The sequence below is a fragment of the Paralcaligenes ureilyticus genome, assembly GCF_004346225.1.
Classification (GTDB): Bacteria; Pseudomonadota; Gammaproteobacteria; order Burkholderiales; family Burkholderiaceae_B; genus Paralcaligenes; species Paralcaligenes ureilyticus.
This window is the reverse complement of the sequence record NZ_SMAJ01000016.1, coordinates 1-57,671: the sequence shown is the minus strand read 5'-3', so window position 1 is coordinate 57,671 and position 57,671 is coordinate 1. Positions and strand designations below refer to the sequence as shown.

49 protein-coding genes and 3 pseudogenes (1 of these 52 running past the window's edge) are annotated in these 57,671 nt (G+C 55.2%); 33 read left to right on the top strand and 19 right to left on the bottom strand.

Annotated features, from left to right (window positions below; translation table 11 throughout):
- The 23 genes from EDC26_RS16535 to EDC26_RS16420 form a co-directional block, all read left to right on the top strand.
- Positions 1-686: the 3' portion of an ABC transporter permease gene (locus EDC26_RS16535; protein WP_132584667.1), read on the top strand. It extends 295 nt beyond the left edge of the window; 686 of the gene's 981 nt are visible here — the last part of the coding sequence; its start codon lies off the left edge, out of view; its stop codon occupies positions 684-686.
- A 17-nt stretch (positions 687-703) separates the two neighbouring features.
- Positions 704-1,864 carry an enolase C-terminal domain-like protein gene (locus tag EDC26_RS16530; RefSeq protein WP_243700954.1) on the top strand — a complete coding sequence of 387 codons (1,161 nt, stop codon included), beginning with the start codon at positions 704-706 and terminating at the stop codon, positions 1,862-1,864.
- Positions 1,861-2,796, top strand: coding sequence for an ABC transporter permease (locus EDC26_RS16525; RefSeq protein WP_132584663.1), 936 nt, complete (start codon positions 1,861-1,863; stop codon positions 2,794-2,796). Before EDC26_RS16530 ends, EDC26_RS16525 begins: the two co-directional genes overlap by 4 nt.
- Before the next feature lies 1 nt (position 2,797).
- A complete protein-coding gene (locus EDC26_RS16520; protein WP_132584661.1) occupies positions 2,798-3,802 on the top strand; it encodes an ABC transporter ATP-binding protein in 1,005 nt (334 codons plus the stop codon).
- Entirely contained in the window at positions 3,790-4,767 is a 978-nt protein-coding gene (locus EDC26_RS16515) for an ABC transporter ATP-binding protein (protein WP_132584659.1), read from the top strand. Before EDC26_RS16520 ends, EDC26_RS16515 begins: the two co-directional genes overlap by 13 nt.
- On the top strand, positions 4,768-5,883 hold the full coding sequence (locus tag EDC26_RS16510) for an NAD(P)/FAD-dependent oxidoreductase (protein ID WP_132584657.1): 1,116 nt from the start codon (positions 4,768-4,770) through the stop codon (positions 5,881-5,883).
- On the top strand, positions 5,876-6,187 hold the full coding sequence (locus EDC26_RS16505; RefSeq protein ID WP_132584655.1) for a (2Fe-2S)-binding protein: 312 nt from the start codon (positions 5,876-5,878) through the stop codon (positions 6,185-6,187). The genes EDC26_RS16510 and EDC26_RS16505 overlap by 8 nt, the downstream gene beginning before the upstream one ends.
- Positions 6,184-7,602 (top strand): NAD(P)/FAD-dependent oxidoreductase, encoded by a 1,419-nt coding sequence (locus EDC26_RS16500; RefSeq protein ID WP_132584653.1) that lies wholly within the window; start codon positions 6,184-6,186, stop codon positions 7,600-7,602. Before EDC26_RS16505 ends, EDC26_RS16500 begins: the two co-directional genes overlap by 4 nt.
- Positions 7,562-7,795, top strand: coding sequence for a Rid family hydrolase (locus EDC26_RS20525; protein WP_132584749.1), 234 nt, complete (start codon positions 7,562-7,564; stop codon positions 7,793-7,795). Before EDC26_RS16500 ends, EDC26_RS20525 begins: the two co-directional genes overlap by 41 nt.
- A 556-nt stretch (positions 7,796-8,351) precedes the next feature.
- Positions 8,352-9,008, top strand: a complete 657-nt coding sequence (locus tag EDC26_RS16485) for a TetR/AcrR family transcriptional regulator (RefSeq protein WP_132584649.1) — start codon at positions 8,352-8,354, stop codon at positions 9,006-9,008.
- Between the two features lie 102 nt (positions 9,009-9,110).
- Positions 9,111-10,244, top strand: coding sequence for an ABC transporter ATP-binding protein (locus EDC26_RS16480; RefSeq protein ID WP_132584647.1), 1,134 nt, complete (start codon positions 9,111-9,113; stop codon positions 10,242-10,244).
- A gap of 2 nt (positions 10,245-10,246) precedes the next feature.
- Positions 10,247-11,188 carry an ABC transporter permease gene (locus tag EDC26_RS16475; protein ID WP_207915180.1) on the top strand — a complete coding sequence of 314 codons (942 nt, stop codon included), beginning with the start codon at positions 10,247-10,249 and terminating at the stop codon, positions 11,186-11,188.
- Positions 11,181-11,999, top strand: a complete 819-nt coding sequence (locus EDC26_RS16470; protein WP_132584645.1) for an ABC transporter permease — start codon at positions 11,181-11,183, stop codon at positions 11,997-11,999. The genes EDC26_RS16475 and EDC26_RS16470 overlap by 8 nt, the downstream gene beginning before the upstream one ends.
- Before the next feature lie 46 nt (positions 12,000-12,045).
- A complete protein-coding gene (locus EDC26_RS16465) occupies positions 12,046-13,068 on the top strand; it encodes an extracellular solute-binding protein (RefSeq protein ID WP_132584643.1) in 1,023 nt (340 codons plus the stop codon).
- A gap of 19 nt (positions 13,069-13,087) precedes the next feature.
- Positions 13,088-15,157: a hydantoinase/oxoprolinase family protein gene (locus tag EDC26_RS16460; protein WP_132584745.1), complete on the top strand. Its 2,070-nt coding sequence runs from the start codon at positions 13,088-13,090 to the stop codon at positions 15,155-15,157.
- Positions 15,158-17,158, top strand: a complete 2,001-nt coding sequence (locus EDC26_RS16455) for a hydantoinase B/oxoprolinase family protein (RefSeq protein ID WP_132584641.1) — start codon at positions 15,158-15,160, stop codon at positions 17,156-17,158.
- A 57-nt stretch (positions 17,159-17,215) separates the two neighbouring features.
- On the top strand, positions 17,216-18,349 hold the full coding sequence (locus EDC26_RS16450; RefSeq protein ID WP_132584743.1) for an alpha-hydroxy acid oxidase: 1,134 nt from the start codon (positions 17,216-17,218) through the stop codon (positions 18,347-18,349).
- 56 nt (positions 18,350-18,405) lie between these two features.
- A complete protein-coding gene (locus tag EDC26_RS16445) occupies positions 18,406-19,836 on the top strand; it encodes an FAD-binding oxidoreductase (protein WP_132584639.1) in 1,431 nt (476 codons plus the stop codon).
- A gap of 20 nt (positions 19,837-19,856) precedes the next feature.
- Positions 19,857-20,756 (top strand): 4-hydroxy-tetrahydrodipicolinate synthase, encoded by a 900-nt coding sequence (dapA, locus tag EDC26_RS16440; RefSeq protein ID WP_165931060.1) that lies wholly within the window; start codon positions 19,857-19,859, stop codon positions 20,754-20,756.
- A 36-nt stretch (positions 20,757-20,792) separates the two neighbouring features.
- Positions 20,793-21,728, top strand: a complete 936-nt coding sequence (locus EDC26_RS16435; RefSeq protein ID WP_165931059.1) for a uroporphyrinogen decarboxylase family protein — start codon at positions 20,793-20,795, stop codon at positions 21,726-21,728.
- Between the two features lie 57 nt (positions 21,729-21,785).
- Positions 21,786-23,099 (top strand): NAD(P)/FAD-dependent oxidoreductase, encoded by a 1,314-nt coding sequence (locus tag EDC26_RS16430; protein ID WP_243700952.1) that lies wholly within the window; start codon positions 21,786-21,788, stop codon positions 23,097-23,099.
- A gap of 621 nt (positions 23,100-23,720) precedes the next feature.
- Positions 23,721-24,170, top strand: a complete 450-nt coding sequence (locus EDC26_RS16425; protein ID WP_132584631.1) for a tripartite tricarboxylate transporter TctB family protein — start codon at positions 23,721-23,723, stop codon at positions 24,168-24,170.
- A 422-nt stretch (positions 24,171-24,592) separates the two neighbouring features.
- Positions 24,593-24,841, top strand: a complete 249-nt coding sequence (locus EDC26_RS16420) for a hypothetical protein (protein WP_132584629.1) — start codon at positions 24,593-24,595, stop codon at positions 24,839-24,841.
- Between the two features lie 196 nt (positions 24,842-25,037).
- Here the strand turns inward: EDC26_RS16420 and EDC26_RS16415 are convergent, their stop codons facing one another.
- The 4 genes from EDC26_RS16415 to EDC26_RS16400 all read right to left on the bottom strand — a co-directional run bounded on the left by EDC26_RS16415 (position 25,038) and on the right by EDC26_RS16400 (position 29,308).
- Positions 25,038-26,438 (bottom strand): FAD-dependent oxidoreductase, encoded by a 1,401-nt coding sequence (locus EDC26_RS16415; protein WP_243700951.1) that lies wholly within the window; start codon positions 26,436-26,438, stop codon positions 25,038-25,040.
- Between the two features lie 11 nt (positions 26,439-26,449).
- Complete coding sequence (locus tag EDC26_RS16410; protein ID WP_165931058.1) at positions 26,450-27,481, bottom strand: Bug family tripartite tricarboxylate transporter substrate binding protein; 1,032 nt, start codon at positions 27,479-27,481, stop codon at positions 26,450-26,452.
- A gap of 77 nt (positions 27,482-27,558) precedes the next feature.
- Positions 27,559-28,464: an isocitrate lyase/PEP mutase family protein gene (locus EDC26_RS16405; protein WP_132584625.1), complete on the bottom strand. Its 906-nt coding sequence runs from the start codon at positions 28,462-28,464 to the stop codon at positions 27,559-27,561.
- 139 nt (positions 28,465-28,603) lie between these two features.
- On the bottom strand, positions 28,604-29,308 hold the full coding sequence (locus EDC26_RS16400) for a GntR family transcriptional regulator (RefSeq protein WP_132584623.1): 705 nt from the start codon (positions 29,306-29,308) through the stop codon (positions 28,604-28,606).
- A gap of 323 nt (positions 29,309-29,631) precedes the next feature.
- On the opposite strand from EDC26_RS16400, the gene acnA reads away from it, so the two are divergent.
- Genes acnA through EDC26_RS16380 form a run of 4 tightly spaced genes read left to right on the top strand, consistent with a single transcriptional unit; the run spans position 29,632 to position 35,536 of the window.
- Complete coding sequence (gene acnA / locus EDC26_RS16395; RefSeq protein ID WP_132584621.1) at positions 29,632-32,349, top strand: aconitate hydratase AcnA; 2,718 nt, start codon at positions 29,632-29,634, stop codon at positions 32,347-32,349.
- Positions 32,350-32,352: 3 nt separating this feature from the next.
- Entirely contained in the window at positions 32,353-33,723 is a 1,371-nt protein-coding gene (locus tag EDC26_RS16390) for an amidohydrolase family protein (protein WP_132584618.1), read from the top strand.
- A 31-nt stretch (positions 33,724-33,754) separates the two neighbouring features.
- On the top strand, positions 33,755-34,474 hold the full coding sequence (locus EDC26_RS16385; protein WP_132584616.1) for an isochorismatase family protein: 720 nt from the start codon (positions 33,755-33,757) through the stop codon (positions 34,472-34,474).
- A 33-nt stretch (positions 34,475-34,507) separates the two neighbouring features.
- Positions 34,508-35,536, top strand: a complete 1,029-nt coding sequence (locus tag EDC26_RS16380; RefSeq protein WP_132584614.1) for a CobW family GTP-binding protein — start codon at positions 34,508-34,510, stop codon at positions 35,534-35,536.
- A gap of 63 nt (positions 35,537-35,599) precedes the next feature.
- Here EDC26_RS16380 and EDC26_RS16375 read toward each other — a convergent pair whose 3' ends face one another.
- The 6 genes from EDC26_RS16375 to EDC26_RS16350 all read right to left on the bottom strand — a co-directional run bounded on the left by EDC26_RS16375 (position 35,600) and on the right by EDC26_RS16350 (position 42,995).
- A complete protein-coding gene (locus EDC26_RS16375) occupies positions 35,600-37,093 on the bottom strand; it encodes a sensor domain-containing diguanylate cyclase (RefSeq protein WP_165931056.1) in 1,494 nt (497 codons plus the stop codon).
- 227 nt (positions 37,094-37,320) lie between these two features.
- Complete coding sequence (locus EDC26_RS16370; RefSeq protein WP_132584610.1) at positions 37,321-38,529, bottom strand: MFS transporter; 1,209 nt, start codon at positions 38,527-38,529, stop codon at positions 37,321-37,323.
- Positions 38,530-38,655: 126 nt separating this feature from the next.
- Entirely contained in the window at positions 38,656-38,970 is a 315-nt protein-coding gene (locus tag EDC26_RS16365) for a hypothetical protein (protein ID WP_132584608.1), read from the bottom strand.
- Positions 38,971-39,223: 253 nt separating this feature from the next.
- A complete protein-coding gene (locus tag EDC26_RS16360) occupies positions 39,224-40,195 on the bottom strand; it encodes a Bug family tripartite tricarboxylate transporter substrate binding protein (RefSeq protein ID WP_165931055.1) in 972 nt (323 codons plus the stop codon).
- Positions 40,196-40,253: 58 nt separating this feature from the next.
- Positions 40,254-41,471 (bottom strand): amidohydrolase family protein, encoded by a 1,218-nt coding sequence (locus EDC26_RS16355; protein WP_132584604.1) that lies wholly within the window; start codon positions 41,469-41,471, stop codon positions 40,254-40,256.
- Between the two features lie 123 nt (positions 41,472-41,594).
- Positions 41,595-42,995 carry an NAD(P)/FAD-dependent oxidoreductase gene (locus EDC26_RS16350; RefSeq protein ID WP_132584602.1) on the bottom strand — a complete coding sequence of 467 codons (1,401 nt, stop codon included), beginning with the start codon at positions 42,993-42,995 and terminating at the stop codon, positions 41,595-41,597.
- Positions 42,996-43,175: 180 nt separating this feature from the next.
- On the opposite strand from EDC26_RS16350, the gene EDC26_RS16345 reads away from it, so the two are divergent.
- A complete protein-coding gene (locus EDC26_RS16345) occupies positions 43,176-44,063 on the top strand; it encodes a LysR family transcriptional regulator (RefSeq protein ID WP_132584600.1) in 888 nt (295 codons plus the stop codon).
- A gap of 82 nt (positions 44,064-44,145) precedes the next feature.
- Positions 44,146-45,078, top strand: coding sequence for a DMT family transporter (locus EDC26_RS16340; protein WP_243700950.1), 933 nt, complete (start codon positions 44,146-44,148; stop codon positions 45,076-45,078).
- 128 nt (positions 45,079-45,206) lie between these two features.
- Here the strand turns inward: EDC26_RS16340 and EDC26_RS20605 are convergent.
- From EDC26_RS20605 to EDC26_RS16325, 4 genes and pseudogenes are all read right to left on the bottom strand, one after another.
- Positions 45,207-45,344, bottom strand: a pseudogene (locus EDC26_RS20605) (IS630 family transposase); the annotation flags it as partial.
- Position 45,345: 1 nt separating this feature from the next.
- Positions 45,346-45,477 (bottom strand): annotated as a pseudogene (locus EDC26_RS20600) (IS630 family transposase); the annotation flags it as partial.
- Positions 45,478-45,663: 186 nt separating this feature from the next.
- Positions 45,664-46,605 (bottom strand): annotated as a pseudogene (locus EDC26_RS16330) (pyridoxamine 5'-phosphate oxidase family protein); the annotation flags it as partial.
- Between the two features lie 3 nt (positions 46,606-46,608).
- Positions 46,609-47,250 carry a glutathione S-transferase family protein gene (locus EDC26_RS16325; protein WP_132584596.1) on the bottom strand — a complete coding sequence of 214 codons (642 nt, stop codon included), beginning with the start codon at positions 47,248-47,250 and terminating at the stop codon, positions 46,609-46,611.
- Positions 47,251-47,386: 136 nt separating this feature from the next.
- Here EDC26_RS16325 and EDC26_RS16320 point away from each other — a divergent pair, with 136 nt between their 5' ends.
- Positions 47,387-48,286 (top strand): LysR family transcriptional regulator, encoded by a 900-nt coding sequence (locus EDC26_RS16320; RefSeq protein ID WP_132584594.1) that lies wholly within the window; start codon positions 47,387-47,389, stop codon positions 48,284-48,286.
- Between the two features lie 40 nt (positions 48,287-48,326).
- Here the strand turns inward: EDC26_RS16320 and trhA are convergent, their stop codons facing one another.
- From trhA to fabA, 3 genes are all read right to left on the bottom strand, one after another.
- The gene (gene trhA / locus EDC26_RS16315; protein WP_132584592.1) at positions 48,327-48,944 is read right to left on the bottom strand and encodes a PAQR family membrane homeostasis protein TrhA; all 618 of its coding nucleotides are present in this window, start codon (positions 48,942-48,944) and stop codon (positions 48,327-48,329) included.
- 139 nt (positions 48,945-49,083) lie between these two features.
- Positions 49,084-50,301: a beta-ketoacyl-ACP synthase I gene (gene fabB, locus EDC26_RS16310; protein WP_132584590.1), complete on the bottom strand. Its 1,218-nt coding sequence runs from the start codon at positions 50,299-50,301 to the stop codon at positions 49,084-49,086.
- Between the two features lie 9 nt (positions 50,302-50,310).
- Complete coding sequence (gene fabA / locus EDC26_RS16305) at positions 50,311-50,826, bottom strand: 3-hydroxyacyl-[acyl-carrier-protein] dehydratase FabA (RefSeq protein WP_132584588.1); 516 nt, start codon at positions 50,824-50,826, stop codon at positions 50,311-50,313.
- A gap of 67 nt (positions 50,827-50,893) precedes the next feature.
- Between fabA and EDC26_RS16300 the strand changes: the two genes are divergently transcribed.
- Positions 50,894-51,211: a hypothetical protein gene (locus tag EDC26_RS16300; RefSeq protein WP_132584586.1), complete on the top strand. Its 318-nt coding sequence runs from the start codon at positions 50,894-50,896 to the stop codon at positions 51,209-51,211.
- Positions 51,212-51,256: 45 nt separating this feature from the next.
- Here the strand turns inward: EDC26_RS16300 and EDC26_RS16295 are convergent, their stop codons facing one another.
- Positions 51,257-51,571, bottom strand: a complete 315-nt coding sequence (locus EDC26_RS16295) for a c-type cytochrome (protein ID WP_132584584.1) — start codon at positions 51,569-51,571, stop codon at positions 51,257-51,259.
- A 327-nt stretch (positions 51,572-51,898) separates the two neighbouring features.
- Between EDC26_RS16295 and hemN the strand changes: the two genes are divergently transcribed.
- Together hemN and EDC26_RS16285 are read left to right on the top strand one after the other, a co-directional pair.
- Positions 51,899-53,290: an oxygen-independent coproporphyrinogen III oxidase gene (gene hemN / locus EDC26_RS16290; RefSeq protein ID WP_132584582.1), complete on the top strand. Its 1,392-nt coding sequence runs from the start codon at positions 51,899-51,901 to the stop codon at positions 53,288-53,290.
- Between the two features lie 70 nt (positions 53,291-53,360).
- Complete coding sequence (locus EDC26_RS16285; RefSeq protein ID WP_132584580.1) at positions 53,361-56,210, top strand: adenosylcobalamin-dependent ribonucleoside-diphosphate reductase; 2,850 nt, start codon at positions 53,361-53,363, stop codon at positions 56,208-56,210.
- A 39-nt stretch (positions 56,211-56,249) separates the two neighbouring features.
- Here the strand turns inward: EDC26_RS16285 and EDC26_RS16280 are convergent, their stop codons facing one another.
- A complete protein-coding gene (locus tag EDC26_RS16280; RefSeq protein ID WP_132584578.1) occupies positions 56,250-57,461 on the bottom strand; it encodes a cytochrome P450 in 1,212 nt (403 codons plus the stop codon).
- Between the last annotated feature and the right edge of the window lie 210 nt (positions 57,462-57,671).

Genomic DNA, 57,671 nt, shown 5'->3' with positions numbered 1-57,671 from the left:
TGCTGCTGATGAGCACCGGACTTATCCTGGCGATTGCGTTTGGCGTTGTGCTCGGCGTTCTGATGGCGGCACGCCGCGGCGGCATACTGGATAACGGCGCGACTGTCGTGGGGCTCGTGTGCCAGGCTGCACCACCGTTTGTGATCGGAATCCTGCTGCTCATGGGGCTGAGTTATCAGTTGGATATGTTTCCGACGGGCGGTATGTTTACGCCCGGCACGGATCCCGGCGGCAGCACCTGGGCGCTCGTTACCTCAGCGGATTTCCTAGAACACCTGTTCTTGCCGACGCTCACGATCACCGCACTTTATATGACCACGCCGATGCTGGTGATGCGCGATTCGATGCTCGAGGTGCTGGGCTCGGATTTCGTCGAATTCGCCCGTGCAAAGGGACTGAGTCCGAACCGTGTGCTGTTCCGGCATGCGGCGCGCAACGCACTGCTGGCGGTAGTTACGGTTTCTTCGCTGATCTTGGGCTTTGCGATCGGCGGACAGATCGTGATCGAGACCGTATTTTCGTGGCCGGGATTAGGCAAGGCCATGGTCGACGCTGCCTTGCAGCATGATTACCCTGTCGCGCAGGCGGCCTTCTTCGTGATGGCAGCAGTCGTGATCGGGTTGAACTTCATCACCGATCTCTCCTACAGTCTTCTTGACCCACGCATCCGGATTGGAACTACATGACTACCGAAAGAACCAGAATGGCAGAAAATATCAGTACTATGACGATGGCACCGGTGATCGCGGCAGAGGTGTTCGAAATTGAAGTTGCGTTCGTCACGCCGTACAAGCTGTCCACCGGCACGTTGACTGCAACACGCGCGGTGTTGCTCAAACTGACTGACGCCGATGGCGTTGAGGCTTGGGGAGAGGCCAATCCCAATGAGGCCTTTACCGGAGAATCGTCCGGCGACGCCGCGAGGGCCCTTAAGGAAGCGCTATTGCCGGCGGTGCTTGCTTCTGCTTCTCCCGAGCCGGGGCGCATTGATGCAGTGCTGGACGCACTGCTGCCCAAGCACCTTTGTGCCAAAGGTGCGGTGAGCATGGCGCTGCTCGATCTTCTCGGCAAGCGGCTGCGTGTTCCGGTTGCAACGCTGCTGGGTGGAACGCTCCGCAATTCGCTTCCAGTGCTGTGGCCGCTCAACAATGGTACCGCCGAGGATGATATTCGCGTGATCGACGAGCGGGCTGCTCAGGGCTTCTCGAGCTTCATGCTAAAGATGGGCGCATCACCGGTGCGTGATGAGGTGCGGCGGGTGGCTACGCTTGAGGCACGCTATGGGAAGCGTGTCGCGCTGATCGCCGACGCCAACCAGGGCTGGAGCCGCGACGAAGCGCGGGAGTTCCTGGACGGGGTTAGTGGCTCTCAACTTGCGTTCGTCGAACAGCCCGTAGTAAAGGACGACCTCGAGGGCATGGCGCTGCTGGCTAGCGGCAGAACGTTGCCGATATCGGCGGATGAGTCGGTGGTCGGACTCGCGCACGCCGCTCAGATCGCTGCTCACAGGGCTGCTAGTGTTTTCAGTATCAAGAGCAGCAAAAATGGCGGACCCTTGCGTGCCCAACGCATCGCCGCAGTGGCAGAGGCCTTCGGGATTCGTTGCTATATGAATTCGATGCTGGAGTTCGGTATTACGCAGGCAGCTTCGTTGCAGCACGCCGTGACTATTAGAAACCTTGTCGACTTTGGGCACGCCTATATGTCGACCTTGCGCCTTGCAGAGGATCCCACCGATTTCTCTTCGTTCGTGCGCGATGGGGTGGTGCACCTGCCCAGCACTGCTGGCCTGGGTATCCAGGTCGACGAGTCCCACGTTCGTCGCCTAGCAGTGGACAGCTTCATTCTTGGGGCACAACGGTGATCCTCAAACCCCTCGAAACCCCTGCTGTGCCTCCTGCAGGAGGCCGGGCGCTGCGCTGGGTTGCCGTGCTGCGCCGCGAGTTGGCCAACAACTTGCGGATTATTCGAGCCGACCGACTGGGTAGTTTCGGCGCTGTGGTGATCGTTGTCGCAGCGCTCGTGGCAGTGTTCGGCCCGTGGCTGATGCCGCACGACCCCTACGAGTCGCTACGGATGGTGGACGGACGCATGGCGGTGCTACATCCTCCCAGTTTTGAGTTTCCGCTTGGCACGACCAATCTGGCACGTGACCTGCTCTCGCAGATGATCGTGGCCACACGCACGACAATGATCATCGGCCTCTTCAGCGGGCTGATTTCTATTGTCATCGGCGCCAATATCGGATTGTTTGCCGGCTACTACGGCGGCCGTGTCGACAACGTCCTGATGCGCCTAACAGACATCGTTTACGGCATGCCGTTCCTTCCTTTCATCATCGTACTGATCTCTCTGTTCGGGCGCTCCATCGGCTTCGTGATGTTGGCGATCGTAGTAATTGTTTGGCGCACATCCGCCCGCGTAGTGCGCGCCCAGACGATGGCGATCAAACAGCGCCAATATGTAGCCTTCGCAAAGGCGCGAGGCGCGAGTGATATGCGCATCATCTACCGGCACATTGTCCCTAACATCCTGCCGCTGCTGCTGCTTTACACCTCGTTCAACATCGCCTGGGCAATCGTGACCGAAGCCTCTGCCAGCTTCCTGGGTTTCGGTGACCCCAACGCGATTACGTGGGGCAGCATCCTGCAAGATTTATGGGCATCGGGCTACACACGCAGCGCCTGGTGGTGGTTCATCGCGCCATCGGCGGCGATCGTTTTGCTCGTCAGCGCCTTCGTGTTCGTTAGCCGCGCTTACGAAGTTGTCGCCAACCCGCGATTGGGGGACCGCTAGCATGTTACTCGAGGCTCGCAATCTGCGGGTGACTTATCGGAGCGTCCACGGGGATGTGCGCGCCGTCGACGGACTCGATCTGGCAATCAGCGAATCTGAAGTCTTTGGCCTGGTCGGTGAGTCCGGTTGTGGCAAATCGACGGTCGTCAAAGCTTTGCTGCGGCTGCTGCCGCCAACCGCCCGGATCGATGCGGATGTGCTGCGTTTCCGGGAACACGACTTACTCACCATGGTGCCGGCGCGCTTTCGGCGCGAGATCCTGATGCGCGAGATCGCGTTGGTGCCACAGAGTGCCCAGAATTCGCTCAACCCGGCGCAGCGCGTGGGGGCTCAGATTGTTGAGGCAATCCGCGCCCACTCGAAAGTTTCCACGGCCAAGGCCCGCGGACGCGTAGCCGAACTCTTCGATATCGTCGGCTTGCAGTCGGAGCTGATGAACCGGTTTCCACATCAGTTTTCGGGTGGCATGCGCCAACGCGCGATGATCGCCATGGCTTTAGCCTTCGAGCCCGCGCTGCTGGTGATGGACGAGCCAACCACTGGTTTGGATGTGCTGGTGCAGGAAAGGCTTCTGGGCCGTATCCGGGAAATCCGCCAACGGATTAAGTCGTCGATTCTGCTCATCACGCACGACATCGGAGTGATTGCTGAGACGACAGATCGGGTTGGTGTAATGTATTCCGGGCGGATGGTTGAAAGTGCACCGACTACGGCGCTGTTCGCTGCTTCTCAGCACCCATACACCCTTGGCCTCAAGAATGCGTTTCCCAGCATTCTTGAACTGGGGCGCGAACTAATTTCCATACCTGGGTCGCCACCAGACTTGTCGGACCCTCCCAAAGGATGCGGCTTTGGCGAGCGGTGTCCGTTCGCGATCGAGACCTGTCACGCGCGGCGGCCAGCTACCATCGAAGTCGAACCCGATCATATGTCAGCCTGCATACGTACTGCTGATATCGAGTATATGCGCGCTGCCGCAGCGAAGAAGGTGACATGGCAATCCTGAGCGTAGAGCACCTAACAAAGCACTTCAGCCTCGGACGCAGTCTCGGCGCCGTGCTGCGCCGGCAACCGCCTAGCTGGATCAAGCCGCTCGAGGACATGAGCTTTTCCATTGACGAGGGCGAGATACTTGGCATCGTTGGCGAATCCGGCTGTGGCAAGTCCACCGCTTGCAATCTGATCGCAAAACTTGACGATCCAACGAGTGGGAATATCGTGTTTGACGGTGAGAACGTCACACATTTGAGCAAGACAGCGCTTGCACGTTATCGCGCGCAAGTCCAGTTGATCTTTCAGGATCCATTCGACTCGCTCAACCCGCGACTCAAGGTCTTCGATATCGTGGCCGAGGCGCCGCGGGCACTCAAGCTGTGGGACGAGGCCGAAATTGCGCGTCGCGTTCCTGAAATGCTGGCATTGGTGGGGCTTCGCCCGGAGCGATACGCGCAGCGCTACCCTCACCAGTTGAGCGGTGGAGAGCGCCAGCGTGTTGGCATTGCGTCCGCGCTGATTCCGGAGCCGAGGTTGGTGATTGCCGATGAGCCGGTTTCCATGCTGGACGTATCGATTCGCGCAGATGTCATGGATCTGCTGCGCGACCTCTCGGCCAGGCTCAAATTCTCGTGCCTCTACGTGTCACATGACCTTTCAATTCTCACTCATCTTTGCGACCGGGTGATGGTGATGTATCTCGGACAGCTCGTGGAAGTAGCCAGCGCGCACGATCTCGTCAATTCGCCACGGCATCCTTATACGCGTGCTTTGGTGGCGGCAGTTCCGGTGCCAGATCCTACCTATAGGCGACAGCCGGTTGAGATCATGGGCGAACTTGCCAAGCCGATCAATCCACCCTCAGGGTGCCGCTTTGCCCCGCGCTGCCATCTTGCCATGGCGCAGTGCTCAGAGACGCCAGAGATGACCTGGGTTGCCGAAAGACACACCGTGGCCTGTCATGCAGTGGTGGCGTAAATGACATTGAAGACAGTTCGCGACATCGATACGTTGGTAGTGGGTGGCGGCGTCGTCGGTATGGCTATCGCGTACGGCCTGGTCACATCCGGCGAACGGGTGCGCCTGCTAGATGAAGGCGATGACGCATTTCGCGCCGCACGTGGCAATTTTGGTCTTGTCTGGGCGTCAGGGAAGGGATTAGGCAACATTGACTATGCACGCTGGAGCAGAGCCGCGGCGCAGTGTTGGCCTGTCTTCGCGCAGGAGCTGGCGGCATTGACCGGGATTGACCTCCAACTCTCGCAGATCGGCGGTTTGACGATGTGTCTGGATGAGCAAGATCTAGCCCGTCGCGTGTCCGATCATGAGCTGCTACGAGACGCTATCGGCGGACACTACCCGTATGAAGTACTTGATTCCCGCACGCTGCGCGAGATGGAGCCGTTTGTCGGATCCGAAGTAATCGGCGCAATTTTTACTCCTTTGGACGGCCATGTCAGTCCTTTGCGACTCTTGCTCTCTCTGGTACAAGGCTTCAAGTTGCGTGGCGGGGAAATGACGGCCGGCGTTCACTGTGAGCGCATCGAGCACCGGCGCGGTGCATTCCACGTTTGGGCTGGAGGCACCGAGCATGTCGCAGGCCGTGTGGTGCTGGCCGCCGGCCTGGGCAATCGCGGCCTGGCGCCAATGGTCGGCCTGCGGGCACCGGTCATGCCCAATCGAGGGCAGATCGTGGTTACCGAGCGGGTGCAATCGTTCCTGCGTCATCCGTCGCTTATCGTGCGTCAGACCGCCGACGGTGTAGTGCAAATCGGCGACTCGCACGAGGACGTGGGTTTGAACGACGGTACGACGGTAAAGCAGGTCGCGCACATCGCGCGTCAGGCGATCCGTCACTTTCCGATTCTGGCTAATGTGAATGCGGTCCGCGCCTGGGGCGCGCTGCGTGTCATGACGCCGGACGGGTTCCCGATCTACCAGGCATCCAGCGATTGCCCAGGGGCGTTTCTCGTCACATGCCACAGTGGAATTACACTCGCGTCTATGCACGCGGGTTCGCTCGTGAACTGGATGCGCAGTGGCGTTGAGCCTTCCGACATCAAGACATTCAAATCGGAGCGCTTCGATGTTTAAGACGATGCCGCTCCCCGCGAATGAGCTACGGCCCATGGTCGACATATATGTCGAAGGGCGACGTATATCGGCCCGTGAGGGCGAGACGATTGCCACCGCACTGCTTAGCGCTGGCGTAGTACCGTTCCGGCATACACCTATCTCAGGTCAGCCGCGCGCGCCGCTGTGCCTTATGGGTGTGTGCTTCGAGTGTCTAGTCGAAGTCGACGGTGCGCAGAATGTTCAATCGTGCATGGTCCGGGTGAATGCCGGCATGCAGGTACGTCTGCCCACCGGAGCGCGCCACGTGGGAGATGGTAAATGAACGCATCGACGCATGACCTCGTGATCATCGGCGCCGGCCCAGCTGGCATGTCGGCCGCGCTAATGGCAGCTTCGCTCGGGATGAAGACACTGTTGCTCGACGAGCAGTCGCGTCCGGGCGGCCAGATCTATCGCAACATCACCGCAGTACCTCCATCAGTAGCCGCCTTGCTCGGGCCCGACTACCGGCACGGGGAGGAGCTAACGGATCGGCTCGGCCGCTCGGGTGTTGAACTGCGCTTTGGTGCGATGGTGTGGGACGTTGCGCGAGACCTCACCGTAACCGCTCAGCAGAATGGCCAATCATTTCAGGTCCGTGCGCGCCAGTTGATCGCCGCTACCGGAGCTATGGAGCGTGCCTCGCCGATCCCCGGCTGGACGCTTCCCGGTGTACTGAACGCCGGAGCTGCTCAGATCGCGTTGAAGAGCGCCAGCGCCGTTCCTTCCGGCCGCGTCGTGCTCGCGGGGGCGGGACCGTTGTTGTTCCTTGTCGCTTGCCAATTGCTGGACGCGGGCGTTTCGCTGGCTGGCATCGTCGAAACTTCGCCGTCAACCAATCGCTGGCGCGCGCTGCGACACCTGCCGGCTGCGCTGGGAGCACATGCCTACTTGGTAAAAGGTCTGCGCATGTTGGCGCGTCTTCGCCGAGCAAGTGTCCCGATGTTCGCTGCGGCGACGTCCTTGCGCGTCGAGGGCAGCGAGAGAGTTCAAGCGCTGACGTTCAAGGTCGATTGCACTGAACATCGTTTGCACGCCGATGTCGTGCTACTGCATCACGGGGTGGTGCCCAACACCCAACTCAGCCGCCTTCTGAGGGTTGACCATTATTGGGACTCTGTTCAATTGGCCTGGTGCCCACGGGTCGACGTTTGGGGTGAAACTTCGCTCGCGGGTTTTCGTATTGCTGGTGACGGTGCGGCGATCGCCGGCGCGCTCGCAGCAGAACCTAATGGCGCGCTCGCGGCTCTGGGTGCCGGGCAGGCCTTGGGTCGGTTAAGCGCGACGGAGTGTGAACACCGCGCCACCTCCTTACGCGGCGTGGTGGCGCAGCAGCTACGAATCCGGCCTTTCCTGGACGCACTGTATCGGCCACCCGAGTGGATTTCCAATCCTGCGGATGAGACCGTGGTTTGTCGCTGTGAGGAAGTTACGGCCGCCCGCGTTCGAGAGATGGCTCGCCTCGGCTGCCTTGGCCCAAATCAGACCAAATTCTTCAGCCGTTGTGGTATGGGGCCGTGCCAAGGTCGTATGTGTGGTCTGACGGTCGCCCAAATTCTTTCAACGGAGTTGGGAAAGTCGCCAAGCGAGGTCGGTGCGTATCACATTCGGTCACCCCTAAAGCCGGTGCCCTTGGCATCTATCGCGGCACTGACCGATACGGCAACCATCGAAAATTCCGAACGCGCCGTTAACTGAGGCAGGCAGTGACCGAAAACAGATCCTTTCAGCCACCATTTATCTGAAGGACATAGATGACTTCGCCGCGATGAATGCGGTGTGGGAGTCACGGATTGTCTCCGGCGCTGCGCCAGCGAGAACAACGATAGAGGCGCGACTCGCAGCGGCAAGCCTCTTGGTTGAGGTGGCCGTTGTTGCTTCATTGAGTTGAGGTGGATTACTTCTATTTTTTTAGATCGCTATAGGGTCCACCGATACTCACCACTGCAGACTTCTACGCGTCACTTCGGAAGGAGCTTGAGCAGATTGAGGCCGCCGGTCTCCTCAAATGTCCCAAGGTTTGAGCGTCGGTGACTTATAGGTTAATGATTTATTTGTAGAATTCTGTGCTTTGGCCTAGTCTCGATTTGAGCTGTGAGCGGGCGCAGATTTTGGGTTTTTGTGCCTGTGTGCAAGGAGCCACTATGTATCAAGGCCATCTCGTAGTTTCCTAAATCATGGCGCGTATGCTCTTGAGCATGTTCCTTCTGCCGTTGCGTGGCGACTTACCGAGGCAATTACAAAGTTAAGAACTTCTCGTGCTTGGATCAGTTCCTGACCATTCGACAGACTTTATTCATTGTTTTCATTACTGTGAAACCGATAATCAGGTCGACCGGACGAATCTAGGGTTATTGCTAGGTGTAATCATTGCTTTGTGCGACTAATATAAACATACTGACTAGTTAGTATGTAAATTGATTACAGCACCACTCGGACGTAAATGTATGGAACCAAGAGAGAAGCGGCGCACCCAGGCAGATCGCACCAATGCGGCGCAGGCCATTCTTATTGAGGCGGCCATCGCAGAATTGAGCATGCGGGGCTATGCCAAAGTGACGACGGCGTCAATAGCGAGTCGGGCTCGTGTGACCACCGGATCGCTGCACTATCACTTTGGCAATAAAGACGGGTTGCTTATGGCAGTGTTGGACCAATTGACCAAGGACGCCTTGGCTATGTTCCAGAAGCTGGATGATCGAACGAAAGATGGGATCTCCGTAGGAGACGCATTGGTCGGAACGCTGTGGTCGTTATATGGTAGTTACCGATATTGGGCGGTCTGGGAAATTAATATGGGTTTTCGCTCGCAGCCTGAAAAACACAAGGCGCTGGTAGAGCATCGTCTTGCAACCCATAAAAGAATGCTTAATGAGGTCATTACCAACCCTCATATAAGCGAATCCACCCGGGTTACGTTGATTGAGCTATTGCCATTTATTTTGTCCAGCATGCGCGGAATATTCCTCGATACTTACTATATGGACAGGGATAGCACGCACTTGTCTGAGCAGTTATCTGCTTTGGCATCTCTGCTGAATGAAAGGTTGCAGGGAAGTGCAGCGGACACCCAAAAGTTGACTAACCGTGAATATCGTAAGTGACATTTCATTCATACAGAATGCATTAGGAATTTTCGTTGATTAATTGTCTGTCTAAATATCTCATGCATTGCCATTTACGTAATCGCGACCAAAGATAGAGCTATGCCAAACTTTCCTTCTCCCGTATCCGGTTCGGTAGCAAAGAGTCTTTCTCTACGTGGCGTGACGAAAACGTACGGAGACGCGATCGCTGTGCACTCCTTGAGCCTGGATGTTCTCCCAGGCGAGTTGGTGTCGCTACTTGGCCCATCTGGTTGTGGAAAAACTACGACCCTGCGGATGATTGCCGGGTTCGAGTACCCCGATCAGGGTGACATTTTGATCGATGGTAAAGAAATTTCCTATCTGCCGCCGAATAAGCGTGGCCTTGGCATGGTATTTCAAAACTATAGTCTCTTTCCACATATGACTATCAGTGAAAATATCGCCTTTGGCCTATCGATGGCAGGCGTCAAAAAGCCTCGGATCCAGGCCGAGGTTACCCGTATGCTGGATTTAATAAAATTGCCGGAGCATGCACAAAAGAAGGCATCACAACTCTCTGGCGGCCAGCAGCAACGCGTTGCATTGGCTCGCGCGATTGTAACGAATCCGTCGGTGCTGCTCTTGGATGAGCCGTTGGGAGCGTTGGACAAAAATTTACGGGAAAGCATGCAAATCGAAATCCGTAAATTACAGAAGGAGCTCGGAATCACCAGCGTTATGGTCACTCATGACCAGGAAGAGGCCTTAGTCATGAGTGACCGGATAGCGGTCATGAATCAAGGGGCTATTCTCCAGGTGGGCATTGCCAGGGATGTGTACGAGCGGCCTCGAACCCGATTCGTTGCCGATTTTTTAGGCACCGCCAACATTATTCCAGCGAGAGTAGAAGGAATATACGCTGATCGTTGGGGGGTGGCATTAAAGACGCTTGAACCCCGTCATTTTGACATTCCAAGAATAGATAACAGATCTATAACGGGAGATATAGAACTCGCGGTTCGCCCGGAGAAGATAGCCATAAACAGCGGTTTGCACGAGAAGCAGGCCGCTTTCAACGGCGTTGTCTGCAACCACACATTCAGGGGCGCACATCAATGGTATGAGGTCTTGGTGCCGGAGCTTAACCAAACTATTCTCGTTTCGCACCAGCCCGGCGGTGTGCACAATGTTCCGTCTCCTGTACTACATGAAAGTGTCGTGCTGTCGTTCGATGGGCGTGATCTCGTTGCGTTGGAACCCGACGAGGCTTAAGTATGAAACGTCCACTCATGCCACTGAGTAGTCAGACTGCGTCAAACCTGGTCGACACATGTGTCGCAGCAGGAAACAATGGCTCAGCTAGGCTTCAACGACGACCAACCCACTATCGATGGGTTCTCATTGTGCCTGCGGTGGGCTATCTGCTGCTGTTTTTTGTAGCTCCATTGGTAAAAAATTTCTTTGACAGCATCTCTGTGGCCGGGATGACCTCTACCGGGAGTTGGAGCCAATATTATTCGAAGCTATTCACTGAAACTTACTATAGAAATGTTGTATTAGAAACCATTAGGCTTAGTTTCTTTACCACCATAATCTGCCTAATCATAGGCTATCCAATTGCCTACTTCATGGTGAGAAAGGCAGGCCAATGGACAATCTTCTTCCTGTTCCTGTTGGTCGCTCCATTACTTACGTCAATAATTATGCGAACCTTCGGGTGGCAAATATTATTTGCTCGACACGGCATCTTCAACGATACGCTAATGGGTCTCGGAATAATACAGAAGCCGCTACATATACTAAACAGCCCTCTTGCTGTGTATATCGGAATGGTTCATGTGCTAGTTCCTTTTATGGTTTTGTCGATCATACCTGTCCTTCGAAGCGTTGATCTGCACCTGGAAGAGTCAGCCAGGGTCTTGGGTGCTGGTGCGATGACCACCCTGCTTAAAGTCACGTTGCCGTTGTCAAAAGATGGCATCGTCACGGGTGCGGTTCTGGTTTTCATGTTGACAAGTGGAAGCTTCATTACTCAACTGCTGCTAGGAGGCGGAAGTGTCGTGACTCTGCCTCTTCTTATATTCCAACAGTTTGCTTTAACTCAGAACATGAGCTTTGCCGCGGCAATGGGCAATGTCTTGCTGGTGATTGTGCTTTGTTGCCTATTCGTTCAGCTTCGATTAACCGATGTCACTAAGGGATATCGATATGAATGAAGCTAAATTCAGGAGATGGATTGAAAGGGCGAAGTGGGTACCTCTGTATGTATTCACTGCATTGTTTTTTGTCTACTTGCTTGCGCCGATAGTCATCGTAGTTGCGGTTTCCTTTACCCCGGATAATGGGATGGAATTTCCGTTTAGTGGGTTTTCCCTTCGCTGGTACCACCAGGCTTGGGAATATAAACCCTTTGTTGACTCCCTGATAATCAGCTTGGAGCTGGCGTTGGTTTCGGGCCTGGCAGCCGCATTCGTTGCCGTCCCATCCGCATTGTTTTTGGGGCGCGGCACGTCACGCATGTCTGTGATGCTGGCAACCTTTTTGCTGTCTCCCATCGCGATACCGGCATTGGTTATTGGGTTGGCATTGTTGTATTTCCTGGCGAAGATCGGCATTGGAGTTTCCTTTCTTGCGTTATTCATTGCGCACACAGTGGTCTCGATTCCCTATGTAATGCGTACGACGTTGGCCGTGTACCGGAATCTCTCGCCTCAATTTGCTGAGGCAGCATCTGTGCTGGGCGCATCATCTTGGCAAAAATTTCGCTATGTGACGCTGCCACTCATTGCACCAGGAATATTTGCAGGGTGCCTCTTTGCAATACTCATATCTTTGGATAATTTGGCGCTATCTTATTTTTTTGGGACGGCTAACGTTACGACGTTACCAGTGGTCATGCTGTCTTATCTTCAATATTCGTTCGATCCGGCGATTGCTGCAATATGTACTGTGGAAATGGCAATCTCTATTGTGTTACTGGTTGTGGTGGAAAAGGTGTATGGCTTGAGGGCATTGATTTCCTCTTAATGAAAAGGGGTGCTTCATTGACTTATTTACTAAACAGGGAGTAGACATGAGCATAACAAGATATATTTTAGTGTCGGCGATGTGTGTTGGGTGTTCAGCTACGGCTGTAGCTGCCGATCTCACCGTTACCGCTTTTGGTGGTAGTTGGGAGCGCGCTTACAAGGAGTGCTTCGTAAAACCGTTCGAACAGCGAACAGGTAAAACGGTTGACGTCATTCTAGGTAGCCCGATGCAGTGGATCAATCAGATTGCGGCTGACCCGAAACATCCTCCAATCGATGTGATGATTGGCTTGGTAGACAGTGGGCTTATTGCACAAAAACGAGGCCTTGTCGAACCTATTAATGCGAAGAACGTTCCTAATATAGCCAAATTGAAACCTTATATGGTGGCTTATGGGAAAGGCTATGGGTTCCCTATTGCTTATGGCGATTTTGGAATCATGTACAGTAAAAGTCGGGTCAAAAATCCTCCAAAAACCTGGAAAGACTTCGTAAACCGTACTGTCGCTGGTGATTGGCAGGCCGCGCTTCCCGGTATTAATTACGTAGCTACGATTCAAGGCTTTATTGGTCTGTTTGCGAAGGTATATGGCGGGAAACTCACTGATGTCCAGCCAGGGCTCGACCAAATAAAGCGCATGCGTGACAGCGGCAATGCTGTGTTTTATAACGAACCCAATGCACCGCTCGTTGCCATGAAGTCCGGAAATATTGATATTGCGATGTATTTTGATGGACGTGCCTATGCGGCACATGATTCCAGTAACCCCGATATTGGTTATTTGAATCCGGCTCCCGGCGCAGTTGCATTTCCAACAATGGTTCAGAAGGTCAAGAACGGTTCCCCTCTCGGTTTTGATTTCATTAACGAGATTGCCTCTACACCAGGACAGACATGCTTTGCCAACAAGATGCTGTATTCCGCAGCTAATAAAGACGTGAAATACGATAAGGATGTTGCACCTAGAGTGGCCAAAGATGACGAATCGCTTTGGCTGCCCTTCGATGTCATAGCGGAGGAAACGCCAAAGTGGGTTGAGATGTGGAATAAGCAGATTGGTCGATAACGAACTGAAAGGATTAGCTATGTGTATTAGAGTTGGTGTCGACATCGGTGGTTCTTATACTGACTTTGCGGTTTTGGACGAGAGAGATGGCAAACTCACCAGCCTTAAGGTGTTCTCTCGTCCAGACGCCCCCGGGCAGGAAGTTGTCGACGGATTACGTAAGCTATCAAGCCAATACGCCATTGATTTGAGCCGGATCGGTTTTCTTACTCATGGGACGACTGTTGGCGTCAATACTGTGGTGCAACGCGTCGGCGCTCGCCTCGCGCTAATCACGACAAAAGGCTTTGAGGATGTGTTGGAGATAGCACGGCTTAAAACCCCCAACATGTACCATTTGTTGTCTAAGCGGCCTGTGCCTTTGATTTCAAGGAAATATGTATTTGGGATCAAAGAGCGCACGTCGTCGAACGGTGAAGTAACTCTGGACGTTGAGAAAAGCGACGTCCTGGACGTTATCAAATCAATTAGAGAGGCTGACTGTGACGGTGTAGTAGTTGCACTGATGCATTCGTATCGCAACCCAACTAATGAGCACAAGATCAGGGACATAATTAGTGCTGTTGCCCCCGATCTTGGTGTGTCGTGCTCATTTGATACCTGGCCCATCATTAGGGAGTACGAGCGTACGCAAACGGCGGCTGTGGGCGCCTATGCGCAACCCAAAGTAGGAGCGTATCTGACGAGACTGGACGCTGCTTTGGTCGATATGGGTATATCGACCAACTTGAAAGTGACAAAATCGAATGGTGGCGTGATGAGTGCCGCCAAGGGCAAGGAAAGCTGCATACAAATGATATTGTCCGGCACCGCATCGGGTGTGATAGGTGCAGCCTACACGGCAAAGCAGTGTGGCATCAGGAACTGCATTAGTCTCGATATAGGCGGAACGACGGCGGACGCCGCGCTAATTATTGATGGCCAGGCGCAATACGCGGCAGGTGAATATATTGGTGACTATCAAATATATATACCTTCTGTTTCGGTGACATCTATTGGAGATGGAGGCGGCACGGTTGCGTGGGTAGATAATCATGGGGTTCTTAAGGTAGGTCCGGAAAGCGCAGGGTCAACCCCGGGGCCGGCGTGTTTTGGACGCGGCGGGAATGCCCCGACCATTACCGATGCATTTGTGGTTTTAGGAATACTGGGGCATTCAGAACTGGGGTATAGCACCATTACGGTCGATGCACAGAGGGCTCGTAACGTTATTGGACAGCTTGGTGAAAAGTTAAACCTGTCGCCCGAGGCGACGTCTGAAATGATCGTCAACGTTGCCGTGTCAGGGATGTACGCGGGAGTCAGCCGACTGATGTCAAAGTTTGGTGTCGATCCGCGCACATTCACACTCCTGCCGTTTGGCGGTGCCGGCCCGATGTTGTCTTGCTATTTGGCGCGCGCTCTTAATATGGGCCAGATCATGGTGCCGCTCAGCCCAGGAGTGTTGAGCGCATTGGGTGGGCTTATTGCCGACACAAAAAACGATTTCGTCAAAACCACATACTACGATTTCGATTCCGGCGACAACGTGGCCCAGTTGTTGACCCAAGATCTTGCTGATCTCGAAAACGAAGCTCGTATGTGGATGATGGAACAAGCAGGCACTCTTGAGGGGTCGGCCATCGAGGTGTCGGCAGACATGCGTTATCGCGGTCAGTCGTTTGAACTTGAAACGCCGTTGAACAAGCAAGACATCGTTGACATGAATATCACCTCCGTTCGCGAGGCTTTCAATTCAGAACATCTACGTCACTACGGCTATGAGGATCGTCAGGCGTCCGTGCAATTGATTGCGCTTAGGCTGGTCATAAGGCTCCCCACTTCGAAGCCGACCTTGAAGACTCTGGCAGCGGGGACGGGGTCGCCTGAGCCGCTGAAAAAAACAAGTGTGTGGATTAATGGCGACTGGCATGACGTTCCAGTTTATCGGCGTGGCGATCTGTTGGCAGATCAGCGATTCGACGGCCCGGCGATTGTGTTCCAAGAGGATTGCACCACATGGGTCTTGCCGGAGCTTTCCTGCCACATTGATAATCTTGGCAATATGTTCCTAAGTGATCGAGTTGAGACAGGATCAGAGGTGATTTAAATGAAATTTAGCAAGGCGGAATTACAGATTTTTGCGGACTACTGCACCGCTATTGCGGAGAGCATGGCCTTCACTCTTATTCGTACGGCTCACTCTACGTTCATAAAGGAGACCGAGGACTTTTCTTGTGCCCTGGTGACTTTGGATGGACTAACGTTTGCGTCACCGAAGACCTTGGGGGCAACGTGGTATACGGGGCTCGATTATGGGCCGTTGGTGCGAAGTATTAAAAACTATGAGCCGGGAGATATCTACATGTCTAACGACCCATATAGTGGTTACGTTGCAACGCACACTCCTGATGTGGTGATGTGGAAGCCTGTTTTTTTCGAAAACCGCATTGTTTGTTTTGTAGCCGGACATATTCATAATACGGACATGGGGGGGGCTGTGCCTGCATCCCTTTCGCGCAGCCTTATTGAAATTCACCAAGAAGGCATACGCTTTCCTCCAAGCCGCATTGTCAAGGCCGGAGAGGTCAATCAAGAATTATTATCCTGGATGTTGCTGAACGTGCGTGCGCCCGACCAAAATCGTGGCGATCTGTTGGCGCAAGTTGCCAGTTTGGGTACGGGTGAAAAGCGCATCCTCGAAATTATCGAGAAGTTCGGTTGTGAAGCGTTTTCGACGGGGATGCAACAATTACTGGACTACGCGGAATCACAGGCGCGATCGGTAGTGCAGGCTATACCGGATGGTGAGTACTTCTTCTCTGAGTATGCCGACGAGGATTCTGTCGATGGTGAGCCACTACGCATTGCGTTGCGGTTGGTGGTGCGGAACGATAGCTTGGTCTTCGATTTCTCAGAAAGTGACCCGCAACTTGCCTCATCCTTAAATGTTCCTACCGGCGGTCACCCGAGGCATGCGTTGCTTCTCATTGGACTGAGTTATGTTCTTTATTGCCTGGACAGCAACGTTTTACTCAATTCTGGCACCCTGCGTGTTGCCTCTTGCATCGCGCCGGAGGGATCTGTACTTAATCCCGTGCAACCCGCCGCAGTGGGTATGAGGAGCCTTACATGTGTGATTGTACAAGCCGCTGTTTTTGGTGCTTTCAGCCGGGCGATCCCAGAGAAAATGCCTGCTTGCCCGGCGTCCAGCATACCGTTGCTGAATGTCAAGACAACTGATCGACTCGGTCATCCGGTTATGGCATCGATTGGGCCGGTTGGAGGTGGGGCCGGAGGCTCGAGTTCCGGTGATGGGTCAGATGCATCGGGTGCCAACCTGGCCTTCTTGCGCAATACGCCCGTCGAGGTCAATGAGTCGGAGGTACCCATTCTGATTACGGAATACCACTTGGTGCCGGATAGCGGAGGGCCAGGCGAGTTTCGCGGAGGCCTGGGGTTGATGATGGAGTTTCAGGTGTTTGCGCCTGGCACCTTGGTTACGGCACGGAACCGAGACCGGACACGTTTTGGGTCATGGGGCATTAAGGGTGGTGAAGCGGGACGTACCTCTTCTTTCGTTCGAAATCCAGGCTCTTCGAATATGGAGGATCTTGGAAATACCGACTTGGTGAATTGTGAGCCGGGTGACGTTATCAGATTAGAGGGTAACGGTGGAGGAGGATACGGTTCTCCGTTGTTGAGACCTGTAGCAGACGTGTTGGATGACGTGCAGAAAGGTTATGTTTCACTGGAGTGTGCGCGGACTGCATATGGGGTGGTTATTGAAGCGAATGCCGTGAATGATACGGCAACGTCCAATTTAAGAAAATCGCTTACCCCGTCGCATTCGGACCGTAATTTCTACGGCTATTGCAAGAACCGTCTAAGCCATGAAAGCGTGTGGACGCAGCCTTGCTACGCCAAGTTGATGGATTGCCTGGCGTCAGTGCCTGTTAATTGGCGGTTTTTCCTGAAGCATTTGATGTTTGCAGAGATGCGTAAACAGGTGCTGGACGATGGGGCAAGTCCCACCCCGGAGCTCGTAAAAACCATATATGGTGAATTGTGCAGTCAATATCCGTCGGTGGCGGTATCGGCTTCGGCGTGATCGTCTGGCGCATAGCGCAATAACCATGGATTGCTGAGTGTAGATGAGGTATTCGCAGTGCAGTGTGCCAGTGTGTCAGATTATCGAGAGTGGGCGCGGTGGCGCCTGCCAAAGTTGGCTTTTGATTATTTGGACAAAGGAGCGGGGGATGGCGATTCGCTAGAAAACAACGTGCATGCGTTTCGGCGATTGCAGCTAAGGCCCCGAGTTTTGGTGGACGTGACAAAAGTAGTCACCGACATTGACTTATTCGGCCATCGATATTCTGCACCGCTGATCGTTGGACCTACAGGGCTAAATGGGCTTTATTGGCCGGATGCGGATAGTATTTTGGCGAAAGAGTGTGCAATGCAAGGGTTGCCTTTCGTATTATCTACCGCTGCAACTGATTTGTTGGAGGATGTTCGAAAATCAGTGTCGGATCACCCGCTTTGGTTCCAGCTTTACGTGCACGAGAACCGAGAGCTTACGCTTAGCCTCATTGCTCGGGCAAAGAATGCTGGTTACTCAGTACTGGTATTGACGGTGGACGTGCCAGTTCACGGTAAGCGTGACCATGATATCCATAATGAGTTTCGACTCCCTCTTCGCCCAAGCTGGCGTCTATTTGATGACATATTGAGGCATCCCCGCTGGGCTATCCAAATGTTGACGCATGGCACGCCACAGTTGGTCAATATCGCACGTAGCCTCGGCCAACAGCCTAACCTTCTGGCCCATGCAGGTGTCCTTAGCAGAGCCATGGATAAAAGCCTTACTTGGAATAGCCTGGATTGGCTGCGCGATGCGTGGACGGGTCCTATTGTTTTAAAAGGCATTCAGTCGGAAGACGACGCACGTCGCGCTCAACAGTGTGGTTTTGACGGAATTGTCTTGTCCAATCATGGCGGGAGGCAGTTATCTGGAGTGTCACCCCCGATTGATGGGCTGGAGGCGGTTGCGGCACAGATCGGAGACAGTATGAAAGTCTTTGTCGATGGTGGTGTCAGGCGCGGGGAAGACATTGTAAAAGCACGGGCTCTTGGTGCCAGTGCCGTATTAACTGGTCGGGCGCCGTTATACGGGCTGGCAGCAAATGGTAAGGAAGGGGCGCGGGATGTATTGAAATTGTTCTTGGACGAATTGCATATTGCGTTACAGCTTGTTGGTTGCCCAAGTATGAATATGTTGGGCCGCGAGTATTTGCGCTAGGCGCTGGGGGCTGCATGTGTCGGTCTGAGTGTGGGTTGCTATCTAACTGAGGGGTCATGAATCATTTTTTGAATGCGTTAAAGGGTTTGGTTAATCCTTCACACTGTCTGATCGAGGAGGGGGAAAAGGCCCCTTACTTGATGGATTGGTGGGGAAACCGGAGCGCCAATGTCCTTGCCGTCGTTTTTCCTGCTTCCACTGCCGAGGTGGCTGCGGTAGTTCGGTTATGCCATCAGAGCGAAGTTGCCATTGTCCCGCAAGGTGGGCATACGGGGCTTAGCGGCGGGGCGTTGGCGATTGGCTCTGGTCGCTCGATCATACTGAATTTTTCACGGATGAATGCCATTCGTGAGCTGGATCTGTTGGGCCAGACTATGACCTTGGAAGCGGGATGCACGTTGATTGAGGCTCAGCAGGCTGCAAGTGAGGCGGGAAGGCTTTTCCCCCTTAGCCTTGGTAGTGAAGGCTCATGCCAGATAGGAGGAAATATTTCCACAAATGCGGGTGGCGTTGCTGTTTTGCGCTACGGAATGATGCGGGATCTCGTGTTGGGGTTGGAGATTGTGCTTGCCGATGGCTCTGTCTTGAATGGCTTACGCAAATTGAGAAAGGACAATACAGGTTGCGACTTGAAGCAGCTGTTTATAGGCACTGAAGGAACACTTGGTATTGTTACGGCAGCGGTCGTAAAGCTTTTTGCGAAACCTGACGCAGTATCGACGGCGTGGGTGGGGATCGATAGCGTGGAACACGCCATATTGCTTCATGCCGCGATGCGGGAGAAGTGTGGTGATCGAATTAGTAGTTTTGAATTGATATCACGCACGCAGCTTGACTTGGTTCATCGCCACCAGCCGCAAATAAACCCGCCACTGAACAGCCCACACGACTGGGTTATTTTGGTAGAGCTGAGCGACACCGGATCGCAGGCGATGCTTAACGCCCTGCTCGAGAGTGCGCTAGAAGATGCATTCGACAAAGCTCTTATTGCTGACGCCGCCGTGGCGGCCAACGGCGCTCAAGCAAAAACGTTTTGGCGACTGCGCCATAGCGTGTCCGACGTGAATGTGAAGGAAGGCAAGAGCATATCTCATGACATCTCGGTGCCTATTTCACGCATTCCCGAGTTTTGTAAAGCGGTGCGTCATGATTTGGAAGGGCTGATGGCTGCGGGTATTGAACTGATTGTTGGCCACGTTGGCGATGGAAACCTGCACTATATCGTCTTGTATTCCCACGATGTGTGGAACGGTTTCGATTCGGGTGAGCAAGCGAGCAAGGTAGTTGAAGTTAACAACATAGTGTATGACCGCGCACTAAGTATGGGGGGGAGTATCAGCGCCGAGCACGGCATTGGCTTGCTCCATGTCGAGAAATTGGAGGCGGCTCGAACTGATAGCGAGGTTCGGTTGATGCGTTGTTTGAAGAATGCACTGGATCCTTCCAATGTGCTGAACCCCGGAAAAATTCTAAAGACCTTGAACTGAAAGCCTAAGGACATATGTTTATGAAGAACCAACTCTGTGTCACTGACCTGCATGGGATTTACGCGGCAATAACGACGCCTTTTAAGATGAGAAAGGTTGTCGACTATGAGGCATTAGATGCGTTGGTTAATCGTTTGATTGCCAGCGATGTTAGCGGCATAGTCCCGGTCGGCGGGACGGGTGAATATACAGCGCTGTCGCCAGACGAGCGGTACAGGGTTGTCGAAGCTGTTGTGCGATCAACTGCCGGTCGTGTTCCTGTCGTGGCAGGGATATTGTCACCGGGTTATGCCGAGGCGCTTGATCATGGTAAGCGATTTTTACAGGCAGGCGCCAACGCGTTGCTGCTTGTTGCGCCGTTTTACGTCCTCCCGTCTCAGGAGGGGATATTTGATTACTTTTCAAACTACGCGGCGGATACACACGGCGCCACTTTACTGCTATACGACATACCTGGCAGGACGGGCGTTCATACGTCGCCTGAAACAGTTGGGCGGTTGGCAAATGCGGGCCTGATCAAGGGTATGAAAGCCTGCGACACCGATGTGGCCCATTTTCAAAAGGTAATAGAAAGCGCAGGTAATGCCATTAGCGTTCTGTCCGGTGATGATTTTCTTTATCCGATACATGTCGCGTTGGGGGCGCGTGGCGGGATTCTGGCATCGCCCACTCTGATACCTCATGCATGGTGCAGGCTGCATCAAAATCTACAGGAAAATAATTTTCAAAAAGCCTTGGATATTCATCGTGGCCTTAAGCCGCTGCTAGACGTTTTGTTCGAGGAAACGAACCCGGGGCCGCTAAAAGCCGCCTTGCAACTTACAGGCCATTCTGATGGTTCAGTGCGCTTGCCGTTGATTTCGCCGGGGATTGATTTACGAAAGAGAATTAAAGCGGCCCTATCAGAGATGAGTGCCTGATCATCGACAATGAGGAAGTATTCTGGAGCTATGTTTATGAATAAGAAACAGCGTTTTATGGCGGTTGCTCATGGCACCGAAATTGATCGGCCCCCAGTAACGGCTTGGGTTCATTTCCAGTCCGATCATTTAAGCCCGGAGCAAGTAGCCAATTTACATTATGAATTTTTCCGCGCTTACGATTGGGACATTCTCAAAGTCATGAACGATTATCGCTATCCAGTCCCGGAAGGCGTCGTATCGTTGACTAATCCTGAAGCGTTTTCGTCTTATTCGCGACTGAGTATGGATACGCCATGCTTTGCCAAGCAGCTTGATTGCCTGGAGCGGTTGCGTGCGTTGGTAGGCGACGACGTGCCTATCCTGGAAACGGTATTTGAGCCCTATCAGCAAATTTTGCGAAATATCGGGTATGAGCAAAGTGCGAATTTCTTTTCTAATGAAAAACTTGCATTGAGCGCGATTGAGGCGGTTACCGAAACCATGTGTGACTATGTCCGATGCGTGAAACGCTTGGGGATAGATGGTATTTACCTATCGATTAATGGAGCCATTCCTTTTGGCCAATCGAGGGGTGTTACGGATGAACTGCATGAGACGTTTCAAAAGCCGTTTGCATCCAGGGTACTGGACGCGGCAGAAGGTATGGTGCGTGTTCTACATGCACATGGTCACCATTTGCAGGTGAGTCGAGCTTTTGATTATCCCCACGAAATCTTGAGCGTATCGACGTGCTACTCCTCTAACCCTTCATTGAAGGAGCTTTGCCGGTTAACCGATAAGCCTTTAATGGGAGGGGTGGATGAGACAACGATACAGGAGATGACACTGCCGCAAATTGAAGCAGAGGTCTGTGATGCGAAACAGCAGATGGGGGACAGGCGGTGGGTACTTGCACCGGGTTGTACCATGCCTTCTTTTACTCCCGTCCGGAATCTTAAGCATTTGCGAGCTTTTAGCAAGACGTTGTAGTGGCTAATTCTTGTACCGACCGAATGGAGGTTAATTGTGCATAGCCGGGTGGATTGCTTGTCGGTTGACAGCAATGGTAGCTTGCCGAAAAAAGTGGATGTTACCGTTGTGGGGGCGGGCATTATCGGCGTCGCGACAGCGTACGAGCTGGTGCGTAAAGGCCTCTCAGTGTTGCTGGTGGAAAAAGGCTATGTGGCTGGTGAGCAGTCCAGTAGAAACTGGGGATGGTGTCGCAAGCAAAATCGGGACGAACGAGAGATTCCACTGATTAAATTTAGCATGGAGCGCTGGGCTGCATTGACGGACGAGCTGGGTGAAGACAGTAGCTTTCGTCCAACAGGAATTACCTACCTATCGGACAAACCTTCCGATATCACGGTTTGGTCCGATTGGGTGTCGAGGGCCCGATCCTTCGGCGTCGACAGCAGGATGTTAAGTGCGCAAGAGGCTAGGGCAGCCTCCTGCGGGGCTGCCGGAATCTGGCTTGGAGGTGTGATTAGCCCTACAGACGGAAGAGCAGAGCCCAGTATCGCAGTCCCTCTTCTGGCCAAGGCGGCCTGCAAACTTGGTGTTGAACTGGTTCAGGGATGTGCGGTTCGAGGTTTTGAGCTGGCGGCCGGCCGCGTGCATGCCGTCGTGACTGAGCGAGGGGTTGTAAAGACGCAAACTGTAGTCTGTGCGGCGGGTGCATGGTCGTCTATGTTCTGTAGACGCCATCATATTGCGCTTCCGCAGGCGGTCGTCTACGGAACTGCTCTGTGCACAGGGCCCGCCCCAGAGATCGTTAACGGCGCCTTGTCATTGCCGGGTGTGGCCATACGGCGTAGGTTGGATGGTGGATACACATTAGGTTTGGGGGGACGGGGCACGGTAAGAATCAGTCCACAGGGTTTACGATACGGCTTTAATTTCTTACCTACCTTAAGGGAGCGTCGTGCCGGGTTGAAGTTTCGGATCGACCGGTCTTTTTTGAAGGGGCCCGAGGCTTTTAGGCGATGGAACTTCGATGAGCGGTCGCCGTTCGAGGAGATTCGAACTCTTCACCCAGACCCTGATCCAAGACTGGTTTCAGAAGCTATGGCTGCGTTTGTAAGGGCTTTCCCGGCATTAAAAGGTATTGGTGTCGCGCGCTCCTGGGGCGGTTGTATAGATAGCACCCCAGATACCGTGCCGGTCATTTCTTACGTAGAAGAGGTTCCTGGATTATTTATCTCTACGGGTTATAGTGGCCATGGTTTTGGAATCGGTCTGGGTGCCGGCCGCCTTGCCGCAGATCTGATCAACAACGACCACCCCGTAGTCGACCCAAGCCCGTTTCGCTATGGACGCTTGGTCGATGGCACTAAGCCAGCGCCGTCTAAGCTTTTTTAGTCAAGAGGCTAGCCGATGGATTCGTGCATGAGCAAAGACTTGATTTTGCAGGCCTTACGCGCCGAACGGAATCGACGATGAACAAACGTCCGCTGGGCCGTAGCTGTTAGCGCCGATGTAATACTGACCCACTGTGAGTCAGTTTTAAACTGGCGTTGACAATCAACCACCTGTAACACCACAGGTGCTGAAGCAAAGTATCGCCAAAAACCTCTTCGGTCCGTAAGGGTCCGGTAAACCTTGCAATCACCCACAATTCTTGGCCATCTGTGCGCTGAGCAGGAGGTCGCCAAGCCGACGCATTCCCCGCCCTATCACCAGATTGCCCGGAGGAGGATCGTGAGCCCGCACCAGATAGCCGCCAAGCTTGGCCAGGCAATAAGGTAGTCTACCAGACGGGACTGGTGCGATAATGGCGTGCGCCGCTGTCGGGATAGCTCGCTCAGGACGAGTCTCTTGCTTGTGGTAAATGCCACCTCGGGCGGCGCTCTCGGCGCAGAGCGATGAGCCATAGTGAGCCAGAAGATGCGCCCACTGACGAAACAGCATAGGGCGATGAGATGGTAGTCCCCCCATTTTTAACGTTCGCGGCAGTGGAATTGGTTAGGGAGCGATGAGTTCATCGAGCGACCGAATGGTGGGTCCCCGATCCTGATAATACTATTTGGGCTTGTTTCAGCAATCGATGGATCAACTTATGGCATCGGTACGTTGGGGAGTACCGGAGCGGGGTTTTATCCACTTATTATTGGTGTGCTGATGACGGTAACGGGTGCCGTAATTGTGGTGCGCGGGCTTGGCCACCATAATATGGCCAGTGATGAGGAGCTGCGGCCCGAGTGGCGCGGTTGGCTTTGCATTGCAGGCAGTATCCTGGCTTTCATCTTTCTGGTTATGTACACCGGCTTATTGCCAGCCACCTTTGCTGTTGTATTTATTTCTGAGTTGGGAGACAAGACCATGACCGTCAAGGCGGCGGCCGTTGTTGCGCTTATTATGTGCGTGGTGGCGGTGGTGGTTTTCTGGTGGCTCCTCAATGTGCAAATTCCTATTCTGGGTGGAGGGGGGTAGCCATGGAGCTTGCTCTGCATAATCTGCTGTTTGGCTTTAGCATCGCGTTGCAGCCCGAGCATCAGTGCCGTGTTTCTTGGAATATCGCTGTTGCTGGTGGTGGGTCAACTGACGATGTATATGGTTAGGCGGTGGCGTACGAGGGTGGGTGTGCAGCAGCTACAAATAGGAAAATGAAGTAATACTCGGATGTTTTTCTATTTGCGCCAGATATACAACCGTAGCCGCCGCCCAGTCATCTGGGCGGCGTCAATCGGTGCATACATACACAGGGCGGCCCTCCACGGCCTTATGTGGTTGATTTAAAACATCATAAATCCGCTTTTAAATAAATCATTCAACGTAATTAGGCGGCCCTGAATAATCCTCCAAGCTAGTGCTCAGGCGGGTTTCATGGTTCTTGGTGTCAAGGCAAAGTAGAAATGTCCGCAGCTCCTTCCCACAAGCTGATGTTGGCACTATGCTCGCCCTTCATGGTTGCGGTTGCATGGTATGGCGTAGCGCATGTCGTGGATCAACCTGAGTTGGTGCCAGATCCGTATGCGGTGTTGAAGAAGTTCATTGAGCTGGCCAGAGCCGGCGTCATCGCGAGCGCCATCGGGCGTAGCCTGTCGCGCGTCGCTATCGGCTTTGCCTTTGTTGCGCTGGTTTCGGCCGAGCTGGCTTCCTAACCCGTCGGCGGATACTCGTGTAGCGAAAGAAGGCGCCAAGAACACACCGTGTACGGGCGGTTCCGAGTATCTTCCCCTCTCATTTCGGACAGACTTTATTTCTGGTCCTTGGTGCCGCAATGCTCAAGCAGACCTCAGTTCGCCAAAAGGCGCGCCAAAGGCTCGGTACAGCGGCGCCGCCGCACCTGCCATTTCTTCAGCGGATATCCTGAATCGCCGCGCGGCCTGCCAGGTAGCCCAGCCCCAGCGCCGCCAGCAAACCGTTGCCGGACATATATCCAGCGCCTCCACGCACGCCGCTGATGCCGCAGGCGGCGCCACCTCCCGCGTACAAACCCGGAATGGGACGTCCGTCGGAGCGCAGAACGCGGGCATCGTCGTCCACGCGCAGACCTCCCTGCGTATGAAATAGCGCAGGCCCGATGCGTGTGGCCGTGTAAGGCGCATGCAGCGGGCCCAAACCCCAGTCGAGACGGCCATGCGGGTCGGCCATCCGGCCTTGCGCTGCGCCAGCCGCTGCGTCCAGTGTGCGAGCGAAAACTTGTTCGTCCATGCCCAGGCGTCGGGCAAGGGCCGCGGCGCTATCGGATACCAGCACCCCGTTACTACCGACCAGTCCGGCATACTCGCTTTGCCCCGCAGCCGTAGCGTCCCGTACTCGCGTATCGGCAATGACGTAGAAAGATCCATCGCGCCTCAATTCCAGCGCGGCGAAAGCCGAATAACCCATGCTCTCATCGCCGAACCGGCGGCCATCGCTATCGACGACAACTCCGCCTTTTTCAATCACGGTCCAGGTTACCAGCGACCCGTGCGGATCGGCCAGGCTTGCATGGGCTTGGTACGCGGCCATATTGACCAGGTCCGCTCCGAGTTCTTCGCCCCAGCGTATGGCTTCCCCTTCGCTGCCCATGGAGCCGCCGTAGGGTGCCTGCGCAAGTTCCGGGCAATAACGTGCCAGCAGTGTCCGGTTGTTGCCGAAGCCATTGGTCGCGAGTATTACGGCGCGAGCACCCACAGTGGTGCCGCTACCGTCCTTGCTTCGGGTTATTGCACCGCACACCGCTCCTTGGTTCGATACGACAAGATCGACGACACGATTGCCCATGGCCACGGGGATCTGGCGCGCTTCTACGGTGCGTGCCAGATCGTTGAGCAGATCTTCTCCGCGACGCGATGGCGGCGAGTGCAAGCGGTGCCGGCGGTGGCCGATGTGCTTGTACGTTTCCACCAGCGTCAGACTGACGCCGGCGTCATCGACCAGCCATTCCACCAGTTCGGCGGAAACCTCGGCAAGCCGACGAGCCAGAGGTTGCGCCTGGTGGGGGCCAGCCACCCGCGCCAGATCGTCCAGGAAATCCTGTGCGGTGTCGTGGATGCCGGCCAGGACCTGGAACCGTGTGCCCGCGGCGGGAATCGAGCCGCTGGAGAGCAGCGTGTTTCCCTGTAGGCGATCGGCCTTCTCCAGTACCGCGATGGAGGCATTCGGATCGGCGGCGCTTGCTGCAAGCGCCGCGGTCAAACCACAACCGCCCGCCCCAATGACCAGCACATCCACCTCGGCGCCGAATTCGACTTCAGTCGTGCGCGCGAACACGGACTGCTTCCTTAATCGATCGATATGCCGGAAATTTTGACGGCTTTCTCCCATTGCTCGATCTGCTTGGCCTGGAAATCCGCAGTTTGCTTGGGCGTTGTCGGCATTGGCTTGAGGCCCAGCTTGGCCATTTTGTCTTTCATATCGGCCTGGTTCAAGACATCGGCCATGTCGGCGGAGATCTTTGCAACGATGGCGGGAGGCGTGTTTTTGGGAGCAAAGATAGCCGAGAAGGGGGCGATGTCGTATCCCGGAAACCCTTGGCTGGCAATAGTAGGGTAGTGATTACCGCTATAGTCCTGAGCCGTGGTGAGGCCGATGACTTTGAGTCGCCCCGCCTTGATCATGGGTTGGGCCGCAGGCAGTCCGGTAATACCCAGCGGGACTGTGCCGCCCATCACGTCATTGAGCATAGGTGAACTGCCCTTGTAGGGTACATGAACGAGTTTGAATTTACCCTGTTCCTTCAGCAGTTCCATGGACAAATTGCTGGCCGTGCCGTTACCGTCCGATCCATAGCTGTACTTGTTGGGGTCTTTCTTCGCCAAGGCAATCAGCTCTTGCAGATTGTTGGCGGGAAAATTGGGGTTGGCGACAATGACGTTGGAATAGATTACCGCCAGGCTGACCGGTTCGAAATCTTTCTGGGGGTCATAGGGGAGCGACTTGTAGAGCCATTTGTTGATCGCGTGCGAGCCCGTTACGCCCAGGATTAGCGTGTAACCGTCAGGCTTCGCGCGAGCAACCATGGCCGAACCGATATCGCCGCCCGCACCGGGTCGGTTCTCGATGATCACGGATTGCCCCCATTTCTTGGATAGCGCCGCGCCTAGCGACCGACCCACGATATCGGTCGGGCCTCCCGGTGTAAAGGGCACCACAATAGTGACCGGCCGCGAGGGGAAGCTGGCTGCGGACTCCGCCGAAGCCTGCGCCGTCATGCCAAGCCCCAGCAGCGTCGCCGACAACCAACATGCCTTGATAAATCCCCGGCGCATCCGGGAACCCATTGTCGAATCATCTTGCCTGGTAGAACATTTCATCTTTTTGTCTCCGATTTATGAAAAATAAAAAATGGAACACCGATTCATATCGGTTTATGGCCTAGAAAGCCGCGACCTCAAAAGGGTTCAGGATCCAGGGTAGTAAGGCGCTTCTCAAGCTCGCGCATTTCCTCGTAGCCCATAAGCTTCATGATGTCTTCGATTCCCACCAGCAAATCGGGGCGGTCGATCGGCTGTCCGGTTGTGATCACTTCCTGCATAAGCTTCAGCGCCTGGGTCATGGCATGGATCGCGGCGGCCGGCAACATGCGAGGCAAGCTGATGCGCTTGACTCCAATGGCTTTCAGCCGTGGAATAGGAATGATCGGCGTCGTGGGACGGGAGCGGATGCCGAACCCCATGTTGACACTAAGGGGAATCCCCGCCGCATCGACCAGGCGCTTGATATCGTCTTCGGTGCGTACCGCATCGGGGAACAGCATATCGGCACCTGCGGCGGCATAGGCTTTGGCACGCTTGACGGCCCCGTCAATGCCCTCGACCGCAATAGCGTCTGTGCGGGCGATAATGACAAAGTCATCGTCGCGCCTGGCCAGACAGGCAGCCTCTATTTTCTTGACCATTTCAGCCAGGCTGACGACATCTTTGCCGGGCATGTGGCCGCAACGCTTGGGGCTGACCTGGTCTTCCAGATTGATACCCGCGACGCCCGCCTCTTCGAATTGCCGCACAGTATGGAATACGTTCACCGGATTGCCATAGCCCGTGTCGGCATCGGCAGTCAGTGGAATGGATACCGAGCGGGCAAGGTTGCGGCAGTGATTCACGTTTTCAGCCAGGCCCATGACACCGATATCGGCCACGCCCAACAGGGAATTGGATAAGGCCGCTCCACTGGTGGCCGCGGTTTTAAAGCCGGCGGCCTCGACCAGGCGAATGCTGTAGCCGTCATAGACGCCCGGCGAAACAATAAACGCCTCGTTCTTTAGAAGCTCTCGGAATTTGCGGGGGTTACTGGTCATGAACTGGTTCCTGAAATGTAGCTGGGGCTCATTCTGATATGAGAAAAAATAGGAAGTCTGCTGAAAACGCCATGCTGTCAGCAAGACGCCGGGGCTCGGCCTATTCGGCGCTTGCGCCGCATACCCCGTCGCCGGGGACTCAGGCTCTTCGACCCGAAGAGAAATCCGACTCGACCAGATGCTCCGACAGATGCTGCGCCGCCCGCCCGATATGCGAGCGCATCAGGGATTCAGCCAGATCGGCATCGCGCGCCTTGATAGCCCTGAGAATCTGCCAATGCTCTGCGTACGCATCGTGCTTGCGCTCGAGCACGGTACCCGAATGCCGTCGATAGATGCGCAATAAATGGTACAAATCACCGCACAGGGCATTGATAATCCGTTGGTTGCCGCTCGCATGAACAATGCGCTCATGGAAATCGAACACGCGCGGCATATCGGTCCGGTTACCGTCCAGTTGAAGCTGCCGGTCCCGTTCAAGCTCCGACGACAACGCTGCGATTTCAGCATCGCTCATGCGTCGGGTCGCAAGATTGCAGGCAACCCCTTCAAGTGCCATGCGCATCTGGAAGAGCTCGAGTGCCGATTGCCCCGACAAAGAAACCACTCGCGCTTTGACATAAGGCTCGCGCGTTACCAGTTGAATGCCTTGCAGCCGGCGAACCGCTTCTCGCACCGGTCCGCGGCTGACACCGAACTCCTGCGCCAGCGTTACTTCATTGATGATGCTGCCCGGCGGCAGCCGGCCCTGATATATGGCGTCCAGCATTTGCCCGAACACCCGCTCGGAAAGCGGTTCCTGGGAATCGCCACTGCGCACCAGAGTAGTTTGAGATTGAGTCATAGTGTTAACAGATTATCAGCCACCTATGAATTGTGTCAACTTTTTAGGCAAGACAGCGGCGAAATAAAAAATGGGTATCCTATAAGGCCGCGCTCCAGATTAAGGGAAAATACCTATATTTTATATAGTTATTGAGGGGTTTCTATAACATATACTCGTATCTATGCCGTAAAGACAGAGCCAATAGGCTTGCTGAGATTGCCCTAGTATTTTAAACAGTTCTATAAAAGTGTCGACATTTTAATCGTGCGTAGTCAATAATGAAATTCAGGTATCCCATAAAGACCGAGTCTTCACTGTTTCCTGTCATCGAGTAGCCCGCCATGATTGCCACGCTTTCCATCCGCGATCGCACTCTGCGCTATGCCGGCATTGCCTCCGAGGCAGAGGCGGCAGGCCAGGACATCGCCGCCTTTCCTTATGTGATTCGAATATTGCTGGAAAATCTGTGCAGGCACCGTGCGTGGGGCGACCCTGTCGCCATCGGCGAAATCCAGGCCTTGCTGAATTGGCGCGACAACACCGGTGTGGACCTGCCTTTGTATGTCACCCGCGTGATTCTGCCCGACTCCAGCGGCCTGCCTGTCCTGCAAGACCTTGCGGCGTTGCGCGATGCGGTCGCGGGCCACCATGGCGATGTAAAGGCCGTCGATACCCGCATCCCCGTGGATCTGATCGTCGATCACTCTTTGCAAGTCGACAATTGGGCGGGTCCCGACGCCGTGGCGCGCAACCTGCATCGTGAATTTGAACGCAATGAAGAACGCTACCGTTTCCTGAAATGGGCGCAGCAGGCTTTCAACGGAGTGCGCGTATTTCCCCCCGGCACCGGCATCATCCACCAAGTCAATCTCGAGCACATCGCTCCGGTAATCTCATGCACGGACCGTGCCGACGGCACATGGGCCTATCCCGATTTCGTCATCGGCGGCGACTCCCACACCCCCATGATCAACGCCCTGGGCGTATTGGGCTGGGGTGTCGGCGGCATTGACGCCGAGGCGGCGGTGCTGGGCCATGCTTACACCTTTCCCATTCCGGAGGTGATAGGCGTCAGGCTCACGGGAGTGGTACGCGCCCCCGCCCTGACCACCGATGCCGCCTTGCTGGTTACACAAATGCTGCGCAAAGCCGGCGTCGCCGGCAACATGGTGGAATTCTTCGGTCCGGCCGTAGCCGATCTCAGTGTGCCGGAACGTGCCACGATCGCCAATATGGCGCCCGAGTACGGCGCCACTTGCGGCTTTTTCCCCGTCGACGGTCAAACCATCGATTATCTGCGTACAACCGGTCGTACAGCCGAACACATCGAGTCGGTCGAGGCTTATTGCCGCGCCAATCATCTGTTTCGCCTCCCCGGTTCGGAACAACCCCATTACTCGCGCCTGATAGAGATCGATCTCGGCCTGGCCGTGCCCAGCCTGGCGGGTCCGAGCAGGCCCCAGGATCGTCTTGCCGTCGGCGACATACCGGCCGATTTCCGCTCCAGGCTGCATACCCCGCAGGGCCAGGGCGGCTTCGCCGCCGAAGCGGCAGCCCCCGGCTCGACATTGCCGGAACCCTCCTTGCGTCATGGCTCTGTCGTGCTGGCCGCCATCACATCGTGCACGAACACCTCCAATCCTTCCGTCATGCTGGCCGCCGGGCTGCTCGCGCAAAAAGCCGTTGCGCGTGGGCTGAAAGCGGCACCATGGGTCAAGACCTCGCTGGCACCCGGTTCGCGCGCCGTCACCCGTTATCTGGATCAGGCGGGATTGACACCGGCGCTCGAAGCCCTGGGCTTTCATACCATTGGTTATGGCTGTACGACTTGCGGCGGGAAATCCGGGCCTCTCGACCCGGATGTCGTCCAGGAAATCGAAGCGCAAAAGCTGGTGGTCGCTGCTGTCTTGTCGGGCAACCGCAATTTCGAAGGTCGTATCCATAAGATGATCCGTGCCAATTACATCGGCTCGCCGCCACTGGTGGTCGCCTATGCCTTGGCGGGACGGATCGATATCGACTACGAAAACGAAGCCCTCGCGTGCGACGCCAATGGCAATCCGGTCTATCTGCGCGACTTGTGGCCATCACCGACCGAAATTGCCGCACTGCTGCCCGTCGCCCGGCAGCAGCAATTGTTCGCCGCCACTTACGATCCCGCCAATTTCGACGCCACGATGTGGCATGAGCTGCAGGCGCCGACCGGCCAACGCTTCCCATGGGATCCGTCCTCCCACTACTTGGTGGAGCCGCCGTTCTTTGAAGGCACGCCCGACGACAATGCGCTCGAACGGCTTGCCGACGATCTGCGTGAAGCCCGCGTGCTGGCCGCGTTCGGCGATTCGCTCACCACCGATCATATTTCACCGGGTGGAGAAATCCCCAGTGAAACGCCGGCCGGTCAATACCTGCTGGCTGTCGGCATTCAGCCGCGCGACTTCAACAGCTATGTGGGGCGGCGCTGCAATTTCGAAGTCATGGCTCGCGCCACGTTCGCCAATATCCGTATCAAGAATGCCTTGATGCCCGAGACCGAAGGCGGCCTGACGCGCCATTTTCCCGACGACGTGGAAATGACCATATTCGACGCGGCCCAGGCCTATCGCCGCGAGGGGCGCGGCGTCATTGTGCTGGCCGGTAAAGAATATGGCACGGGCAGCAGCCGCGATTGGGCCGCAAAAGGGTCGGCACTGCTGGGCGTGCGGGCAGTCATCGCAGAATCGTTTGAACGGATCCACAGGGCGAATCTGGTCGGCATGGGTGTCCTGCCGCTGGCCTTTCTTCCAGGCCAGGGATGGCGCCAATTGGGGCTGACAGGAACTGAACGGTTCAGCTTCGAACAGGTGGCGGAGGCTGTAAAAACCGGCAGGCCCGTAGATGTGGCCGCACACCGCGAATCGGGCGATGTGATCCGCTTCCAGGCCATGGCCCAAGTCCTGACGGCCGCCGAACGCGGCTTGATGGCGGCCGGCGGCATACCTAAAAGCGTTCTTCGTTCCTTCATTCCCGCCGAAACTTCCCGGCCCGGCATTTCCGCCGCCTCCACACTATCCCATTGAGATATCGGCATGACTCTAGACACTCTCATCACCAACGCCCGGCTGCTGCTCCCTCATAAAGGATTGACCGACGGTGTGCTTGGCATCAAGGACGGTCGCATCGCCGTCATCGCCGAACATAAGGCCGACCTGGCCGCGCGCGAGGTCATCGATTGCCAGGGCTTGTGGCTGCTGCCCGGCATCATCGATCCCCATGTGCATTTTGGATTCGGCTCGCCCGAAACCGATTTTGAAACCGAATCGCGCAACGCGGCACTGGGCGGCACGACATCGGCCCTGTCGTTTCACCGCTCCAAAGACATACGCGATTCTTTCGAGTCGGCGCGAAACTTGGCCGAACGGCAAAGCTGCATCGACATCGGCTTTCATTTCGGTATCACCAGCCATCTGCATGTCCAAACCCTGGAAGAAATATCGACTCGCTTCGGCGTATCGTCGTACAAGCTCTACATGATGTACAAGGGCGCGGCAGGATTGGCGCAAGGCTTCACCGATATCGACGACGGCCTGCTCTATTCCGCATTGCGCGAAACAGCCCGGATTCCCGGGGCGGTGCTGGGCGTGCATTGCGAAAACGTGGAAGTCATCCCGGTGCTGCGAGACCCATTGCGCGCCGCCGGAAGGGACGACCTGAGGGCCTGGAACGAACAGAGTCCGGATTTCCTCGAGGCCGAGAACGTTCACAGGGTTTGCTACTTTGCCTCCAAGACCCATACACCGGTCAATATCGTGCACCTGAGCAGCCGCGAAGCGCTTGACGAGGTGCGCCGCCACCGCCAGCGCCGCAACGGTCCCCCCATCTATGTCGAAAGCTGCCCGCATTATCTGTTCCTGAATGACGAATCACCCGCCGGCCCTTATGCGAAGGTCAATCCTCCCATACGCGGCCAGGGCGATGTCGAGGCCATGTGGGAGGGAGTCCTGGATGGATCGATCACGACGATCGGGTCGGATCACGTCCCGCGCAAACGCGCCACGAAAGACAAGAATATCTGGGCGGCGAGCAATGGCTTCCCCGGCACCGGCATGATCCTGCCCATTATGCTGCACGAAGGGTACCACCGCCGCCATATTCCTCTTTCCAGAATCATCGAGCTCTGCTCGGCCAACTCGGCGCATATCTACAACATGCCAAACAAAGGCAGCATCGAGATCGGCAAAGACGCCGATCTGCTGGTGGTAGACCCCGACCTGGAGAAAGTGGTCGATCCCGCAACGCTGGAATCCCACGCCGATTATTCGCCCTACGAGGGCATGGCGATCAAGGGATGGCCTGTGCGCACGCTGGTGCGCGGGCGCACCATCATGCAAGACGGGCGCATTACAGATGAAGCGCGAGCCCACCCCGGCGGTCATTTCCTGCGCCGCCTCTGAACAGATATTTATTCATTCGAACGGAAAAATTATGAGCGATACAAAACGAATCTGGGACGACTTCCTTACCGAGCGTGACCAGGAAGTGCTGAAAGTGGCGGGCTACGGAAAACGCGGCGGCTTTGGCAGGCGCCCGGCGTTGTTCATCATCGATGTCCAATACAATTTTTGCGGCGATACCCCGCAGGAAATTCTCGACGGCCTCAAGCAATACCGCACGCATTGCGGCAAAGAAGCCTGGGATGCCGTCGCGCACATGGTGCCGCTTTTGAAGCTGGCGCGCGACAAAAATATTCCCGTGTTCTACACGGAAAGCGGCCGGCGCCCCGACCTGATGGACAGCGGCGTGCAGGTGGGCAAGAATCATCGCGGCGGCGAAAAAACGGTCATCGCGCACACCCATGCTACCGAGACGGTGGAACCCTTGGCGCCGCGGCCGCAGGACATTCGCATCAGCAAACAGAAACCTTCGTGCTTCTTCGGCACGATTTTCATGAGCCACCTGAATTTCCTTGACGTGGATACCCTGATCCTGGTGGGCTGCACTTCGTCTGGATGCCTGCGCGCAACGGCTGTCGACGCCTACTCCTACAACTTCAAGGTCATCATCCCCGAAGAAGCCGCCTTCGACCGCTTCCAGGCCAGCCATGCCATCAATCTGTTCGACCTGAACTGCAAATACGCCGACGTTATTCCCTCGCGCGAGGTGGCAGAATATCTTGAAAATCTGCCTGTGCGGGAAGCCAGCTGACCCTTGGGTGTGTTGACCCTAAAAGAGCCAGCCATGTCGACGAACGATTCGGCTGCAAAGCTGCCCGTCTATCTACTGACGGGATTTCTCGGCAGCGGCAAGACCACGCTTCTTGCGCGGCTGATACATCAGCCCGGGTTCGCCGATACCGCCGTCATCGTCAATGAATTCGGCGCGGTCGGGCTGGATCATGTACTGATCGAGAAATCCGACGACAGCGACATCATGCTGCTCGATTCAGGCTGCCTTTGCTGCGCGACGAACAGCCCGTTGCAGGACTGTCTGGAAGACCTCTACTACCGACGCCTGCGACGCGAAATCCCCTCTTTCGGGCGTGTCGTGGTCGAAACCTCGGGCCTGGCCGACCCGGGCCCGCTCGTCAATGCACTGATGGCCGATCCCTCGGTGGCCGCCCATTATCGATTCGCCGGTGTGGTCACTACCCTGGATGCCGTCCATGGCCGAGACGCGCTGGCATCCTTTCGCGAAGCAGCCACTCAGCTTGCCCTGGCCGACCGCATCGTGATCACCAAGGCCGACCTGGCGTCGCCATCCGATCTGGCGGCCATCGGAGCGGCGGCCACCCAAGGCAACCCCTACGCCAGCCTTTTACAATCTCCGCTGCCGGATGCCTGTGCCCCGCACGACATTCTGGCGGGCCTTCAGACACATGACATCCGGCTGCAGCCGGCGCAGGGCCATGACGAGTCTACCCAGCCGCCAGGGCGGTTCGCCCATCTGTTCCGATACGGTATTTCAAGCCATGTGCTGCGCGTCGAACAAGCCGTGGGCTGGCCGCAGTATGCAGCCTGGGTGGATGCCATGCAGCGAGAGCTGGGTGAGCATCTGTTGCGGGTGAAAGGTATCCTGCCGTTCGACGACGGCCATGTCTATGCCATCCATGGCGTACATCATCTTTTCAGCCCGCCGCAAATGCTGGGTGGGACGATTCCACGCCCCGCATTGGGAACCGTAGTGGTGATCGCGCAAGATATCTCGGCAAGCGAGCTTGGGCGCATTTTTCCTTTGCTAAAAGGAGAAATGCGCCAGGAGGATGGATAAATTCCTGCTGCGCAATCTGCTTTTTGCTAGCGAGCAGGCGACTGTCACTACCGTCAATCCTCCCTAGGCCACGATCCGGTTTCGCCCAAGCCTCTTGGCTTCGTAAAGCATTTTATCGGCTCTGGTAAATAAGGCATCAAGCGACTCGCCAACTATGTGATAGGCAACGCCGCCGCTTAGAGTCACGGACAGGCCGGCATTGTCGCCACGGAATTTGAATTGTTCTACGCTGCGGCGGATACGCTCAGCCATATCTACCGCCGCAGGCAAGCCCGAGCAGCGCATGAACACCGCCAGTTCTTCTCCGCCATAGCGCACCGCCAAGTCCTCCTTTCTGGTGACGCTGCGGATATTTTCGCCTACGCGTTTAAGAACATCATCTCCAACCAAGTGCCCATATTCATCGTTCACCTTCTTGAATAAATCAAGATCAAACACCACCAACCCAAATCCGGCCCCGGAATCATGGTTATGCGCGCTGATCGCGGCTTCGCACCACTCGTTCATGTACAAACGGGTGTTCAGGCCGGTAAGGTGATCGTGATTAGCCTTTTTTACAAGCTCGACCCCGTATCTCCATCGTTGGAAGACAACTACGCCAATCAACAATGCAAGAAAAGCAAACAACGAAAATATTGCGGTGAGTTCAACCACAATTGACCAGTACATCGAAGCCGGCAGATGCAGATACAGCCGTAGTCCGAGATCGGGGAAATGAAAAGATTTTTGCAAAAACGAACGGCCCGGAATACCGCCAAATTCGACAAAGCGAAGCTTGTCTGCAAGCACATTTCCCAAAATCGAAGAAATCTCAGGGACGTTGTCGCCATACCCGCGGTGCGCGATAATCGCTTTACGTGTTTCGGCGGGAATGGGTCGAATCGCCTTGAATACAAAGAAGCTCAACGGAGATATGACCACCACCCCGTTATCGTCCGTAACAAGGTCAAGCTCATTATCTTTGTGCCAGAATTCTTCCAGCCGGGCTTGCAACGCGTCGAAAGACATCTTTGCTACAACAACGCCGCGAATCTCGCCGTCGACCGTTACTGGACGAGCAAGGTAGTAGCCCGCTTTCTTGCTGGTGATGCCTTTGGCGATATAGCGGCCGGTCTGACCGGCCAACGCTTCCTCAAAGTATGGCCGGAACGCGTAATTATGGCCGACGAATGAATCGTGCGCGCGCCAATTGCTTGCCGCCAGGCAGTTGCCGTTAATGTCCATAACATAAATCACGTCTAGTTGAACATTTCGAGCCGTTTCTTCGAGTACCTTGTTTTCTTCTTCCACCGCGGCCGGGCTTGGCGCAGCCAGCAAATCTCGAACCGATCGCGTCGCTGCCAAAACCTGCGGCACCGACAAAGTTTTTTGTGTTTCAAGTCGAAAAAGATTTTTGCGGCCAGCGCCGCTCTGATTGAAGATAACGTTCAGGCGTTCCAGGGCAAGGCGCTTGCTCTCTAGAAATCCGGTCGCCACGCATGCTGCCAGAACCAAGGTGATTAGCGATACCCAACGCCAATCTCTTTTCATTTTCGAAAAGAGGTTCAATTGGCCCATGAGAAGCATCTCCGTTACGTTCGGCGGGAGTTTCCGGAACCGCCTTTCCCTAGGTGAACATTCAATCTCGAGTAATAATAGACCAATTCGTGATTCGGGGGTGCCCAGAAAAATTAAAGCAGGAACGCTGCAACAAGAATATTCATAAGGGTTTCGAAGGGCCTATGAGTGTCCACGATTCGAATTTCTGGCTCAGTGCTTGCGTGAATACTCACCGGAGCACTGAATCAACGCATAGCCCCTGCGGCCCCCAGCCTGGGTATGAGGCGCCAGGCAATGATCCAGCCCACGGCTTGTGTGGTGACCAACACAGCAACCGTTGCCGGCCAGGCACCCGAAGAGTATGCGATGGCGCAGACCCAGGCGCCGGTGAAGCCGCCGCAATAATAGGCGGTGTAATACAGGCCACTGGCCAGCGAGCGCCCACTGGTGATGCGGTACGCAATGAAGCTCATTGTGGCGGACTGCGTGATGAACGTTCCGCAGGCTGCAATGGCCAGCGCGGCCACAATGCCCCAGGCCGGATGTACAAGGGTAAGCAAAACGCCCAGCGCCGAAGTGGCCACCGATAGCAGGATAGTGTGCCGGACGCCGATTCGTGGAATCACACCGCCGGTCAGTGGCGTGACGACCATGCCCAGCAAGTACACAGCAAAGATATTGGCCAGGTCGCCGGAGCTGAAGTAATAGGGTGCCTGCGCCAGGTGCAGGTTTACGAATGTGAATAGCCCAACCTGTGCGAACAACACCGTGAACCCTAGTGCGCACGCGGTCTGTAGTGACGGATTGCGTACCAGTTTAGCCAACGCTGCCATGCTGGTGGCAAAGCGGCTATTGGCTACGAAATGGCGCGAAGCGGGAAGGCCGCGCCATACTACGGCGGTGCCGGCCAGGTTAAGCGCGGCCATGACTTCAAATGATGTTCGCCATGACATGACTTCAGCCAAGTGGCCCAGCAGGAAGCGGCCGCTAAAGCCGCCCAGCACGCAGCCAGTGACATAAATGGTTATGATCCGCACCATGGTGGTTCCGCGAAACTCTTCGCCCACATAGGCCATAAGAACCACCGATACGCCCGGCACGGTCAGGCCTTGCAGAAAGCGCAACAGCAGCAGGCCATGCACTGTTTGCACTTGGGACATCAGCGCAGTGGGCACGGCCAGTAGAAACACTGACGCCACGATTAGCCATTTTCGCCCCAAGGCATCCGAGAGCATGCCGACAAAGGGTGAAATCAGTGCTACAGCCAGGACCGTTATGCCCACGGCATTGCCGATTTCAACCACGGTTGCGCTCAGGTCGTTTTGCAACTGCGGCAAAATAGACTGTACCGAATACACCTGAATAAAGGCGAACAGGCCGATCAGTGCCACAGTCAGGATGAGCAGTGGGCCTGGGTGGTCGTTGTAGTCAGTCGAAGAAATGGAAGCAGGCATTATGATGGGCGGGTCGACGCACGGCAGCCAGGCTGGATCCGACTGTGTGGCGGAAAACCTGTTGGAATACTTGGCCAATGGCCTTGCATAGCCAAGAGGTTAACAGGGAATGAAGGCGGATTCCTGTCAGGCCTGGAAGCGCCTCTCCCATTCCTCGACCTCGGCCAGGCCCAGGTATGTGTTGTACTCGGCCGCGCTGAGCATGCGGCTGCGCATCGCGCCGGTATGACCGTCCTCGCGCAGGTGCCCCAGCGCCTCGCGCATGGCAAAGCCCAGGGCGTTGCGGATGAGGGACGGGTAAATGGCCAAGGCGATGCCCAGCTTGTGCAACTGATCCGAGTGCAGCCCGGCCAGCGGGCCACCCGTATCCAGGTTGAACATGCATGGCGCTTCGACCTTTTCCGTAACGTCGCGGATTTCATGAGCGCGCCGACAGTGCATCCTATCGCAACAAAAACGGAAACCGTCTCGTCTCGATCTGGACCGTTTGCCGTCGAAATTCATTCAGCATGGAGTTACAGCGAATGAGCGTTTTGCGGCAACCATCGAGGACATATTGTCGGGCGAGACGGACTCTGTTTGTGCGGCACCGGCGATCAGTTCTTTACGCATCTGAGCCTCCTTGCCGGATAAGAATCATCAACATCCCGGCCTGTCTCGCCTCAAGCTGCTTGCCGTCCGATTAGGAAATCAATTATTGGCCTCCCTTCGGTTCTTTTGGCAGATTCTTCCATTTTGATATTTCAGACCGAATAAATGTTTTGAACTCATCTGGAGTCGTAGCCGCTGGTGTAATCCCTCGGTCCGCAAACTGCTTCGATAATGAAGGATCGTTCAACACTTCAGCTATGGTTTTGGACAGCTTCCCGGTAATCTCATCTGGAGTTCCAGACGGTGCCAACAGCCCGAACCACGTCCCGGCGATAAATCCTTTAATACCGCTCTCATCAAGGGTCGGTACATTGGGAGCCATGGCGGAGCGCTCCGCCGTCGTCACGGCAAGCGCCTTCAATTTGCCGCCTTGAACTAAAGGAAGTACAGCGGTTACCGTGTCGAAGCTGACTTGCACTTGGCCACCCACCAGATCCGTAATAGACGGGCCGCTCCCTTTGTATGGTATGTGCGTCATCTTGACCCCGGCCAGACTATTGAACAGTTCACCAGTTAAATGGTTGGACGTATTGTTGCCAAAGGAAGAAAAGTTAACCTCATGGGGATGTTCCTTTGCATACTTGATCAATTCCGATACGTTGTTCGGCGGAAAACCTGGGTTGGCTACCAACAAGAAAGGGACTTTGCCAACAAGCGATATCGGTTTAAAGTCTGTTTCTATGTTGAATGGGATGTTTTCCATTGTCGCTGGTGCGATCGAGGTTTCAGCGGAAGCGCCGAACAACAAGGTATATCCGTTGGGATTGGATCGAGCAACCAGCGAGGCGCCGATCGTCCCGCCTGCACCGGGGCGGTTTTCAACTACAAAGGTTTGGCCGAGTTTTTTACTCATATTCTCAGCGACTAATCGAGCTGCTGTGTCGGTGCTTCCTCCAGGTGGATAGGCCACGATCATTGTTACTGAGTGGGAGGGGTAGTCGGTGGCAGCCAGCGCTGGGGAAACCACCGCACACGCAGCCGAGATAGCTGCGCATAATGCAATTGACTTAATCATACCGTTCACTCCTTTTTTCATTGTCGAAAATATAGAACATCATCAGCGCGAGACAACTTCAGATAGCTTGCCGCTTTCGTTTGTCGGAAACGACCACGCCGTCTTTTATGACCAAGTGCAGTTGTCGAAGATGGTCGATGTTGTCCAAGGGGTTTGCCCCGACCACGATGAGGTCGGCCACTTTGCCGACCTCTACGGTGCCAAGATCATTTTCTGCACCGCAAATAGCGGCGCCATGTTTTGTTGCTGCGATCAGCGTCTGCCAGGGCGTTGCCCCACATCGGGTCCATAAGCCCATCTCAAGGAGCGCGGCATCTTTTAGTGGCCTGATATCCGAGCCCAGAGCCATCTTTACCCCGGCTTTGACTGCTTTGGCGAACCACTCGGTATGATCCTCGGCGGCTGCCTCTGCGCGACAGCAGAGCGCATGTGATAAGCCTCGTTGTTTGGTCCATAGGCTTTCCCATTTGTTGGATGCTTGCTTTGGAGTTAAATGGCTAATGGCTAAAGTCGGGACGAGCCATGTGTCGTATTCGAGAAGCAGTTCAATGCATTCATCATCCATGATGTAGCCATGTTCGATACTATGGGCCCCCATCGTAATGGCAGCTTTCACCGCATTGGGATGGGTAGCGTGCGCCATAATCTTGAACCCGCGCAAGCGGCAAATATCGAAAGCGGCTTTTAATTCCTCATCGAGAAGGAAGGACTGTGTATGCAGATCCCAAGCTGGACCCATAATGCCGCCGGAAAGATTCAGCTTGATATGGTCGACGCCGTTCTTGATTTCTTCACGGATCGCTTTCACGAACCCGTAGGGTCCGTCACATTCGAGCGCGTGCCCGGAATGAAGGAAATGCCCTCCCGTAGTTGTGAGGAAGTGACCGCTTGCAAACACTCGGGGGCCCACGTATTGATCGGCCTCGAAGGCGCGTCGCCACGCGACATCCATGTAGTGATGAGAACCCGCGCACCGGAAACCGACCATGCCAGAGTCTTTGAGAGCACTGCGCAGGCGATGCCCGAAAAGCGCAACCTGCTCGGGCAGTGGCATTTCCGAAAGCGAATGGTAGTCAGGATGAACGTGTACGTCCCACAAACCCGGAAGCAAGTACGCTCCATTCGCATCGACGACAGAGTCTTCGGCGCCTGCTGGCTCATCGCCGCCATGCCTTATCTTTTTTATGCGCTTGTCCTCGATAACTATGCTGGTGTTAGGTATTGGCGCAGGATTCACACAATCGATCAGTGTGGCGTTTTTGATAATAGTTCGCATAAGAGCCTAAAAACAAAATGAGGTTGATGGTGTGGACGACATCATTGCATTTACTTAACAGGCGCAAACGGTCGCTTGCATAAAGGTATACCGAGAAACCGGTTAGTTTAGATATTGCTCATATCAGAAGCGGTCAATTCGAAATGGAAAAAGGTCTATGGATGGCTTTTCACCGGACAACAGCTCGGCGATTACGCTACCGGTCATTGGGGCTGCCGTTAACCCTACATGTTGATGCCCGAACGCATAAAACACTGAAGCATGTCTGGATGATCGTCCAATTACCGGCAGGCTGTCGGGAAGCGAGGGGCGGTGGCCCATCCACCGCATGGCGTTGCCACCTTGAATGCCTGGAAACAAACCGGCCAGATGGCTTCTCAGGATTGTGCTGCGTCGGTGGTCAGGAGGCAGAAAGCCGCCAAACTCGACCATTCCTGCGACTCTCAGCCCCATTTCCATTGGGGTTGCAATAACTTTTTGCGAAGGCGAAATAATGGGGTACCGAGGACCCTGCCCTTTAAAGTCGCACAGGGTGACATGATAGCCACGCTCTTGCTGCAAGGGCACAGGCTCTTGGAGGCGAAGAGCAAGCTGCCCCGACCACGCGCCACAAGCAATGACAACCTTTTGGATTGAATGCTGACCGGCCGATGTTTGCAGATGAGCCGGCTTGCCGTTTTCCATGGCAATATCCTGTACATCCGCACGCAAGAATTGGCCGCCGTCGCGTATGAATTCTTTGAAGAGAAGCTGGGTCAAGCGTTGAGGGTTCAGCGTAAATCCGCAATTCTCCAGTGCGACGGCAAATCGATACCGTTCGGCAAGCGAAGGTTCCATGTCGCGAAGCTCACTGTTGTTAAGCAAACTCCACCGTACGCCATGTCGCTCACGCACGCCCCATACCAGCCGGTCCTTCTCATAAGCGTACTGATCTTCGTAAACGCATAGTACTGGCGAGACTTTGATCAGCGACTCTGCGGCGGTGTCACGCGTTAAGGCTTTATAGCCTGACACTGTGCTCCCTAATAACGCCTCCAAGGCAGCCGCTATCCGTTCAACTGCTCCAGGTTCGCTTGCGCGCCAAAAGCGCCATAGCCATGGGACCATATTGAAAAGATGCTGCCGTCGTATCGACAGTGGACCCGTTGGATCAAACAGCATGCCCGGCACTTTTTTCAATATTCCCGGCAAGGATAGGGGCGCTACACCGTATGCGGCGAGTATGCCGGCATTGCCACGCGAGCAGCCTTCAGCGGGCTCATCTCTGTCTACAAGGGTGACGCGATAGCCTCTATTCTGTAACTGCCGTGCAATGACAACGCCTATTATGCCGGCGCCGATGATCGTTGTTTTGGAACCCGGCGATACGGTAACGGCATTCATGCCCAGCGACCCGCTTGAAAGGGCAAGTCCCATGACGGCGGCACCCGAAATAGTCCTGCTGAATAAAAGCGGCTGATCGTCAAATTCTTCTTTCGTAAAGCCATTATTGGCTCTCCCCTGAGAGGCTTTTAAGCACATCATCACGTCTGAACCGCAGTATGCGGTTGGTGTGGGTAAAAAACAAATAAGATAAATCGACAATGCTATAAAGGAATTTTATAGTCACTGCTACCCGCCTGTTTGCGGCAAGCCGGAAACTAAAAAAATGTCGATTTCTGGGGTAATCACCTACGAAAGGCGCATATCCAAAATGGGGAAATTATGAACATTCGGCAGCTTCAAGCGTTACGAGCCGTGGTGGAAAGTCAAACGACTACGCAAGCGGCGGAAATACTTGGTGTAACGCAACCGGCGATCAGCACCCTGATTGCCGGATTGGAAAAGAGTCTTAACATTAAACTTTTCGAGCGCTCCAGAGGACGCCTGTGGCCGACACCAGAAGCGTTTCGGCTTGCTGATGAAGCGGACAAGGTCATTGCTGGTTTCGGCCGGATGGAGCAAAGGGCACGCAAACTAAACGAGCTCAAAAGCGGAGAGTTACGGGTGGCTTCTCTACCCGGGCCGGGCTTGCAATTTATTCCTCGCCTATTGGCTCAGTTCCTGGCCGATAAGCCGGAAGTCACCGTGCATTTACAGGTCCGATCCTCGTCCGAAATTAAGGAATGGGTCGCCTCACAATACCTGGATTTAGGTTTGGCAGACCTGCCAATTGATAATCCTGCGATTCATTACGAAATTGTGACAATGCGGTGTGTTTGTGTTGTTCCGGCCGGCCACTTCCTTGCTGGCAAGCCGCTTCTCACCCCGAAGGATCTGGATAATGTGCCATTTATCGTTCTAGAGCCGGGACACATGACTCACACCCGCCTTGCCGCGGCATTTCTTGATTGCGACGCCAGGCTCAACGTGCGCGTCAGCGTGCAGCTTTTCGCTCCGGCATGTGAGCTTGTGGCCAATGGCGCTGGTGTTTCGCTTGTGGATCCAATCACAGCACAAGCCCACAAGCCGGACAGGCTTGTATCCATTCCTTTTGAACCTGTCATACCGTTCTCTATCGCCCTTATGACGCCCATCGGCAAGCCCCTATCATTGTTGACGCAGAGCTTTTTGGAATCTCTTAAAAAGGGCTTTTCCCCTTATATCATCTGATGCGTACACGAATAGCCTGCGTGATCAACAATGAAAAAGACGGATTGACGCGGTATATTGTTGGCACAATTTGGGGTGGGGCTTGGGTGGTTTACTCAGACTCCGATGCGGAGAAATTGCCATCTATAAAGCCTATGTTCTTCTGGCGTTGACAACATTTTTCTGGGCGGGCAATTCGATTGCCGGCAAGTTGGCGGTCGGCCATGCTTCGCCGATGGTCCTTGTCACTGCCCGCTGGGCGAGCGTGATGGTGGTGCTGTATTTGTTCAAGAGAGGACAGATTGCCGCCGATTGGCAGGCGATCCGGCCACGACTGTGCTATCTCCTGTTGCTGGGGGCACTTGGTTTCACCGTCTTCAGCGTGGCGCTTTATTACGCGCTTGTGTACACCACCGCAATCAACGCCAGCATTTTGCAAGGAGGCATGCCGCTTTTCGTATTTGCCGCGAGCTTCATTTTCTTTTCCAGCCGTGTAAGCCTGGAGCAGGCGATCGGTTTTGTGTTCTCTTTCGTAGGCGTTATTGTCATCGCAATGCGTGGCGAGTTGACCAATCTGATTGATCTCGACATCAATTTCGGCGATGCGCTAATGCTTGTCGCCATCATCGCGTATGGTATCTACACTGCCGCACTACGCAGTAAGCCTCAGATGCACTGGGCGAGCTTGATGTTCACCTTGTGCCTGGGAGCCACTTTGGCGTCCCTTCCCATGTTGGCTTTCGAGGCGGCTCAGGGTGGGACCATCCTGCCGGATATGCGAGGCGGCGTGGTAATTGCCTATATCGTCATCTTCCCATCTCTTATAGCCCAAGCCTTTTATATCCGGGCAGTGGAACTGATTGGCGCGAACCGAGCCGGCCTATTCATCAACTTGCTGCCTGTTTGGGGAGCAGTCCTGGCGGTTGCTATCCTCGGAGAGGAGTTTCACCTTTATCACGCGGTAGCTTTGATGTTGATCCTGGCGGGAATTAGTCTGGCCGAATATGGTGGGCGGAAGCCAAGTGGACGAAGGTAATTAAACACAGCGACGTATCAAGGAAATCTGAAATTCACTGTGCCGCTGACAGCGATTACGGCGGCTGTGGTGGGTGTGATTCTGAATCTGGCCGCGTTTTTTGCGTACCACGTCCTTTGGACTGCGAACTAGTGTAGTGCTTCGTTATTTTTTGAACCAAGATGCCGATTGGCACGGATGACCTTTTGCAGGATGTCGTTGGCCTTGGCGGTCCAGACGAAGGGCTTTGGATGGTTGTTGTGCAAGGCGATGTACTCCTCAATAGCTGCGGTCAATCTGGCGCAGGAACCTCAACCACTCGATGTGGCGGTGGTGGTGCTGGGATTGAGCGATGACCTGGCCATCGAGCACGTTGAGCGCGGCAAACAGCGTGGTGGTGCCGTGGCGGTTGATCCCGTGAATCACGAAGTCTATTTCCCGCTGAAGAACAGCGGCCACCGGCCTGTCTTGCGGGTAATGCGCCCGGTTTTCCAATGATAGCGCGCAGGCGATACCTAGTGATTTTGCGTACACCGTTGCACCTGGCAGGTGAATTCTCCCGTGCTTTCCCGTTTGTTGTGGGGGCTAGATCCATACGCCCGTGTACGCGAGTTCATGTGCGTATTGAGGGGGCGTCCAGCGGATCGGCAGGGCCTTGATGCGGCGGCGCACCGTCTTCAAATGGAAGCGCAGCAGCCGTTGGGCGCCGGTGAACGCCGCGATGTCCGGATCGTCCCAGACGATTTCGGCGCGGGCGGCCAGGTACAGCAGATCCCCTGAATCGAAATCGATGAAGAGCAGGCCGGCGCGGGGATTGCATGTCAGGTTGCCGATGGTGTTGAAGAAGGAATTTCCGGTGAAGTCCGGTATGGTCAGCGTTTGGGTGTCGTCGATGCGAACAAAACCGGGCCTGCCGCCTTTGTGAGAGACGTCGGCGCCGCGCGCCGCGCGCGCGCCTGGATCGAGATTTGCGCTGGCAATGAAAAAGGTGTCTGCGCGGCTTATAAGACGACGGTCGGCATCGCTCAGCCGATTGGCGTCAGGCACCGCAGAGGAAGCGGCGTCGCCGCCTTCAATCAGTTCGGGTATCCGCCGTTGTATGTATTTGTTGCAGTTTCCAAAGCTTTGGCTGACGGCGAGTGTTACGCGCTGATCGTCGGCGGCGGTAATCGTTCCGTTTACGCGATTGCGGCGGCGCGTATCGAACTGAATGCCCAGCGCCCCCACAAAATCCCCAGGGCGAAGAGCGCCTGACGGATCGTTTGGCAGCGCCCGGCCTGCCATATGCAGCGTATGGGCATCGGAAGACGTAATGAAGCCGGGCTGGCCGACCCGTATCGTTGCCCACGGCTGCCCGTCCTCATCTAAACTGCCGATCAGCAGAAATGGCAGCTCGCTGAAAAATGCGCGATGCTGGTCCGGCATATAGTCGCGAATGCCGGCCCTGCGTACCCTCGCGTCGAGCGCCGCGCGTACGCCAAGGCGATCCTGGGCCGCCAGTTCGCCCGTGTGGAAAGGCGATTCGGGTAGCGTCCAGCCGGGTATCATGGTTTATTCCGCAAGCAAACCCACCTTGCTGGCGGGTATTGGTACAAAGCGCGGCAACGCTTCAATTCGCTTCAGCCACGCGCGCACGCTGGGATAAGGTTCAAGCGAGACGCCGCCCTCCGGCGCGCAGGCGATGTAGGCATAGGCGGCCACATCGGCCAGGGTTGGTGCGCCTCCAAGGGCAAACCGCGTGTCGCGCAGCGCCGCGTCCAGCACCTTGAAAAGCCCTGTTGCGGTGGCCTTGGCCTGTTCGTGATTGTGCGGAGCGCCAAACAGGGTGACCAGGCGTGCGAAGCCGGGGCCTCTCAGTATTTCGCCGGTTGCGAGGGAGAACCAGCGCTGCACGCCTGCCGCGCCCAGCGGATCTCTTGGCAGCCAGGTGCCGTCATCGTATTTCGATGCCAGGTAAACGAGAATGGCGTTCGAGTCGTAAAGAATCGTATTGCCGTCTTCGATGACCGGGACCTGGCCGAACGGATTTTTCGCCAGAAATTCCGGCCGCTTGTGTTCACCGGCCTTCAAATCCACTTCGATCATTTCAAATGGCAACTCCAGCAGGTTCAGGAGCAGCAGCACACGGTGTGTGTGCCCGGACAGCGCGGCCCCATACAGCCGTATGGGTTGGGCGGGTTTTGTTGTAGCCATTGAGCTTCCTTCAAAGTGTCGAACAGCAGTCCATCAAATTCGTGCAAAGGATCGTGCTCGTACGATAGCGCTGTATCGGCGCGAAGAAAAGATGGATAATTAGACAATTACAATCCACTTATAGTGAACAATAAAGATGAGCAACCTGGGAGCAATCAACCTCAACCGGCTCTTTGTGTTCGTTGCTGTGGTAGAGAAAGGGTCGTTGACTGCGGCGGCTCAGAAGCTGGGCATCGCGAAAACCATGGTTAGCACGCATATGCAGCGGCTCGAAGCAGAGCTGGGCGTAAGCCTGCTCATCAGAACCACGCGAAAGATCACCGTCACCGAAGCCGGACAGGCATTTTATGCGGCGAGCTGCCGGGCGCTGCACGATATTGACGATGCCGTGGCACAGGCCAGCGATGGCACGACCCTGCCCCAGGGAACCTTGCGTGTTACGGCGCCTGTCGACTATGGCGCAGACGTTATTACGCCGCTGCTGATCTCCCTTCAGCAACGTTATCCCGCATTGCGGATCGAGTTGCTGTGTGCGGACCGGCGCGTCGACCTGATAGCGGAGGGTATAGACGTGGCCGTCCGACTAGGCCGGATGGCCGACTCGACCCACAGGGCGGTCAGGCTTGGGGGCTATACCAAATGGCTGGTCGCCAGTCCGCGGTTCCTTGAACGCCACGGGGTTCCGCAAACGCTGGCGGATCTCGGCGCCTTCCCGTTCATCTCGCTGTCGGTGCTGGCGCAGCCGCTGCTTTTTCACTTCGGAGGCCCCAGGAAGCAAAAGCAGAGTGTGCGCTTCAACGAAGCGTTCTCGACCAACACGGCCCATGCGTGCAGAGCGGCTGCATTGGCGGGAGGCGGACTTGCCATGCTGACCGATTTTTCCATCAGCGCAGATGTTGCCGCAGGGCGGCTGGTTCGTGTCTTCCCGAAGTGGGCCTCGCCCGGGTCCGATATTCATGCCATCTTCCCGACGACGCGCTACGTCCCATCCAAGGTTAGGGTGTTCATCGATGAAATAAAGGCTCGTAAGGAATAGCGCCCGCTAGGTCTCGCCATCAACCCTTCTATATTTCCAATCAATCAACGTAGAGTAGAACAGCAGAAAAATGACATGCGCTGCCGGCTAGGACGAACAAGTGCCATGCACCGTGGCCCCACCAAAGCCTTTTGTCGTTGGCATAGAAGATGATGCCTACGGTATAAAACAAGCCTCCTGCGATTAGCCATGAAAGGCCTGCCCAAGTCAATGCGTGCACAAACGGACCAATCGCGATTACCGCCAGCCAGCCCATCGCCAGATAAATTACTAATGAGCTGATTCTCTTACCCTTGGCCAGGCAGATTTCCTGTACGACACCCACAACAGCCAGAGTCCAAACAGCGCCAAATAGTGGCCATCCCCATGTGCCGCGTAAACTTACTAGAACGAACGGCGTGTAGCTGCCCGCGATCAACAGATAAATTGTGCAGTGATCAAACTTGCGCCAGATGCGTTTAGCGCGCCCACGCAGGCTGTGATACAACGTGGACGCTATATACATGACCAGCAGCATCGCGCCGTAAATACTGAAGCTCACAATTTTCCATGGATCACCGGCGCGGGAAGCCGATATGATCAACCACACCGTTGCAGCCGCCGCCAAAGCCGCACCGACCAAATGGCTGATGCTGTTGAACCGCTCGCCGTAATACATTTTCTATCTCCAGTTCGGGTCATTCCTTGCCGAGAAACACGATCGCGATGTATTTCGCGCACCTGGTTGGTCGTGAAATACTCCGATCCGCTAGAGTCTTGCCCTCGATCGCCTGGTTCACACGGTCTGGCTACTCGAGCTAGTTGTAGCGCTGGAAAATCAAAGTGGCATTGGTTCCGCCAAAACCGAAGCTATTCGACATGACGGTATTTAATATAACGTCATCACGGCGCTGCCGAATAATGGGTACGCCTTGAGCGTCTGGATCGAGCTGCTCGATATTGTGCGAAGGGCATAGAAAATTGCCTTTCATCATCAATAACGAATAGATCGCCTCATGCACGCCTGCCGCGCCCAATGCATGACCCGTTAGCGCCTTGGTGGAGCTGACCGCCGGCACACTATCTTGCCCAAACACAGTTCGTAAAGCCTCCAGTTCCTTTGTATCGCCAATCGGCGTGCTTGTACCGTGAGCGTTGATGTAGTCTATCTTGGCGCTTACCGTTGCCATTGCCTGCTGCATGCAGCGAGCCGCCCCTTCGCCCGAAGGTTGAACCATGTCATAGCCATCAGAGGTCGCTCCGTAGCCCGCGAGCTCGGCAATAATCGTCGCGCCGCGCGCCTTGGCGTGTTCGAGTTCTTCAAGCACCAGAACACCGCCACCCGAAGCGATGACGAACCCGTCACGCGTGACATCGTAAGGTCTTGAGGCAGTGCGGGGGGTGTCGTTGTATTTGGAGGACAGCGCACCCATCGCATCAAACAACAACGACAGAGTCCAATGCTCTCCCTCACTCCCGCCTGCGAAAACAATGTCCTGCTTTCCCATCTGGATCAGTTCCATGGCATGCCCGATACAGTGCGCGCTGGTCGCGCAGGCCGACGTAATTGAGTAACTGGCCCCTTTGATTTTAAAGGGCGTGGCCAAACAAGCTGTCGTAGTACTCGACATCGTCCTGGGTACCCGATACGGGCCTATCTGCTTTATTCCCCGTTCACGCAAAATATCTGCCGCTTGAACAATATCAAGGGTCGAAGGACCCCCCGAGCCCATCACCAGGCCGGTTCTAACGTTTGATACGTCGTATTCCTCCAGGCCGGCATCATTGATCGCCTGCTGCATGGCAACGTAACAAAGGGCCGACACATCACCCATAAACCGCTTGACCCTGCGATCAATAAGTGGCTCGAGATCGATATTGACGGCCCCACATACTTGGCTGCGGAAACCTAGGTCCTTGTATGTCTGAGAAAAAACGATTCCAGACCGGCCTTCTTTCAACGAAGCTGTAACCTCCAGCTGATTATTGCCGATACTCGAAACGATCCCTAAGCCGGTCACTACGACTCTTTTCATGAAATAGCCTTAAATGCCTTTAGTGGAAGTAAACAAGCCGACGCGCAAATCAGCCGCCTTATAAATAACGATGCCATCTGCTTGCATATCCGCATCGGCAATACCCATAATTAGCCTACCCGTGACCACGCGTTTGGGGCTGATACGATAGGTGATTCTTTTAGTAGCTGGTACCACTTGCCCGGAAAATTTGACCTCGCCTACCCCTAAGGCACGCCCCTTGCCCGGGTTGCCCAGCCAGCATAGATAGAAGCCCAACAGTTGCCACATGGCATCCAGGCCTAGGCAACCAGGCATAACAGGGTCACCCAGGAAATGGCACTTGAAGAACCACAAATCCTGGTTGATGTCGAGCTCCGCAATAACTTCACCCTTGTCGTGGGCGCCACCATTTTTCGACATATGAGTGATTCGATCCAGCATCAGCATTGGTGGTGCTGGCAATTGCGCATTCTCGGGCCCGAAGAGCTCGCCTCGGCTGGATTTCAAGAGGTCTTCATTGGTGAAACTGGTCTGATTGCTCATGGTATGTGAATCACTTATAGCCCGGTGGTTGATCGCTATAAGTACATCACAGAAATAATTGGTTTCCTTGCGTCAAATCAAGTTGACTTCAATCTTGTGCAGCGCACGATCAATCATTTTTAATGAAGGGGGAAGTAGCGATGTTTATCCGCGCAATTTGCCGACGGTTCGCGCGCGGCTGGTTACCGTCAGTGAGCTCGCGCCGGTGGTTAATGCCGCCGAGATTTTAAGTGGAAAGCACTTCAGCTTGGTGGTCGTGTACGACCTTGAAGGGCTGATGAATGGACGGGGCGGGGTGGAGTCCCACGATGTCTTCGGGCAGGCTCTGTGTGGTCGGATCCACCCGACGTGCCGGATCGACCGTATCGCAACACCTTCTCATTAACTTCGGACCCACAGGCTAAAAGCGCAGACCGCCAAGCATAGTGGATTACGGTTTCAAATTCGAAAGATATGCCGCAATATTGGCGATATCGGTGTCCGATAGATTTTTCGCCATGGGCTGCATGATCGGGTTCTGGCGACTCCCGTCGCGAAAAGCCTTGAGCTGTTGGACCAGATATTGCTCTTTTTGGTCGACAAGGTTGGGATAAATAGGTGCAATCGACACCCCTGTGGCTCCGTGACATGCGGCACAGGTGGTTTCATATAGCTTCTGACCCACGGCCGGGTCAGCCGCATTTGCAGCCGCTGCGCACAGGACGCCGGCGACCATGGTATTGACGAGAAGCGTAGCTTTTAACATAGTGCGAGGCTCCGATATCTTCGATTTCTTTGTTGCCATGGAATGACGCCGCGCCTAGCGGGTCATGGGTTTTGGCTTGTACAACGCCGACCACAGCGCGAAGGTTGGAACAAGTACACCGACCCAGAGACCGGCCCAGAACACCAAGTTCGGCAAAGTCGCCAGCGGCAACAACGACAGGACTCCGAGTGCAATCGCGCATGGCGCCAACGTCTGTCTTAAAATCGCATCAGGCAGCCTATCGCGTAACGCCGACTTGATCAGGATCAAGCATTTTCCAGGATTCCGGCTTGACAATATCAACGTGTCTATTGGGTTGTCTAGTTTATGAATACGCCATCGTCAGGCATCGAAATTTCCGAACAACTTATTCGTCGGTTTGATAGGCCAGGCCCGAGGTATACCTCGTATCCGACGGCCGACCGGTTTATGGCCGGGTTTACCAACGAATCTTATATTCGATGCCTGCAACAGCGCGCCGCCCGGGATCGAAATCCTCCCCTGTCAATTTACGTGCACTTGCCGTTTTGCGAAAAGCTCTGCTATTTTTGCGCATGTAATAAGGTCATTACTCATGATCATGGCCGGTCGGCCGAATATGTGCGCTACCTGGACAAAGAGATGGCGCTGGTAGCCCTGCATATGGGCTCTGACCGACGCGTGGCCCAATTGCATTTGGGCGGCGGCACGCCCACTTTTTTAAGCGATGCCGAACTGCAATGGCTAATAGACGCGCTGCGCCGCCGGTTTGATTTTTTGCCGGATGCGGAACTGAGCATTGAGATAGATCCGCGTACGGTCAACGCCAACACAATGGCGATGCTGGCTGGCTTGGGTTTTAACCGTACCAGTTTTGGGGTACAGGATTTCGATCTCAATGTACAGCTAGCGGTCAATCGGGTTCAACCCCTGGAGATGGTTGAAGCCGCCATCGGCGCTAGTCGGAGCGCGGGCTTTATATCAGTCAATATTGACCTGATATATGGCTTGCCCAAGCAGTCTCTGGATAGTTTCAATCGCACCCTTGATCAGGTCATTCGCCTCTCGCCGGATCGCATTGCGCTATATAACTATGCCCATTTGCCGGGCCGCTTCAAGGCGCAGCGTCTGATTCATGAGAGCGATCTACCTTCCGCTGAAGAGCGTCTGCAGATATTCCTATTGTCCACAAGCAGGCTATTAGAGGCGGGCTTTGTGTATATTGGCCTTGACCATTTTGCCAAGCCGGACGACGAATTGAATAAAGCTCGCCTAAGCCAGAGCTTGCACCGGAATTTTCAGGGGTATACCACCCGGGCGGAATGCGACCTTCTTGGCCTGGGCGTTTCGGCTATAGGCAAGGTGGGTAATTCCTATAGTCAATCCGTACGGTCGATTAACGATTACTACCGTCGTCTGGATAAAGGTCAATTGGCGATTGCAGGGGGCATTGAACTGACATTGGACGATCAGTTGCGGCGGCAAGTGATTATGAAACTGATGTGCAGTGGCCCGGTATGTTTCGAATCCATCAATCGTCTTTATGGCGTGGATTTCAGACATTATTTTGCGCACGAGATATCTTTGTTGGAGCCCTATCAAGACGCAGGGCTGGTTGAAGTGGATGGGGCGGGTATTAAAGTAACCGCTAAAGGCCGCTTGTTTGTACGCGCTGTTGGCATGTTGTTCGACGCCTATATTGGCCGGCCGACCGTGTCAAATTACTCTAAATTAATTTAGCTCTCATTGTGCATCTATCACGAAGGCGGGGCGATATGGTGCGTGGGAATGACTGGCAAAAAAGGGTGTTATGCATCAATTAAAACGCGATCTGATTGCCTTGACCGAGCCTCAGGAAATATCGGAAGATGTTCTTTTGGAAAAATACGCTAAAGAAGGTGAGACCCGCCTCGAGCAGATTCGGGCGCGCGTCGCGAAGGCCCTGGCCAGCGTTGAGTCGGCCCAAAATCAAGAAAAATTCATGGGCGAATTCTTATGGGCTATGCAGCATGGGTTTATTCCCGCCGGCCGTATAAGTAGTGCGGCAGGCGTTGGCTTGGAAACGACCCTCATCAATTGTTTCGTTCAACCGGTCGGCGACTCGGTCTCTGAAACCATTGGCGGCAAGCCCGGTATTTATATTGCTCTGGCGCAGGCCGCTGAAACTATGCGCCGTGGAGGAGGAGTGGGTTATAACTTTTCGGCGATCAGGCCGAAAGGGGCTAAAGTCAAGGGGACCGGCAGCAGTGCGTCGGGGCCGATTTCGTACATGAAAGTGTTCGACCAGTCTTGCGAGACTGTAGAGTCTGCGGGAGCTCGCCGGGGTGCCCAAATGGCGGTGGTCGGCATCGATCATCCCGACATTTGCGAGTTTATTGCCGCCAAGCAAGAAAAAGGACAATTGAATAATTTCAACGTGTCCGTAGGCGTAACAGACGCGTTCATGCGCGCCCTGGAGGCGGATGAAAGCGTTGAATTGGCTCATGTGGCCGAGCCCAACGATGACCTTATCCGCGCGGGCGCTTTTCTTCGCAACGATGGCAAATGGGTATATCGCACGATGCCGGCTCGCGAAGTTTGGGATCTGATCATGAAAAGCACCTACGCGGCGGCGGAGCCGGGCGTGCTATATATGGACCATATCAATCGCGACAATAACTTGTCTTATTGCGAGACCATTGACGCTACCAATCCATGCGGCGAGCAGCCCTTGCCCGATTACGGCTGTTGTTGCCTTGGCAGTTTAAATTTGACATTGTGCGTGATTGGGCCGTTTACGGACGACGCCCGCTTCGATTTCGAATTGCTGACGCGCGTAATCGGGATTGCCGTGCGCATGCTGGATAACGTCCTGACTGTAACCCGATGGCCGCTGGAAGCCCAATCGCGTGAAGCTGCCGCCAAGCGGCGTATTGGCTTGGGGTTTACGGGGCTGGGCGACGCCTTGATTATGATGGGTATACGCTATGACTCGCAAGCAGGTCGTGATCTGGCGGCCCGGATTGCAAGTGAATTGCGCGATAGTGCGTATTGGGCATCGGTCGATTTGGCGAGCGAGCGCGGGCCGTTCCCCTCATTGGATATCGAAAAATACTTACAGGGCGGCTTTGCGTCCCGGTTGCCCGACCCGTTGAAAGAAGCGATTCGAACCCATGGGATTCGCAACTCGCATTTGACCTCGATCGCACCGACAGGCACCATTTCGCTCGCATTTGCCGATAATGCGTCCAATGGCATTGAGCCTGCCTTTGCCTGGTTCTATCATCGCCTCAAGCGAATGCCGGATGGCAGAAAAAAGGATTATCTAGTCGAAGATCACGCCTATCGTGTCTATCGCGCCATGGGGTTCGACGTGAGCACACTGCCGCCGGCTTTTGTGTCGGCGCTGCAGATATCGGCAGTCGACCATATGCTGATGGTGGCGGCCGTCGCGCCCTATGTCGATGCGGCAATTTCAAAGACTGTTAATGTTCCTGAGGACTACCCGTACGATGATTTCAAAGATCTTTATATGCTGGCATGGCGCAAAGGGCTCAAAGGCGTCACCACGTACCGGCCTAATAATATAGTCGGTGCCGTGCTGTCTGTGGGCTCTGCGCCCGACGGTAGCACGCCTCAGCCTATTACCTTGTCCGAACAGGATAAGCGGCTGGTGCTGGCGGAGGTTGCCATGTCGCCGCCGCTCGCTTCGCTTCGCTGGCCGTCACGTCCCGTTCTGCCCGCTGGCGCATCGGGTTGGGTTAGCGAGACCATACGCACGCCGCAAGGTGATTTTGCTGTCGCGGTGTCCGACCAGGGAGCGATTCCGTTCGAGGTTTGGGTGCTGGGCGGGCAGCCGCCGCGTGGTCTGGATGCTATTGCCAAAACCCTCTCTGCGGATATGCGTGCCAATGATCGCGGTTGGTTGCGTAAGAAATTATCCGTACTCACCCATGCCTACGGCGATGCGTTTCAGATGCCAATGCCACCTGATGGGACTCTGGCCATGGTTCCGAGTGCTACGGCGGCTTTGGCCAAACTGGTGGAGTGGCGGTACAGCCAGCTTGGCGCATTGGATTCATGTGTTGGCGATGCAACACCGGTGCTCAATGCCTTGTTTGCGCTGCATGAGCCCAAGGCGGGCCCCGATGGTACGTTGGCGTGGGTCACCGATATTCGCAATCCGGCTACGGATGATGATTTCGTGCTGATGCTTAAAGAGCTGCAAATGCCCGACGGTAGCCGGCGCCCCTACAGCATGTGGTTGACAGGCGGCCAGCCGCGCGCACTTGACGGTTTGTGCAAACTGCTTAGCCTTGATATGCGCGTGATTGATCCCGCCTGGATTGCCATGAAGCTGCGCAAGCTTCTAAATTATGCTGAGCCGCGCGGTGATTTCCTGGCGCGTGTTCCGGGTTCCGAGAGACAAGCCAATTATCCGTCTACCGTGGCTTATATTGCGCAATTGGCCATTCATCGGTATTCGATGCTTGGTATCCTGACCGATAAAGGCTTGCCCATTAATGCGATGGGGGTGGTGGCCCGAGAACCTGCTTCTTCAGGCAGGAATGATCAAATTGCCAAGGGCAAATTGTGTATTGAGTGCGGCAATATGACCGTACGCCGTCAAGACGGGTGTGATTTTTGCACAGCGTGTGGCGCCATCGGAAGTTGTGGTTAGCGCGATAACCGGCTCGCTCGACCGCCAAGCAATATAGCGTTAGGCACATCGGAGCTGCAGGCGAGGCTGAGCCGGCGCAGCGGTGGTCGGCTTTGGTAGCCTGCGCGTGATATGCAAAGGCACCGTGCAATAGCCGCTGGAAGGATAGGTGTCGGCGCTGGGCGGCCTTCCGGGGATCCGGGCGATGCCAATCGTTTGTGACAGCAAAGTCTCGATAATGGCCCGAAGTTCCAGTCGTGCGAGGGGTGCGCCGGGACAGGCATGGATGCCTGCGCCGTAGAGCAGGTTCAGCGCTGGGTCTCGATCCAAGCGAAACTCGTCCGGGTCACCGAATACGGCTTCGTCGCGATTGGCTGAGGCCCAGATAACGCTCAGGCGATCACCCGCCTGTAAGGTTTCGGTTCCCAGACATACCGGCCGCGTGGCCCTGCGACGGTTTGAGATAAGGGGTGCGTGGATCCGCAGGATTTCGTCGTTGGCCGCGCCGATCAGGCTGGGTTGGTCACGCAGGTCCTGCTGCAACTGAGGGTGGGTCGCGAGGTAGTCTGCGATGATACCGACGCTCGACGCCATGGTGCCCAGCTCGCCCACGGTCCAGTTACGCAGGATATTGACGATTTCTGCCTCGGTGAGCGGGCGGCCGCCGACGGTCTCGCGCATCAGCCGGGTCGTGGCGTCGTCTGGCGCCTCATCGCCCGCCTCGCGGCGGGAGGTAAGCAGGGTGCGTATGGTTTCGTCGAATTCCGCAGCGACAGCCGCTAGATCGTCATGATCACCTGATAGGACCGCCGCGTTTTTGTGGCGTACCCATTGATGCAAGGGCTGATGCATAGTGTCAGGCCACCCCAGGAAGGCACATTGCATTTGCAGGGAAAAGGGGTGGGCAAGTGCGGACATGAGCTCGATTTCATCATCCATTGGTAGCTGCATTACCAACTTCTCGCATAGGGCCTCACAGAGGGGAGCGAATTGCGCCATTCGCATGGCATCGAAATAGGGCTCGATGATGCTGCGGTACAGGCCGTGCTCGGGGGGATCCATGCTGTTGGGGACCGAGACGCGGCGGGAGGCCTGGTTGCTGAATGTTTCCGGGTCCATGAGGACGCGCATGACGTCTGCGTGACGAAGGACCGAGAGCTGCAAGGCGTCGCTATGGGCGAACGGGCAGCGCTGGCGCATAACGTCGTATGCGCCGATGGGGTCGGTTTGCATGTCGGGTGATCGGGGATCCCAGTCCGCGACGGTATTCATGCGTGTCCTTGATTCATGGGACGACAGGAGGGAAGGCCCATACTTTGAATTACTATAATATAAGGGTTTCTACTTATTATAAAAGACCTTTTCATTGGGAAGGGAATCCCTGCTTCGCTTGTATAGTTTCTTTAAGCGGTTTTGTTTGGTTTTTTATCTGGTTTTTTCAAGCACCTTTTAGTGGGACACTAAAAGGTGCTGGGGTGGAGA

Excerpts from the sequence above, each read along its gene's own strand:
- EDC26_RS16480 (WP_132584647.1), top strand. The coding sequence starts at position 9,111 with ATGCCAAACTTTCCTTCTCCCGTATCCGGTTCGGTAGCAAAGAGTCTT.
- EDC26_RS16400 (WP_132584623.1), bottom strand. The coding sequence starts at position 29,308 with ATGACTCAATCTCAAACTACTCTGGTGCGCAGTGGCGATTCCCAGGAA.
- EDC26_RS16500 (WP_132584653.1), top strand. The coding sequence starts at position 6,184 with ATGAACGCATCGACGCATGACCTCGTGATCATCGGCGCCGGCCCAGCT.
- EDC26_RS16515 (WP_132584659.1), top strand. The coding sequence starts at position 3,790 with ATGGCAATCCTGAGCGTAGAGCACCTAACAAAGCACTTCAGCCTCGGA.
- EDC26_RS16520 (WP_132584661.1), top strand. The coding sequence starts at position 2,798 with ATGTTACTCGAGGCTCGCAATCTGCGGGTGACTTATCGGAGCGTCCAC.
- EDC26_RS16285 (WP_132584580.1), top strand. The coding sequence starts at position 53,361 with ATGCATCAATTAAAACGCGATCTGATTGCCTTGACCGAGCCTCAGGAA.
- EDC26_RS16295 (WP_132584584.1), bottom strand. The coding sequence starts at position 51,571 with ATGTTAAAAGCTACGCTTCTCGTCAATACCATGGTCGCCGGCGTCCTG.
- fabB (WP_132584590.1), bottom strand. The coding sequence starts at position 50,301 with ATGAAAAGAGTCGTAGTGACCGGCTTAGGGATCGTTTCGAGTATCGGC.
- EDC26_RS16435 (WP_165931059.1), top strand. The coding sequence starts at position 20,793 with ATGAATAAGAAACAGCGTTTTATGGCGGTTGCTCATGGCACCGAAATT.
- EDC26_RS16445 (WP_132584639.1), top strand. The coding sequence starts at position 18,406 with ATGAATCATTTTTTGAATGCGTTAAAGGGTTTGGTTAATCCTTCACAC.
- EDC26_RS16360 (WP_165931055.1), bottom strand. The coding sequence starts at position 40,195 with ATGATTAAGTCAATTGCATTATGCGCAGCTATCTCGGCTGCGTGTGCG.
- EDC26_RS16355 (WP_132584604.1), bottom strand. The coding sequence starts at position 41,471 with ATGCGAACTATTATCAAAAACGCCACACTGATCGATTGTGTGAATCCT.
- EDC26_RS16420 (WP_132584629.1), top strand. The coding sequence starts at position 24,593 with ATGTCCGCAGCTCCTTCCCACAAGCTGATGTTGGCACTATGCTCGCCC.
- EDC26_RS16405 (WP_132584625.1), bottom strand. The coding sequence starts at position 28,464 with ATGACCAGTAACCCCCGCAAATTCCGAGAGCTTCTAAAGAACGAGGCG.
- EDC26_RS16475 (WP_207915180.1), top strand. The coding sequence starts at position 10,247 with ATGAAACGTCCACTCATGCCACTGAGTAGTCAGACTGCGTCAAACCTG.
- EDC26_RS16485 (WP_132584649.1), top strand. The coding sequence starts at position 8,352 with ATGGAACCAAGAGAGAAGCGGCGCACCCAGGCAGATCGCACCAATGCG.
- hemN (WP_132584582.1), top strand. The coding sequence starts at position 51,899 with ATGAATACGCCATCGTCAGGCATCGAAATTTCCGAACAACTTATTCGT.
- EDC26_RS16455 (WP_132584641.1), top strand. The coding sequence starts at position 15,158 with ATGAAATTTAGCAAGGCGGAATTACAGATTTTTGCGGACTACTGCACC.
- EDC26_RS16380 (WP_132584614.1), top strand. The coding sequence starts at position 34,508 with ATGTCGACGAACGATTCGGCTGCAAAGCTGCCCGTCTATCTACTGACG.
- EDC26_RS16365 (WP_132584608.1), bottom strand. The coding sequence starts at position 38,970 with ATGCACTGTCGGCGCGCTCATGAAATCCGCGACGTTACGGAAAAGGTC.
- EDC26_RS16460 (WP_132584745.1), top strand. The coding sequence starts at position 13,088 with ATGTGTATTAGAGTTGGTGTCGACATCGGTGGTTCTTATACTGACTTT.
- EDC26_RS16505 (WP_132584655.1), top strand. The coding sequence starts at position 5,876 with ATGTTTAAGACGATGCCGCTCCCCGCGAATGAGCTACGGCCCATGGTC.
- EDC26_RS16385 (WP_132584616.1), top strand. The coding sequence starts at position 33,755 with ATGAGCGATACAAAACGAATCTGGGACGACTTCCTTACCGAGCGTGAC.
- EDC26_RS16470 (WP_132584645.1), top strand. The coding sequence starts at position 11,181 with ATGAATGAAGCTAAATTCAGGAGATGGATTGAAAGGGCGAAGTGGGTA.
- EDC26_RS16410 (WP_165931058.1), bottom strand. The coding sequence starts at position 27,481 with ATGAAATGTTCTACCAGGCAAGATGATTCGACAATGGGTTCCCGGATG.
- EDC26_RS16465 (WP_132584643.1), top strand. The coding sequence starts at position 12,046 with ATGAGCATAACAAGATATATTTTAGTGTCGGCGATGTGTGTTGGGTGT.
- EDC26_RS16510 (WP_132584657.1), top strand. The coding sequence starts at position 4,768 with ATGACATTGAAGACAGTTCGCGACATCGATACGTTGGTAGTGGGTGGC.
- EDC26_RS16370 (WP_132584610.1), bottom strand. The coding sequence starts at position 38,529 with ATGCCTGCTTCCATTTCTTCGACTGACTACAACGACCACCCAGGCCCA.
- EDC26_RS16320 (WP_132584594.1), top strand. The coding sequence starts at position 47,387 with ATGAGCAACCTGGGAGCAATCAACCTCAACCGGCTCTTTGTGTTCGTT.
- EDC26_RS16345 (WP_132584600.1), top strand. The coding sequence starts at position 43,176 with ATGAACATTCGGCAGCTTCAAGCGTTACGAGCCGTGGTGGAAAGTCAA.
- dapA (WP_165931060.1), top strand. The coding sequence starts at position 19,857 with ATGAAGAACCAACTCTGTGTCACTGACCTGCATGGGATTTACGCGGCA.
- EDC26_RS16530 (WP_243700954.1), top strand. The coding sequence starts at position 704 with ATGGCAGAAAATATCAGTACTATGACGATGGCACCGGTGATCGCGGCA.
- EDC26_RS16325 (WP_132584596.1), bottom strand. The coding sequence starts at position 47,250 with ATGGCTACAACAAAACCCGCCCAACCCATACGGCTGTATGGGGCCGCG.
- EDC26_RS16280 (WP_132584578.1), bottom strand. The coding sequence starts at position 57,461 with ATGAATACCGTCGCGGACTGGGATCCCCGATCACCCGACATGCAAACC.
- acnA (WP_132584621.1), top strand. The coding sequence starts at position 29,632 with ATGATTGCCACGCTTTCCATCCGCGATCGCACTCTGCGCTATGCCGGC.
- fabA (WP_132584588.1), bottom strand. The coding sequence starts at position 50,826 with ATGAGCAATCAGACCAGTTTCACCAATGAAGACCTCTTGAAATCCAGC.
- EDC26_RS16375 (WP_165931056.1), bottom strand. The coding sequence starts at position 37,093 with ATGGGCCAATTGAACCTCTTTTCGAAAATGAAAAGAGATTGGCGTTGG.
- trhA (WP_132584592.1), bottom strand. The coding sequence starts at position 48,944 with ATGTATTACGGCGAGCGGTTCAACAGCATCAGCCATTTGGTCGGTGCG.
- EDC26_RS16350 (WP_132584602.1), bottom strand. The coding sequence starts at position 42,995 with ATGATGTGCTTAAAAGCCTCTCAGGGGAGAGCCAATAATGGCTTTACG.